Here is a 57,671-nt window from a genome sequence, read left to right as displayed (position 1 = left end):
CCGTCATCGCGACAAAGGCCGCCCCAAACGCCACCGGCACATATTGCCCGCCTTCCAGGTTAAAGCCATCCAGGGCCGGGATCGACCATTCGACAAAACCATTGCCGATAATACAGGCAAGCACCAGCGCAACAGCCCAGATAAACCATCCCGTGCGCACAACTTTCCGGTTGCCGGTTTGATGAAAACGCGTGGCCCTGGCTTTGCGATATAAAAGCCATGCAGCACCGACAAACACAACAATTGCGCCCGCAAACCACAAAAACGAAACATCGCTGTGCGGTGACGGAAAATAAAACCCGCGATTATTTAGAAAAAACAGATCCCCCAACGCATAACCGCGACGGGGCGGCGGCAATGTGGAAAAAACGGCGGTAAACCAGAAAATAATCTGAATAAGCAGCGGCACATTGCGCACCACTTCCACATAGGAACGGGCCAGCAACGCCACCAAAGGGTTGGATGACAGGCGCAAAATACCCACGACCGTACCAATGATGGTGCCAAACAAAATAACATTGAACGCCAATACCAGCGTATTGGTAATGCCCACCAGAAAAACCCGCCAATATGTCATGGACGGATCATAGGGGATCAGCGACCAGCTTATGTCGAAACCCGCTGTCGAGCTTAGAAAATCAAACCCGAACATCATCCCCAGGCGGTCCAGATTATAGGCCGCATTGGAACCCAGATAGGCGATCAAGGCCAAAACCAGCGCCAGTGTCACCCCCTGGATGACAATACCGCGCGTTGAATCGCGATTAAGAAATGATGTCAGATCAGCCCGGCCACTGCGTTGCATCGATTGTGCCGATGCGTTGCCCGTTGCCGATGACCGGGAGGAAAAGTCAGCCATGCCCGCAAAACCGTAAAATAAGGGAAAGACCAGGCAGGCTCCAAAACGGGCCTGCCTGAACCGTTAGCGGCAGATTAGCGGAAGGATTTGGCATACATCATGCCACCATTCTCCCACAGGGCATTGAGCGTGCCTTCACGTTCCAGGCCCAGAACGCTGTTCGGCCCCACATTGCGTTCATAAATTTCGCCGTAATTACCCACCGACTTGATGATGTTGTAGGCCCAGTCCTTTGACAGGCCAAGACCAACATTCAGGTCGCCTTCAACCCCCAGAATGCGGCGTACAACCGGGCTTTGCGAATTGGCTCGCATGTCATCGACATTGGCCGAGGTAATGCCATATTCCTCTGCCGCGACCATGGCTTCAAAGGTCCATTTCACAACATTGGCCCATTCACTGTCATTTTGTTTCACAGCAAAGGACAGGGCTTCCTTGGAAATGGTTTCGGGCAGAACGACATAATCCGCCGGGTTTGGTGCGGCCGAGCGCTGGGCCGCCAGGCCGGATTTGTCATTGGTCAGCGCATCGCAATTATCGTTGAAAAAGGCGGTGTTACGGACGGCGGAATCATCAAAAACAACGGTTTTCAAATCCAGCCCGTGGGTGCGGCTGTAATCGGCCAGGTTCAGCTCGCTTGAAGTGCCGGTCAAAACACACACGGTGGCCCCTTTCAGGTCCTTGACCGATTTAACCCCCAAATCCTTGCGGACCATAAAGCCCTGGCCGTCATAAAAATAGGTTTCAAGAAAATCAACGCCCTGGCTGCTATCGCGCGACAATGTCCAGGTCATGCCCTTGGACATCATATCGCCTTCGCCACTTTTGATGGTGGTGAAACTTTGCGCCCACTGAACCGGCATGAATTTGACCTTGGTGGCATCGCCAAATACGGCGGCGGCAACGCCCCGGCACATGTCAATATCCATGCCCTGCCATTCGCCATCCTTGTTCAGGCTGTAAAAACCGGGAAAAGAATTGCCGATAACGCAGCTCAGATAGCCGCGCTGTTTCACCTGTTCAAGCGTGGATGCGTTTTCCTGTGCCATCGCCGACGATGCCCCCGCCGCCTGCATCAGGATAACGGCAGCACCGGCTGCCATAACTGTCATCAATTTTTTCATCATCATTCCCTGTATAAAACTTTTATTGTTTTGTCCCCACTGCCCCCGTTTACCGGGCGGCAGGCGATGCCACGACGTCTTGCATTGTCTTTATTTATGCGCCCTGAACCTTTTGACGTTCCGATCCTAGTGTAATCATAACAATAATGGTATTGAATGTTTTTGATGACTCAATAACTTCGGGTTATGCCGATGAATGTAAAACGCCTGCGGATCTTTCACGAGGTATTTGTTACCGGCAGCATCACCCGGGCGGCCGAACGCAGCTTTGTCAGCCAGCCAGCTGCCAGCAAAATGCTCACCAGTTTCGAGGCGGAAATTGGCTATAAACTGTTTGTGCGCAGCAATGGCAAACTCATCCCGACTGACGAGGCGCATTTCCTGCATGACGAAGTCTATTCGCTGCTGCAAAGCCTCAATCATCTGGAAGACAGCCTGAAAACCGCACGCAACAACAAGGCGGGCCGCCTGCGTATTTGCAGCATCTTTGGCCCGACATACCGTTTCCTGCCGCAACTGATTGCCCGGTATGTCGATAAATATCCGGGCGTTCAAATCAGCATGCACCATTCAGGCTGTTCGGTCATCCGTCAGGGCGTGTCCTCCGGCCAATATCAAATCGGCCTGGTGGACAAGGCCCAAAGCTCGTTCAGTCATGAATCGGTGGCGTTTAATCTGCCCTGCAAAATTGCCCTGCACCAGGACCACCCGGCCGCAAAGCTTGATGTTGTTACGCCAGAAGATATCGGAAACAGCCCGTGGGTGACACTGGATTCCGAGAATGTCACCACCAAAACCCTGAAAATGGCCTATGAAAACCGCAACTTGACATTAAACCGCATCATCGAAGTGCATAGCACGGTTCATGCGCTGTCTTTTGTCGAACTTGGTGTTGGCGTGACCCTGGTGGACGCGCTGAACTGCCAGCATTTCAACGACGTCTTCAACATGAAAAATGTCCGGTTACGACCGTTCCGCCCCCGTGTGCTGGAGCCGCTTGAGGTCATTACCTCCAATGTGCGGCCACTTTCCGGTGTTGCGCGCGAATTTCACGAAGGCCTGGTCGAAGAACTCCGGTCCTGCATTCGCACCGCCGAACGCCAGGAAAAATAGCCAACGCCCGTCTGATCAAAACGCAAACCTGACCGATATTGATCAATGTTGATCAATATAAAGCTACAGGCCAACAGACATGTCAGCCATTTGCCGCTTCGGGCGGTTCGGCGATGCGGTGACGTGTCTCGGCACCATGTGCCACCATCATGCGCATGTCATACCCGTTGGGGGTCTGGTGAATGCGCAGGCCAAATTCCGGCAGGATCGCAAATACATGGTCAAAAATATCGGCCTGAATGGCCTCGTATTCCAACCATTTGACCGTGTTGGTAAAGGCATAAATCTCGATTGGCACACCCTCGGGCCCGGCCTGTAACTGGCGGACCATCAATGTCATATCCTGTCGGATGTCAGGATGATTGCGCAAATAAGCCGTCAAATAGGCCCGCAACGTGCCAATATTGGTCAGGCGGCGGCCATTGACCAGCGAGGATAAATCCGCATTGCGGCTATGATTGAATTGTTCGATCTCGGTGATTTTATCATCAAGATACGGGGCGAGTAATTGCCCGCGATAGAGGCGTTTCAAATCACTTTCGGTTAAAAACCGCACACTTGTCGCATCCAGGTTAAAGCTGCGCTTGATCCGCCGCCCACCGGATTCACTCATGCCGCGCCAGTTTTTAAAGGAATCCGAAATCAGGGCATAGGTCGGAATGGTGGTGATTGTATTATCCCAGTTACGCACCTTAACGGTGGTCAGACCAATATCGATAACATCGCCATCCGCCCCATATTTGGGCATTTCCAGCCAGTCGCCCACCGACAGCATGGTATTTGCCGAAAGCTGAATCCCGGCAACAAGACCCAGGATCGGGTCCTTGAACACCAGCATCAAAACCGCTGTCATCGCGCCCAAACCGCTTAGCAGGATCACAGGCGACTGCCCGATCAATATCGACACACTCAACAATCCCGCCAGGATCGAGGCGGCAAGTTTCACCCCCTGAAAAATCCCGCGAATGGGCAAATTGCGCGCCGTTGCGTTAAATCGCAACCCGTCCAGCGCCGTATCAAGCAGCGAATAGAGCGACATTAACGCAAAAAAGATGATCCATAATTCCGATACGGTATAAAGCAGCTCCAGCGGTATCGTACCATCGGCAAGCCATAACCCCGCCTGGATGTGCACAATAATCCCCTGTGCCACAAGCGCGACACGGCCAAACAGGCCATGCCCGACCATCACCTTTTGCCAGTGATGCTGATGACTGCCGCCAATGCCGTCCAGAGCTGGCAGAACCCAGCGGTGCAGCGTGATGTGAATAATCACCGAAATGCCGAAAATCAGCACAAGAACAATCAGAATGGCAAGCAGATCGGCAAATTCATCCAGCGACGGATAAAGCCCCAACAACCATTGCGCCAACTGTTCCTGCATTTTCATCTCCACACAACACGATCAGGCGGAACCCTAATGGAAAGAGTGGCGACATGGCAATGCACAGGATCACGCTATTTCCGGCATTTTGCAGCACTGACAGCAATTGCATGTGTTCAAATCAGGCAATCACGAACGTAAAAACAAAAAGGCGCGCCATCCGCACGCCTTTTGAAGAAACCTTATTCTATACCCTCGCCAATATCCCAAAACAGTCCGGCCATGATTTGCAGGGCTTCGCGGCTCACGCCCTTCAGGATATGTTCGTTCGGGGCGTGCTGGGAACAACCGGCATAGGAATGCGGGATCCACACAGTCGGCATCCCCAGGATATAGGCAAATGTTTCATTGGGCAGCGACCCGCCAAGATTGGGCAGCACGGCGGGTGATTTTCCCGTCGTGCGTTCAAGTGACTCCCGTGCGCGCAGCACCCAGGCATGATCGGGGTCCAGCCGTGTGGCCCGGAAGAAACCCTTTTCCGCCGGGGTAATCACGACATCACCAAAACCATGCGCGTCAAGATGACGGCGCAGGGCAGGCAAAATATCGTCCGGATCCGTGCCAACAACATAACGCAGCTGGCAATGCGCAATCGCGGCCGGGGCAATCGCATTAACCGGTTTTTCGGGGTTGCCGCTTTTCATTGCCAGAATGGCAAAACTGTTCCAGCCATAAACCTTTTCCGCCAGGCTGAGGCTTTCTTCCCCCCAATCCCGATCAATCTTCGGCCCGGTTTCACTTTGGGTAATGGCGCAATCTTCCAGGGCGGTACGAACAGACGCGGTCAAACTGTCCGGCCGCCATTCAGGTACCTGGATCTGCCCCCTTGCATCGGTAATTGTTGCCAGCGCATGGGCCAGTACCACACCCGGATCCTTCAACAAGCCCCCCCAATTGCCGGAATGATGCCCACCTTCCCGGTAATTCAGCGACAGTGAAAAGTTGATCGCCCCGCGTGAGCCCATAAACAGGGTTGGCCGTTCGGCACTCAGGCGCGGTCCATCCGATGCGATTAAAACATCGGCGGCAAACAGGTCGCGATTTTGCTCAAACAACTGTGCCAGCCCCGGCGAACCTGTTTCCTCGCCGGTTTCGATAATCACCTTGCAATTAAAGCCAAGCTTGCCCCGTTCGGCGATCACCGCACGCAGGGCGGCCAGATTAATGCAATGCTGGCCTTTGTTATCGGCTGTTCCACGGCCATAAATGCGGTCATCTTCCACCACAACTTTAAATGGCTCAAGGCCTTCACGCCATTCCCCTTCCTGGGCCAAAATAACGTCGCCATGCCCATAGGTCAGTATGGTGGGCAAATCGTCGCCTTCATGGCGTTCGGCAAACAAAAACGGGCCAAAACCGGTGGACGGGTTTTCCATCACCCGGGTGGAAAATTCCATATCGCGCAACATCGGAATCATTTTTTCGTCGATATAGCGATGCAGTTCCGCTGCCCGTTCGGGATTTTGGCTTTCGCTGGGAATTTCAACAAGCCCTGTTAACTCACGCAGGAAGTCCCCGTCATCAAAATACCGGGTAATACGCTCAATAACCTGTTCACGGCTGGACATTCTCGGCACTTCCTTTCTTTATGCTTTTTCCGCAACGGCATCGCCCCAGGGCGACATGATTTCCGTTGCCCCGCTATTGATATTTCCGTCCCGCGCAACCCCGGCCGGGCAGGCAAAGGCATAGGGAAAGGGCATACGGCGGGTTGTTTTGGTCGGATAATGATTTTGCAAAGCGGTCAATACATTTTCGGGCAGGCTCTGATCGGCAATCACCGTGTCGCCGCCACTGCTGTCGATCCGCTGCTGGTGCATGGCCTCATCCAGGCTCATGCCAAAATCCGTCATAAATGACGTTAACTGCAATACGGCGGGCAAAATCTTGCGGCCGCCCGATGCACCAATGGCGAAACGCCGTTCGCCACTCTCGCCAAGGGCGGGGCAAACATTCATCAGGCAGCGTTTGGACGGAGCCAGGGAGTTTGGTTTGCCTTTTTCCGGGTCAAACCACAAAATGCCGTTATTCATCAAAAGCCCGCTTTTGGGCAAAACCACCTTTGAGCCAAAAATGGACAACAAAGTCTGGGTGACAGCCACCATATTGCCCTCGCGGTCCACCACACTGAAATGCGTGGTGCAAGTTGGCGCGCGATCATCGTTGATGTCGCCCATCTCGGTCAGGCGACGAGCATAGGTTTTGCGCAACGCTTCGGCATAGGCAACATAGGCATCCGGCCCCGGGCGCTCTCCGGTGAAGCTGCGTGTTTTTAACATCGCCAGGCATTCCGCCAGGTTTTCCCCCGCGGTAAATTGCGGCGGCATAAAAACCTTACCCTGGCGATAATCAACCTCCAGCGGATCCTGAATTTCGGCCCGATAGTCACGCAGATCATCCAGGCGCACACACCCGCCCGCATCGTGAATATCGGCAATCATTTCGTGGGCAAGCTCGCCTTCATAAAACTCGCGCGGTCCCTTCTGGGCGAGGCGGCGCAATGTCCCCGCCATAAGCGAAAGATCAATGCGCTTGTCGGAAAGGGCCGTCCAACCGGCAATCGTCGGCCACTGCCCGTCTTCCAGAAACGTTTTCGCCGCCATCGGATTTTTTGCCAGATCACGCGTGCTCGCCGCAATCAGCAGTGCGGCATACCAGTCCACATGCAGGCCTTCATCGGCCAATTGGGCCGCCGGGGCCAGCAAATCGGACCACGACAATTTACCAAATTTCTCATGGACGGCTTCCATCCCGGCAACAGTGCCCGGAACCGCAATCGAAGTTCCGCCAATCTGGTTCCGGTCATCCTTCACATGCGGCCAGGGGAACAAATCACCCGCCGGACCATTGCCAGACAACGGATAATCCGCCGGGTTCAGCCCCGCCGGCGAACGCATGCCGAAATAAACGGTATAAGCCCGGTTTTCCCTGGCACGATAAACCATCATTGCCCCGCCACCGGCCGGGCCGCTCATCCACGGTTCAACCGCCCCCATCGCAAAAGAGGTGGCCACAGCGGCATCCACCGCATCGCCCCCATTGGCAAGGATCGCGGCCCCAACAGCTGCACCCTTTTTATGCTGGGCGGCAACAATGCCACCATTGGCCGATTTGGTGGCAGGTTTGCGAATGACTTGGGAATTGGAAAAACTGTCCATAAAACACTTCTTTGGCAAAGGCCGATCAAGCGCCGACACATGTCACGATCCGGGTATCACGCCCGGATCGCGGCATATGATGTCAGGCATCGGCATAAAGATGACATTCAACACGGCGATGGTCTTCGCGCTTGCAGGGCGGCGCGACAGACTTGCAAACATCCATCACCTTCGCGCAACGCGGATGAAAATGGCAGCCAGACGGCGGATCAATCGGATTAGGGTAAACCGCGCCCAAATGGTTTTCGGGCACCCCAAGCGACGGATCAGGCGTTAAAACCGATTCCAGCAAAGCCGATGTATAGGGATGGCGTGGTTCGGCAAAAAGCGGGGCTGCAGCAGATTCCTCGACCACCCGGCCCAGATACATCACCGCAACCCGGGTTGCCAGATGCTCGATCACTGCAAGATTGTGACTGATGAACAAATAGGTCAGCCCCAGTTCATCGCGCAAATCCACCAGCAAATTAAGAATTTGCGACTGCACCGACACATCAAGGGCCGATGTCGGTTCATCACATATCACAATTTCGGGCTTCATGATCAGCGCGCGCGCAATCGCCACACGCTGGCGCTGCCCGCCCGAAAGCTGATTGGGGAAGCTGCGCAAAACACGTTTGGGCAGACCGACATAATCGAGAATATCAGATGTCTTTTTGTCCCATTCGTGTGCCTCGCCAATTTTATGAACCCGCAAGGGCAGCGAAATGATATCGCCAATGCTTTTGCGCGGATTAAGCGATGAATAAGGGTCCTGGAAAATCGGCTGGATCCGCCGCGCCAGATAGGACCGGTCCTGTGTTTCGATGTTTTTACCATCGACCAGAACCTCGCCGGTCGTCGGCTTTTCAAGCCCCAGCAAAATACGCGCCAGCGTACTTTTACCACAGCCCGATTCCCCGACAAGACCCAGCACTTCGCCCTTATTCAGGCTTAAATCAACCTCATTGACCGCCTTTAACGGCTTTCTTTTGCCAAACATCCCCTGTTTGATCGAAAAAACCTTGGAGACATTTTTCAGTTCAAGAACGGGCGATGTCATGGGCGGCCCTCGCTTTGAATGGCATTTGCGGCCGGTTGCCCGCCTTCATGGACACAGCGATACATATGGCCGCTTTCGCTGACACGCCGTGGAATATCATGGGCGCAAGAACCAATTGCGACATCACAACGCCCGCGAAACGCACAGCCCTGTGTTTCACCAATCAGGGACGGCACAATACCGGGAATGGACCCCAAATGCTCGCCAGGTTTGGTTTTGCCCGGCACAGGGATACAACGCAGCAGGCCACGGGTATAAGGATGCTGGGGCGCGTTAAACACATCGGCGGATTTGCCAGCTTCAACCACCTCGCCCGCATACATGATGGCAACCTTGTCGGCAACACGGGCGACAACCCCCAAATCATGGGTGATCAGGATCATTGCCATATTCATTTCACGCTGAAGGTCCACCAGCAGCCGCAAAATTTGCGCCTGAATGGTCACGTCCAGCGCCGTTGTCGGTTCATCGGCAATGATCAGTTCGGGTTCACCCATCAGGGCCATTGCAATCATCACACGCTGGCGCAACCCACCCGACAATTGATGCGGATATTGCCCAAGGCGGCTGGCCGCTGCGGTGATCCCCACCTTTTCCAGTAATTCAACCGCCCTGGCTTCCGCCGCCTTTTTCCCCACCTTGCGATGAAGCAAAAGGGCTTCGGCCAACTGGTCGCCAATCGTGTAAGCCGGGTTAAGCGACGTCATCGGCTCCTGAAAGATCATCGACATCCGGTCACCGCGCAAACTGCGCATCTGGCGATTTTTTGCTTTCGACAGGTCAATACCGGAAAATTCAAGTTTGGCCGCCCGGCATTGGGCCATTTTGGGCAAAAGCCCCATAATCGCCAGCGAGGTCAGGGATTTGCCGCTGCCCGATTCCCCAACGATACACAGGGTTTCCCCACGCTTGAGGTCAAAATCAATACCGCGCACGGCATGCAAAACGCCACCTGCCAGCGGAATATCGACCTTGAGATCCTCTACAGAGAGAATAGTGCTCATGGTTTCTCTCCTTTCCTAATTGCGGTTTTCGGGGGCCGATACATCGCGCAGGCCATCGCCCATCAGATTGATCGCCAGCACCAGAACAAACAGGGCAATACCGGGAATGGTGATCAGCCACGGTTCAAACAACAGCATCTTTTTCCCTTCGGAAACCATCAGCCCCCAGGACGGGGTTGGCGGCTGAACCCCCAGCCCCAGAAACGACAATGCCGCCTCAAGCAAAATGGCATGGGCCATTTCCAGGGTCACAACCACAATCAGATTGTTCAGAATATTGGGCATGATTTCGCTAAAGATGATGCGCCGGGTGGAACAGCCAATCGCGCGTGCCGCATTGACATATTCCATCGAACGCAATTGCTGGGTGGATGATCGCATCACCACGGCAAAGCGGTCCCACAGCAAAAAGCCCAGCACGAGAATCACAACCTCGAGCGAACCGCCAAACACCGCAACAATCGCCAGCGCCACCAAAACGACCGGCATTGCCAACCGCACATTGATGACGAAAGTGACGATATTGTCGATCTTGCCGCCAAAATAACCGGCGGCAACGCCCATGAAAGTGCCAATCAACCCGGAAATCAGGGCGGCAAAACCACCAATCAGAAGCGAAATGCGCGCGCCATATAACAGACGCGACAGGTAATCCCGGCCCAAATGGTCCGTCCCCAGCGGATGATCCCAGGTTCCCCTGTCATGCCACACAGGCGGCTGCATGCGCGCCATAATGTTCTGGGCATAGGGGTCATGCGGGGCAATAAGAGGTGCCAGAATGGCCACAACAAAAATGACCAGCAGGACAATACCACCCAGCATCAGGCCGCGATGGCCAAAAATACGACCGCGCAGAACCTGGCCGGGGGTTGGGCCACTGAGTGCGGCTTCAACAGTTTCGATTGTTTTTGCCATGTGTCAGCCCACCCTCATGCGCGGATCCAGCCACGCATTCAACAAATCGGAAAGGAAGGTAAATACGATATAGAACAGCGAAAAAATCAGGATCAGGGCCTGCACGGTCGGCAGGTCATTGCGCCCGATGGATTCCCACGCCAGATAGCCAGCACCATGCAGGGCAAAGATCGATTCAACCACAATCGACCCGCCCAGCATAAAGCCCATTTGCACAGCCGAAAGGCTAACCACGGGGATAATCGCGTTGCGCAGCGCATGTTTGAACATGACCCGCATTTCGCCTGCCCCCTTGGCCCTTGCGGTCCGCACATAATCGGCACTTAGAACATCAAGCATCCCTGCCCGCGTCAGGCGCATGATGGCCGGCATCGCGTAATAGCCCAACACCACGGTTGGCATGATGAAATTTTCCCAGCTTTTGGTTCCCGACGGGGGCAAAAGCTGAAATTTGATGCTGAAAATCACGACAAGAACCAGGCCAAACCAGAAACTGGGCATGGCCTGGCCCATGACCGAGATGAACAAAGCCACCCGGTCAATCAGGCTGTTGGGACGGACGGCAGCAGCAACACCCAAAGGTACCGCCGTTAACAAAGCAAAGGAAATGCCGCAAACCCCCAGCGTCATGGTGATCGACAGGCGATCACCAATCAACTGTGCGACAGGCAACTGAAAATAGTAGCTTTCGCCAAAATCACCGCGCAGCGCCTTGAACAGCCAATCGGCATATTGCACGATCAATGGCCGGTCAAACCCGTAATACGCCCGAATGGCGGCAATATCTACATCCGTTGCCCCCTCACCGGCGATCGCGGATGCCGGATCGCCTGACAGATGCAACAAGGTGAAACTCAGCATCGAGACGGCAAGGGCGACCAGCAAGGCCAGCCCCAGCCTTTTGAGTGTAAAAACCAACACCGTCCGTTACCCCATTTCTGGTTCTCGAAAGATTATTTCCAGCTCATCTGGAAGAACCGCGGAATGGCATCCGTGGTCGGCGTAAATTCGAGATCCCTGGTGAAGACATAGTTGGAGTTATATGAGAACAGCGGAGCCCAATAGGCTTCATCGGCAATCCGTTGCAGGGCCTTCTTGTAATATTCCTTGCGCTTTTCCGGATCGATCGAGGAATCTGCTGTATCAAGCCATTCCTTGACCTGTTCGTCATGCGCGGAATCAAGTGAGCCAAGCTTGAAAAACTCGCTGGTAATTGCCGACACGTCGTTGATGGAATAGGAACCCCAGGTCTGGAACGACATCGGCACACCCTGCGACATGCGAAGTTCACGCAAGGCCGAATATTGCAGGAATTTGAAGTTGGTGTTAATGCCAACCGCATTGAGATAGCCCATGATCGCTTCGGCATATTCCCGGTCGCGATAGGCATAAAAATCAACGCTGAAACCATCGGGATATCCCGCCTCGGCCAGCAATTCTTTTGCCTTCGCAGGGTCATAGGGATATTTGGTGACATCGTCGGTACAGCCAAACTGCGACGGGAAGCAGGCCGCATTCACAACCTTGGACTTGCCTTTCAGCATGACCTTTACCAGTGCCTCGCGATCAATGGCATAATTAATCGCCTGACGCACCTTGAGCTTTGTCATCGGGTTGTCTTTGCCGGTTTGTCCCGCGGCATCCATGTCAAGATAGCCAATGCGCATGGTGCTTTCATTGGCAACGGTAAACTGGTCCAATGCCTTAAGGCTTTCTGCCTGATCAGCCGGCACCTGCCAGATCCAGTCCAGCCCGCCGCTAAACAGTTCGGCCGCCTGGGTGTTTACGTCGGGAATGGTGCGAATATCAAGATGGCCGATTTTCGGCTGGCCCTTGGGGCTGTCCTTGAAATAGCCGTCAAATTTTTCCAGCACGAAATGCTTGCCCGGATCAACCGACACAACCTTGTAAGGACCGGTCCCGACCGGGTGTTGTCCCATGCCGCTTGGGCCAACCTCGGCATAATATTTGTGCGGATAAATCGGCACCGGACCGGAAAGATATTCAAACGCGGCCGGGAAAGGTGCCTTCAAATGCAGGCGCACCTTATAGGGGCCAAGCTTTTCCGCACTTTTCATCCAGTTGACATTGCGCTGGGTTTTCACACCGTGTGACGGATCTGCGACCCAGTTTACAGTGTAAACCACGTCATCGGCGGTAAAATCGGCACCATTATGGAACTTCACCCCCTGGCGCAGGGTGAAATCAAGGGTGACGTCATCAACCCATTTCCAGTCGGTGGCGAGGTTGCCCTTATATTCACCGGTTTCCGGGTCGCGATACAGCAGGCTGTCCCAGACAGTGCGCTGCATGATCACGCCTTCGCGGGCCGAATTGAAATAACCGTCGATATTTTCAAGTTCTTTGGTAAAGGCAATATTCAGGGTGTCGTCAGATTTGCCAGCCAGGGCAGGCGTTGCCGCAGCCAGCATGGTCAGGGCGAACAGACTCGCCCCCGTAAGAACCGTCTTCATGATGCCTCCATGACATTTTCTGATTTTAGCCACGATGTTTTTTCATCGTGATATTTTGTATTATATTATGATACAGTATACTGTATATCAATTAACGATAAGTGGCATTGATGAGCCTGTCAACACGACAGAACAATCCAAACGACAAAAACGGGAAACATTCAAAAATGACCGGGCCGGAAAAACCGCGACAAAACACGCTTTATGTTTCGTCATTGGCAAAGGGATTGCGCATTCTCGAGGTGTTCTCGGAAGAACGGCTCGAACTTGGCCTTTCCGAGATCGCACGGGAAACCGGGCTGGATAAAAGTGCGGCCCAGCGTCTGGTCAACACCCTGCATCAACTGGGCTATATCGACAAAAACGCCGAAACCCGGCGCTATCGTCCGGCCCTGAAATATCTTGATATGGCCTATGCCTATTTGTGGTCGGACAATCTGGTCCAGCTTGCCATGCCCCGCCTGATCGAACTCAGCCGCCAGCTTCAGCAAACCATCAATCTCGCCCGCCCGATTGAGCAGCACATCATGTATGTCGTGCGTCTGCCGGGCTACCGGACAAGCTATGGCGCATCCATCATCGGGCGGCGCGTTCCCGCGCTGACCGCCTCGTCGGGGCGCGTTATGCTAAGCCGCCAGGATGAAAACACCATTCGCAAATGCGTCAATGAATGGCCGCTCAAACAATATACCGGCACCACAACCCTGGACCGGCAGGAAATTTTGGACAGCATCCTGCTTGCGCGCGAAAAGGGCTATTGCATGAGCGAACGCCAGGTCCTGCCTGACGAAATAAATGTCGCCGCCCCGATTTGCACCAATGACGGCAAACCGGTTGCCGCCATTCACTGTTCCCTGCCGGTTATTCGCTGGACCCAGGAAAAGGCCGAACAGGAAATCGTCCCCCATATCGTCGAAACCGCCCGCTCGATTTCACCGCCGCGATAAAGCCGGTAAATTCGCCGTAAAAACATCACCCCGGAAGATGCTGTTTGTAATATTTTTCTATCGGGAAAGAGAGAACTGAAGCATGCTCAATCTCATAAGAAAACTATTCCTTGATAGCGATCAGCTTGCTTTAATTGAAAAGCTTAATAAAACACCCGGTCGCGTGCGGGTGGTGGGCCGGGGAACCGTTATCGCAAATCAGGACATGCTGATAGAAAGCCCGCATTATAAACAAGCCATTAAAAACGCGACAAGACTTGTTGCCAAAAGGCACCACATTGCAGGCCCACCGGTATCAAACTGAAACCTTCTCTCGTCACGCCAGCTCAAACCGAATATCCTGTGCGCCCTCCCACAGCGTCATTTTGCCCAGCTTCACCACATCATCGAGATTGCTGGTGATGGTGATAAAGTGATTGCCAGCAAGCTGACCGACCTTTGAGGCAAAATGCACACCGCCATAGGCCAGCAGAATTTCGGTTTCGCTAATTCCGCCGGGATACAGAATGATCTGGCCGGGGGCCGGGTAGCTGGTGTGGTTTTCATAATCAACGCCAAACTGGTAATCCCCCAAGGGCATCCAGACCCCCTCGCCGCTCCAGCGCACATGAACCACCTTGCTGATAAAAGGCAGGCGTTCCACAAAGGCGGCACAGGTTTTGGGTGCGGCTTCGGTTTCCAGTTTGGCATCAAACACAAACGGGCCTGCCGTAATTTTCAGTTTCGTCATTTCCTGTCTTTCAAAATCATATCATCCTGCTGATCCCGTTCATCCTCTGATCCCGTTCGGGGTCCGGCATCAGGGGCGGGCAACCGCGGCTTTATCGCAATCCGTTCCGGCTTTGGCATAACTCAGCCAGCCCAATTGCCAACCGGTTTTATCTGAAACAGGATAATGTTCATAACAAACAGCAGGATCCGTCGATTTGGGCGGCGGATAGGGTGTTGGCGTGTAAGCAGGCCCGGGCAATGTGGCGGGCATATCGGCGCGAAACAAAACCGGTTTGCTTTTACCCGCCGGGTCGGCGAGGCATCGCATATAGGTACCGCGATCGCCCATCATCTCGATCTCTATTTGTCCGTCCTTGTTGGTTCGGGCCGCCACCACGCGGGCGGGCGGCGACGGGTCGGCATTCAGACATCCGGCAACCTGATTATAAATCAGTGGCAAATCATTGGACCAGTCATGGGCCATTGCCGGGCGGTCCGGCATGATCAAAGCGGGCGGCAAGCGGTCGGGGCTTTCCGTTATATCGGGCGGTCCGGTCATCTGACACCCCGCCACACCAACTGCCAACAAAGCCGCAACTGCCATTTGGACTCTGAAAAATTTACTGTCTTCATCCATAAAACCGCACCCCGGATTGTCCGCCAAAACACTTTCAAAACAGATAAGCCACGACGGATGGCAATAATGTGACCGGTTTCAAATAACATTGCAACATACGGTTGCCCGGCAGCCATTGCGAAAAAAACGGCCTGTTTCCGGTATGTTGAGAATTTGAAAATCACGCCAGAAACCAAAGGGATATGCGGGGGTTTTGGGTCATGACAAAAAACATTTTCCCGCATGAAAAAAACCGCTTGCACAACAGATAAAACAGGCGTAAATCCCGGCTTGCCCAAAGTCGCACGTGCCTGTGGTGGTCCTGATCAGGAACCCTGTAGGACTTACTTAAAGCAACGACGGTGTAGGGCTTTTTTGGTCTCCAGCGGTTGTCCAAATACCGCAGACACTAAAGAGGCACACCATCATTGCCCGCCGTGCGGAATGGCATCTTCCATTCTTATATCGAGGCAAAATTCGCGAACCGGATCATCCGTGTTCACGTCTGGCATTCCGATAGACCGCATTCTGCGCCTCCACCGCGTCAGGGTGCATCAGGTGTCGCTATGCCGCTTTCAAAGTGGAATGGGAGAACGCCCCCATGGCAACGCAGCGTATTATTGATTTCCTCGCCCAGAACCGACCGGAAGGTCCGTGCCTTGTTGTTGACCTTGACGTGGTTCAGCGCAACTACGAAACCTTTACCCGTGCCCTGCCTGATTCCCGCATTTTCTATGCGGTGAAGGCAAACCCGGCACCGGAAGTTCTGAGCCTTCTGGCCGACCTCGGCAGCAATTTCGACACCGCCTCCGTGCCGGAAATCGAAATGGCGATGGCCGCTGGCGCCACCCCGGAACGCATTTCATTTGGCAACACCATCAAAAAAGAACGTGACATCGCACGTGCCTACGAAATGGGTGTACGCCTGTTCGCCGTGGATTGCGTCGAAGAAGTTGAAAAAATTGCCCGTGTTGCCCCGGCGTCACGTGTTTTCTGCCGCATCCTGACCGATGGCGCCGGTGCCGAATGGCCGCTGTCGCGCAAATTTGGCTGCGCACCGACCATGGCGCTTGAAGTACTGCAACATGCCCATCACCTGGGCCTGGATGCTTACGGCGTCTCCTTCCATGTGGGTTCGCAGCAGTGCAACTTGGATGCCTGGAACACAGCCCTTGCCGAAGCCTCGATGATTTTCCGCACCCTGGCGGAAAAAGGCATTGTGCTGCGTATGGTCAATATGGGGGGTGGTTTCCCGACCCGTTACCTGCGCGACATTCCGGCAACCGAAGCCTATGGTACTGCCATTATTGATGCCCTGCACACCCATTTTGGCAACCACATGCCCGAAACCATTATCGAACCGGGCCGTGGCATGGTTGGTGATGCCGGCGTGATCAAGGCCGAAGTCGTACTGATTTCGCGCAAACACGAAGATGACCCGGTGCGCTGGGTTTATCTGGATATTGGCAAATTCGGCGGCCTTGCCGAAACCATGGACGAAGCCATTCGTTACCCCATCACCACGATCCATGATGGCGGCGATGTGGCCCCGTGTGTTCTGGCCGGTCCGACCTGCGATTCAGCCGACGTGCTGTATGAAAAGAAACCCTACGATCTGCCGATTGCCCTGACGATTGGTGACGAGGTTCTGATCGAAGCAACCGGTGCCTATACCACGACTTATGCGTCGGTGGCGTTTAACGGCTTTTCGCCGCTTGCCGCCTATATCATCTAGGCACACGTCAATGATCGTGATTGATCGCGAAGGTGCCTGGTCCCACATCGAACGGGAAAAGCTGCTTGATCGCGTGATGGGACCGGACCGGTTTAAAAAATCGTCCGAACGGATCCGTGCGGGCCGTTTACCGGCCGAAGGGTTGGCCTTTGTTGCCCATGACGGCAAACACATGATCGGTACTGTCCGGTTATGGAATGTCGATGCGGGCAATGCGGGTTCCGCCCTGATGCTGGGCCCGCTTGCGGTAGAAAAGGCCTATAATGGTTCCGGTGTCGGGGCCGGTTTGATGTACGCTGCCATCAATGCCGCCTGTGATGCCGGCCATCGGGCCATTCTGCTGGTCGGGGATCCTCAATATTATGCCCGGTTCGGCTTTCAAGCCGCACCGGCAGCGGGCCTGGCGATGCCCGGTTATTTTGACCGGCACCGTTTTTTAGGGCTTAACCTTGGTGAAGATGTTCTGGCCGGGACCAGTGGCGTTCTGCGCCCGACCGGACGTTACCAAACCCATTAAGCCCACATAAACTGCACCGCCATTCCACAAACGACAAAGCCCCGCCAGCGATGACGGGGCTTTGTCTGTTTTATTTACTTAGATGTCCTCAAAGTGCATCTTTCAAGCTTCAGCTTTCGCAGGCATTTCGCGACAGCCAGCCAATGAACACTCCGTTTTTCATCAGCTTTTTATGCTGATAACAGGCATCCGGGGGGTAGGCCCCCGCCGCCGGGGTAAACAGTACATCGCGTTCACCGGGTAACACATTGGTTGGTCCTTCAACCGCCTCGACATGAATGTCCCCCAAGCCGGTTGACGGGGCCAGGCAGTCATAGCGTCCACCATTAATGTTAACCGTGCGCACACCGACCATGCCGTGGTTCATCGGCCAGGCTTTCAATACCGATGGCAGATCCCCCACCGGGCGGGCCAGGCACGCCTTGATGGCTGGCATCAAATCATCAAAATAACGCGTCCATTCGCTGTTTCCGCCTTGCATCAATGATTTAACCGTCACCGTCGGGAAATCCCCCGGGGCCAGGGCCAGCCCGGCAATTTCGGCCGAAACGGTACAGCCGGTTTCCTTGCCATCGGCCAGGGTTTTCCAGGTGGCGTTTTTGCCTTTGCCCTGCATTTCGTAATCGTCATTGGCGTATAAAAAGCCCGATGCCGAACGTTTTTCCGGCAGGAAAATCGGCTCGCGCCCCAAAAACTCGATGCGCACCTGGTCTTTATCGGTATCAAAGGTCGCATAAAACCGGGACTGGTCATCACAGACAAAGGTCTGGCGACCTTCGGGCTCGGCCATGGCCGTTGCCGCAAGCTCGGTTTTAAGGCGGGTCAGCACCAGTTTTGTCTGGGTTTGCGCACTGCTGATTTCATGTTTATCGGGCGCACTGATTTCACCATTCATCTGCTTTTCGCCGGTTTTGTATTTCCCGTTGGCAAAATCCAGCACCAGGCGATAATCCAGGCTGCCCCAATGCGCCGCAGCCTTCGTGGCCGTCGCGCCAAAAACATCGCGGCTTGCCTTTTCGTCAAATCGCAGCAAAGCCCCCTTGCTGAAATAAAACGATATGTCCGATGTTCCGTAATCACCCAGATCACGGCTCTGGCGGATCAAAACCGGGGTGCCATCCTCTTGCACATAGGCCTCAAAACCGCGTGCTCCGTCATCGCTGGCATGTGCGCCAACAACATGGCGGTATTGCCCAAGGCTTTGGTCAATTTTTGCCACCCGTTTATCCATTGCCGATTTCTGCTTTTCGTGCGCGGCATCAACCGGGGTCTGCCAGGGCAAACGCACCACCTCGATGCTGACGGCATCGGGGTTGCCTTCGGTTAATACGGGGTAGGAAACCTCGTTGCGGAACAGCTTTTTGCCTTTGCCATCCGAAATCACCGCCTCGAGCACATAACGGTGTGCGGCATCAATGTCGTTTGACTGATAGGGCAATTCAAAGGCCATTGGCGGCGCACCCGCCGGCCGGGAAACCGCCGCCACCTCGCTGGCCGGAGCATCGGCGCGCGATACATCCAGCAGCCTGACCGTCATCATCCAGGATGGTTCGGTTGCCACCTTTTCCCGATAGGAAACCGTACCGGCAATTGTTTCTGTATGTGGCATTGAAAACGCGCAGGCGGCAACCGATGAAAGGGCCGCCAGCACCATAACAATGCGCACCTTCCCCCAGCGAAAAGGTGAGATCTTCATTTTTTCCTCGGATTTGCTCGTTCTTTTAGACCCGCCCCTTATGGTGATCGCAAAAGAGCAGAAAACCAAGGCCAAAAAAGCGAAATTTCATAACTTTTCTAAAACATTACAAAAATGCCACGCACTGGTCCCCGCCCCTTTTTGACCTGTCGCCGCACACGAAAACATCCAGCCACCCCCTTCAATCTATCCGGCAAAACGGTGGCACGGTGCCCCGGCAATTTCGGTTTCAATCGCAAGAAGCGCACCTTCAAGCGGGCGGGTGCCATCCGTATCATCCGCCGCCGAGGTAATATACAATGTTGTCATATTAGGTCCGCCAAAAACACAACTGGTCGGGTTGGTGACAGGCAGGTCAATAATCCGGTCCACCGCCCCCGCGGGGTTAAAGCGAATAATGCACGACCCGCCATAACGGGCATTCCAGATAAACCCGTCACAATCCATCGCCGATCCGTCCATGCCGCCCCGGCCCTCCACCGAACAAAACAGTTTCGGGTTGCCAATCGTGCCGGTTGTCATGTCAAAATCATAAACATCCATACGGTTGGCCAGTGTATCGCCAAAAAACATTCTGGTGCCATCGTGCGACCACAGCATCGTATTGGAAATGCCGATATTTTCGCCAAACCGGGTGACGGTGCCATCGGCATCAATGCGGTTGAGCGTGCCGCTATGTTCGGTAATGGCAAGGCCTTCGCCCTTCGGGCCGATATTGTTTTGCATGGTGCCCAGCCAGAAACGCCCTGCCGGGTCCACCCGCGCCTCGTTGGAGCGATTCTGCGCATGATCCGCATCGGGTGCCACAAACGGCGTAACCTCGCCGGTTTGCGGGTCAAAAAAGGCCAGTTCGTTGTGCAAGGCCACCAGAAACCCGCCATTTCGCCGGGGGACAATGGCCGAAATCAGACTGTCAAACGTCCATTTCTGAAAATCGTTTTGCGCCGGTTTCCAGGCAAACGCCGCCTTGCCGATAATATCAACCCAATACAGGGTTTGGGTGGGCTGGTCCCAAAACGGGCCTTCACCAAGCTGGCAGCGCAAATCGGGCAATGGCGTTTGAATGTCGGTCATGACGTTCCCCTGACTGTTCATTTTATGCTGGCACAGTATCGCCATTAACCTATGGCAACACGCCGACCTTGCAAGGTTACGGCCCGGCACAGTTTCATTAAATTTATTGCTAGCGCGCTGCCGCAAAGATGAAAAGCCATAAAATAAGATAAACCGGTTTTTCCCGACGCACCAAACCGCCGCCGCGTCACCGCCACCGCAGCCGCCTTCTGCAATCGCAACTCGGTTGCATTTACATTAGGTTATTGATAAGCATTCTCACAAATTTGCTGACGGACGGTATCACGACCCTTTTGGCGGGTCGGGTTCTGCCCCAACCGGATTCATAATGCGATGTTTGACTTAAAGGATGTTGGTTTTCGCACGGAAGGCAAAACCGCCAAGTCCCTGCTATCGGGCATTACGGTTTCGTTTCCGACGCGGGCCTTTTCGGCAATTGTCGGCCATAACGGGTCGGGCAAAAGCACGCTGCTGAAAATCCTGGCCCGCAAATATCGCCAGTTTGACGGCAATATTCAGATGGGCGGCATCGCGCTGGAAGACCGCTCCATCCGTGATTTTGCACGCGAGGTCGCCTATCTGCCGCAAAACCCGACCGTGCCCCCGCACCTGACCGTGCGCGAACTGGTCGGGTTTGGCCGGTATCCCTGGCGCGGCGCCTTTGGGCGCTATCGCGCGGATGACTATGAAAAAATCGATCAGGCAATGGCCCTGACCCATGTCGATGATATTGCAACCCGCCTTGTTGCCAGCCTTTCCGGTGGTGAACGCCAGCGCGTGTGGCTGGCGATGCTGCTGGCACAGGATGCGCCGGTTTTGTTGCTCGATGAACCGACAAGCGCGCTCGATGTCGGCCATCAGCGCGACATTCTGCATCTTGTATCGGACCTGAAAAATACGATCGGCCTCACGGTTATTGCCGTTTTGCACGATATCGACATGGTGGGGCGTTTTGCCGATCACATTCTGGCCCTGCGACACGGGAAAACCTGCTGGCAGGGAACGGCACACAATTTCATGCAGGCCGAAACCCTTGGCAAAATCTATGACGCCGATATTGGCGTTATCCCCGTGCCGCATTCCAACATTTCCGTAAGCTATATCGCATAGAGGCATCCCATGCGCCGTCTGTTATCCCTTGCCGTTTCTGCCTTATGCTGTATCGCGGGCTTCACCCACCCGGCCCTGGCACAGGGCAAAACCTATCAGCATGAAATGGGCAGTGTCAGTTTTGACACCCCGCCAACCCGCATTGCCGTGACCAACTGGTCGCTGACAGAAACGGTCATTGCCCTGGGGCTGGACCCGGTCGCGATTGCCGACCCGGATGGTTATTACAAATGGGTGGTCACGCCCGACCTGCCGAAAGATTTTGTCGATATCGGGCAGCGTCAATCGCCCAATATGGAAGCTCTGCGCAAGGCAAAACCGGACCTGATTTTGATCAGCGGGCAATTATCAATGGCCTATGATGCCTTTTCGGAAATTGCCCCGACTATGGTCATATCGACCTACAATAATGGCCTGCCCGCCCTTGAAAGCCTGCGCAAGGCCACCCTGCAGATTGCCGATATCACCGGACGGGAGGACCGCGCCCGGGAAATCCTGCAACAGGTGGACAAAACCCTTGCCACAGACGGTGCGCGGATCCGCGCGGCTTTGGGGGCGGATCAAAAAATTGCAGTCATCCGCATTAATTCCGATGCCCAGATCAATATTTTCGGTCCGCCCTCCCTGCCCAATACGGTATTGGCGGCAATGAATATTCCAACCGCCTATGATGGACAGACCAATGGCTGGGGCTTTGCGCGCGGCGGGCTGGAACGTCTGGCCCCCTTTGCCAATGATGTGGTCGCCTATATCGAACCAACCCCCGCCCCGGTACGGCAGCGCATTCTCAATTCGCCACTGTGGAAAATGCAGGGTTTTGCCCGACAAAACCGGGTTTATCAGGTACCCCCCGTCTGGACCTATGGCGGGCTGTATTCGGCCATGCGTTTTGCCGACCTGCTGGCAACCGAAATTGAAAACGGCCCGCATCAATGACCCTGCGCCCGGCCCGCACCGCCACCCTGATACCGGCGTTATTCATCCTTCTGGCAATCGTCAGCCTGATGATCGATCTGGTGCCCTTCGCCCGACATGGCACGGCCTGGCAGGCGCTGTTTGCGCCCGATGAAACCCGTTTTGATCAGATTTTCTATCATTTCAGCACCCTGCCCCGCACGGTTATGGCCTTTATGTGCGGTGCCGGGCTGGCGGTGGCCGGTGCCGCCATCCAGACCATTTTCCGCAACCCGCTGGCATCCCCGGTTACACTGGGTGTAGGGGCAGGTGTGGAACTGACATTAACGGTTTTTCTGGTTCTGGCCCCGGCATCGCTGGCGGGCTGGCAGGACCTGTTCACACTGGCCGGTGGCATGGGGGCACTGGGCATTGTTTATCTGATTGCATCGGGGCGCAGCAATGCGTCGCTGTGGCTTATTCTTGCGGGCATGATTGTGAACCTGCTGTTGCATTCGGCAACGCAGATTTTCATTCTGTTTAACCAGCAATTTCTTGATTCCGTTTTTATGTGGGGGGCGGGCGACCTCGCGCAAAATGGCTGGGACAGTACGCTTCACCTTGCCCCGCGGCTGGTGATCGCCATTCTGGCCGTTCTTGCGCTTGTGCGTCCGCTCGATATTCTTGCCCTGGGGGATGACACGGCCAATTCCCTGGGCGCACCGGTCAAATGGCTGCGGCTGGGCATCCTTGCCATTGCGGTTTTCATCACCGCCAGCATCATTTCCACCGTCGGCATGATCGGTTTTATCGGCCTTGCCGTGCCTGCAACCCTGCGATTTGTCGGCTACACCCGGTCCCGGCCATTACTGATCATGTCGTTTCTGGTGGGCGGTTGCGGCCTGATGATCATTGATTATGTCATGCGGCAATTCGCGGCAACGGGCGGCGATATTTTCCCCACCGGGGCGGCCACCGCACTTATTGGCGCGCCCTTTGTCATTCTTATTTTGCGCAAGGCGCGCATCATGCCCGATGGCAATGCCAACCGGCAGGATCATCCCGTCGAATACAAAATCGCCTCGCGTCATATCCTGCTAAGCGGGCTGCTGGTATTTCTTGTTACGGGCCTTGTCACCTCGCTTCTGCTGTCGCTGGATGGCAGCGGTCATCTGGTTTTAACCTCGCTTGACGATCTTTTTGCCTTTACCAGCACAATTGGCAACCGCACCCAGCGCAGCCTTGCCGCGATTGTGTGCGGGGCCGCCCTTGCCGTTTCCGGCACACTGATTCAGCGGGTTGGCCATAACCCGATGGCAAGCCCGGAAATTACCGGTGTCAGTTCGGCAACCGCCCTGACCATGATTGTTGCGATGGTTTATTTTGGCTTTGAAGGGCGCAGCGACCTGATGCTGATTGGCGCGCTTGGCGGAATCATCGCCCTGTTTGTTCTGCTGGCATTATGTCGCAATTTCAACCATGCTCCCCATTATCTGCTGTTAAACGGCCTTGCCCTGACGGCGATTTTGGGCTCGGTCGTGCGCATTGCGCTTACCCATAGCGGCACAAAGGCCTCCATGCTGATTTCCTGGCTGGCGGGCACCACCTATTTTACCCGGCTTGATGAAATCATTACGGTTGCCATCATTACCGCCATTCTTTCGGCCCTTGTCCTGCTGGCGCGTCGCCCGCTGGAACTGGCCTCGATGGGGGCGGACCAGGCGGTATCACTGGGTCTTGGCATTTCGGCCTTCCGCATTGCCATGATGGCGGGGGCGGCCATTCTGGCGGCTGTTTCCACCCTGCTGGTCGGGCCGCTCAGTTTTGTGGGTTTGATGGCGCCGCATCTGGCACGCATTGCCGGTTTTCGGCTGGCCGGGACGCATTTGCTGGGGGCCATTTTAATCGGGGCGAATGTCATGATGGTGGCGGAATGGCTGGCGCGCAACATGCTTTATCCGCAACAGCTTCCCACCGGGCTGATCGCCGCCCTTATTGGCACGGCCTATTTTCTGGTTCTTTCTGCACGGCGTTCATAACCATCATCAAACCTGTTGCGACACATGTTGAGGCGCACAACCCCGGCCAAGCGCCATCAACCCGTCGGCATTGCTGACAACAACATGTTTGCGACGGCTTTTGACCAGTCCTTTCTTTTCCCAGGCACTTAACAGGCGGCTGATGGTGTGCAGGGTGGTGGCCGTCATTTCCGACAGGTCCTGCCGGGTGATGGAAAAATCCACCTCGATTCCGTCTTTGACCTTGCGCCCGGTCTGGTCAACCAGGCGCAACAATGTATTGGCAACGCGCTGTTCAACCTGCTGGGTGGCCATTTCCACCACCCGCATATTGATTTCCCCCAGTCGCTGACCAACAATCTTGTAGGTTTCCGAGGAAAATCCTTCATATTCGCGCACAAAATGGTCCCACAGGGTGGTCGGCCAGCTCAGGATAATCGCTTCGGAAGCGGTTAGCGCCGTTGCCGGATAGGTATCGCGGCCAATGGCCCGGGCAATGCCAAAAAGCTGCCCGCTGGGGATATGCAGCGATATAACCTGTTCGCCCGCCGCCGTAATACGCAACACGCGAATATACCCGTCAAGCAACATGTAAAACCGTTCAGCCGGGTCGCCCTCGCGAAAAACAGTCACACCCTCCGCACAGCGCCGGGCGGTCGCGTGATCGAGAATGTCGCGAATCTGGGAATCCTTTAGCCGCGAAAAGGGCGGAATATGTGTCAGCAGGCTTTCATCAAGCCTTGCCAGTGACTTGTGTTCGCTTTGGTTTTCCATCCCCTTACTGGTCCCCTTGCCTTCATAAAACAGTGATCCCCCGGATTCCGTCCGAAGGTTGCGCTAGCGCAAAGTTTATATCGGCCAGTCACGTATTTTCACCCAGACAAATCAAAAATTGAAGGGGATTTGAAAATGTTCCGGACAATCGCATCGGCACTGGTTTTTGCCACCCTGTTTGGCACAACCGCAATGGCGGAAACATTTGAAGTCAAAATGCTGAATAAAAGCGGCGATCAGGTCATGGTTTTTGAACCCGACCATCTGCGCCTTGCACCCGGCGACAGTGTAAAATTTGTTCCGACCGACAAAGGCCACAATGCCGAAACCATCAAGGATCGCATTCCCCAGGGGGCGGAACCCTTTGCCGGCAAAATCGGCAAGGAAATCGACGTTACCTTCAATACCGAAGGCTTCTATGCCATTGAATGCAAACCGCATTACGCGATGGGCATGGTCATGACCATTGTTGTTGGCGATGCGCCCAAAGCCCCGGAAAGCTTCCTGGAAGGCCGCGTCCCGCCCAAGGCCAAAGCCCGTTTTGAAGAACAGCTCTCAAAGCTTTGATCCTTCCGCAATTCCCGAACTGAACCGACCTTCAAGACAAATCCAAAAACGCGAAATGCGAGGCGAAAATGCGTAACAAGTTTGATATCGATGGCCTGAAACTCAACCGGCGTAATATTTTGCGTGGCGGCATTTTCGCTGGTGCCGCCGCCGCAACCCTGGGGGCCGCCGCCGCACAGGCCCAGCCCATTGCCGCCCGGCCCAAAGTTGTCACCCCGCGCAAACTGCCCATTGCCCATGCAAGCGCCACCGCCAGCGACAAACCAAAAGCAAAACCGGCCGACCTGACAGGCTATACCCGTGTCAAACAGGAACTGGTGATGCCGCCCTTTGCCCCCAAACACGAACAGGTTGCCACGGGCGGACCGAAAATCGTCGAAATCACGATGGAAACCGAGGAAAAACTTCTGACCGTCGATGAAGATACCGGGGCCAGCATCTGGGCGCTGACCTATAACGGGTCTGTTCCCGGGCCGCTGATTATTGCCCATGAGGGCGACTATATCGAACTGACTCTGCGCAACCCTGCCAGCAGCCAGATGGAACACAATATCGATTTCCATGCCTCGACCGGCGCGCTGGGCGGCGGCGGCCTGACCCACGTCTATCCGGGCGAGGAAACCGTTCTGCGCTTCAAGGCGATCAAACCGGGTGTCTTTACCTATCATTGCGCACCGGGCGGGGCGATGATCCCCTATCATGTCACGCATGGCATGAATGGCGCTATCATGATCCTGCCGCGCGACGGGCTGAAGGACCGCGATGGCAAGCCGCTGCGTTATGACAGCATTGCCTATATCGGCGAACAGGATTTCTATCTGCCGCGTGATGAAAATGGCGACTATAAAACCTATAAAACCGCGGGTGACGATTATGCCGACAGTGTTGATGCCATGCGCACCCTGATCCCGACCCATTCGGTCTTTAACGGATCGGTCGGGGCGCTGACCGGCGACCATGCCTTAAAGGCCAAAGTCGGCGAAACGGTTTTGATGATCCATAACCAGGCCAACCGCGACACCCGCCCGCACCTGATTGGCGGTCACGGCGATTATGTCTGGGAAACCGGATCGTTTGGCGATGCCCCGCACACCGGGATGGAAACCTGGTTCATTCGCGGCGGCAGTGCCGGCGCCGCCCTGTATACCTTCAAACAGCCCGGCGTTTACGCCTATGTCAACCACAACCTTATCGAAGCTGCCCTGCTGGGCGCCACTGCCCATTTTGTGGTTGAAGGCGCGTGGGACAACAACCTGATGGAACAGGTTGTCGCCCCGCGCCCGATTGCAAAATAACGGGAGACTGATGATGATTGCCGCCAGCCGGACCGGTTATTGCACGAAGGTTTTCGTCGTTGCCGGGCTGCTGGCGGCATCATTATGGGGCCTGGGTGCCTGCAATAATAACCCCCATGCCAATTTTGCCTATGTGCCGCAAATGGCCGAACGGCCCGTCACCCTGCCCGATGGACATAAAATTTATGTCCAGAAATTTGAAGTCACCATCGCCCAGTGGAATGCCTGCCACAATGACGGGGCCTGCACCGAAGAATTACGCCCACCCGCAGGCCACGATGCCGCCCATATCCCGGCAACCGGCCTTAATTATTCTGACGTGTCGCAATATCTGGCCTGGATTAACGAAAAATCCCGCCACAGCTTTCGCCTGCCGACATCGCGGGAATGGCAATTCATGGCAAAAGCGGTCCTGCCGGAAAAACCCGACCCGCTGTTTACCGACCCGGATTTGCGCTGGGCCTCGGCCTATCTGACCAAGGGGCTTGCCCCGCGTATTCTTCGGGAGCAGGGAACGTTTTCCACCAGCCCCGAAGGCATTGCCGACCTGGATGGCAGTGTCTGGGAATGGACAAACGACTGTTATGCCGGAAGCGAACCCTCCGCCACGCCGGAACGCTGCCCCGCCTATTATGTGGGGGGCGAACATTTGGCCGTTATCCCGTTTCTGGTCCGCGACCCGGCCCGCGGTGGCTGTGCGGTGGGCACCCCGCCCGCCCATCTTGGGTTCCGTCTGGTCACGGATGAAAAACCGGCATAGATGTCCATGATCCGGCGACCAGAACATCAAAAGCCCCCGTCTGACCAGCCACCTTTGTAAAAAAGCAATCCTCTTAAGCGCTTTTGCATGGCAATCCCGGCGATATATCGTTACACGCATCACAGCAAAATCGACTGTCGCGCAGATGGCGACCACATGCCTGACCAGAAAAGCCCATGACCATCACACCCCCGCCCAAGACCGAGCGCAAAACATCCCTGAGCGAAAAAGTCGTTTCCAGCCTGCGCAGCGAAATTGAAGGTGGCAATTTGCTACCTGGTACAAAACTGCCAACCGAACCGGCCCTGACAAAACAGTTCGGCGTCAGCCGCGCCGTCCTGCGCGAGGCGATTGCCGTGCTGAAAGCCAATGGTTTGCTGGAATCCCGCCAGGGGGCCGGTGTGTTTGTACTAAGCCCGGCCCCAGCGGAAAATGACGGAACGGTTTTTGATGTGAATGCCACACAAATGTCCGATGTGCTGGAAATTCTGGAACTGCGCATGGCCGTTGAGATCGAGGCTGCGGGCCTGGCGTGCAGTCGCAGCTCTGCCGCCCAGCAGGCGAAAATTTACGAAGCCGTACGCGACATGGAACGACAGGTGCAATCGGGCAAGCAGGCGGCACAGGCGGATTATGAATTTCACCGCGCCATTGCCGATGCCACAAACAACCGCCGCTATGTCACGTTCATGGACTATCTGGGCGACAAAACCATTCCCCGGCTCCAATCCCAACCGCACCAGCGCCCCATTGCGATTGAACAACAGCTTGCACACACCGATCGCATTCTTGCCGAACATCACCGCATATATGAGGCGATCGCGCTGCGGGATGCCGATGGTGCCCGCATCGCCATGCGTGATCATATTCTTAAAAGCCAGGCACGGTATCAAAGCCTGTTGCGCAATCGCTAAACCCCTGCCATTTACCACGCAAAAGACCCGCCATGTCCGCATCCCCTGCCCTTCATGAAAATCAGCTAAACCTGCCGGACGCAACACTGGTGTGGACACGCGAAGGCAATACCACGGGCCCGACACTTGTCTGGGCACATGGTCTGATGTCGAACAGCTATTCACTGGAAGATAAAGGGATTTACGACTTCACCCCGATCAGCAAGGCCGGAACGCTCATTCGTTACGACGCACGCGGGCATGGACGCTCAAACGCCCGGCCAGTTCCCCAACGCTTTACCTGGCCCGCGCTGGCAGATGATTTTCTGGCCGTTGCCAAGATTGCCGCACCGAATGAAAAAATTATCGGCATGGGGTGTTCAATGGGCACGGCAACATTATTGCATGCCGCCCTGAAAGCCCCCACCACCTTTTCAAAACTGGTGTTAACCGCCCCGCCCACCGCCTGGGAAACACGGCGGGCCCATGCAATGGTTTATAACAAATCAGCCCGCGCCCTGGAGCGGGATGGTCAAGCCGCCCTTGATGCCCTGGTTGCCAATATGGCCCCGCCACCGATTTTTACCGACCTTCCCGCCTTTCCGGTTGAAACCGGCCTGGATGTGTTGCCCGCCATTCTGCGCGGTGCGGGCATGTCAAATTTGCCAGCCCGTGATGATCTGAAATCTATTTCCGTACCGGTGCTGATTCTGGCCTGGGAAAGCGACCCCAGCCACCCGATTGCCACTGCACACGCCCTGGCGGATTTACTGCCAAATACCGAATTGCACGTGGCAAAATCAGTCAATGACGTGCGCGATTGGGGGCACCGCATCGCCGATTTTATGCAGCAACCAACCTAAGCGGCCTTTTCCTCAAACGGAAATTGCCGTTTTCATATCTGCCATTGTTGTAAAAACCTGATGCGCCCCGGCGTCAATCAGGCGCTGGCGGGCACTATCGCGCGATCCGTCATAATGGCCGCCACCAACAAAGCCCCAGCAGGTCATACCGGCGGCAATCGCGGCCTGCGCCCCGGCAACGGAATCCTCCACCACCAGGCAGTTTTCCGGCGCAAACCCCATATCCTGTGCGGCATATAAAAACAGGTCCGGGGCCGGTTTGCCATTTTTCACAAAATCCGCACTATAAATGCGCCCCTTGAACCACGGCCCCAAACCCGTCAGGCGCATGGTTGTTTCAAGGCGCTGGACCGAACTGCTTGACGAGATGCAAAAAGGTATATCGCGGGTCTTCAGTGCCGTCAGAACCCCATCAATACCGTCAATTTTACGCAGTTCACTCTCATAACGTGCAAACAGCTTGTCATAAAAATACGGTTTGAATTCCGCATTCACATCGCGGCCGGTTTGATCAAAAATATACTGGATCGGCGCAGCACTGGATCGCCCGGTAAACAGACGGGCCACTTCTTCACCCGATAAGGACGCACCAAAATGCGCCAGAACGTCCACCAGTGTCGAAAGCGAGATCGGTTCACTATTTACAAGAACACCGTCGCAATCAAAAAGGACGGCCTTGATCGGTGCAGGCAGTTCGGTGTAGGACCCGATAGAAGGGGATGTCGGCTGCATGTGTTTCCCGGACCTTGTTTTTTTTTGCAATTTCCAACCCTAGCCAATCGGGAATATTCGCGTCAACACAAATGAACATTTGACCAATCTGTGGTCTTTTGTTCAATTTAGGTCAAAACGGCAAAAAAGTCAGTCTGACCTTCTTCCGAAAGCACAGGATTCACGATAAGACTGACCCGGAAAAACAACGTCAAGAGGCGGGAGGAACCATCGCCATGACCCTGAAAGACAAAGCCATTATCGGTGTGGATGTGGGAACCGGCAGTGCGCGCGCTGGCGTGTTTGACAGCACCGGCAAACTTCTGGGCAGCGCATCCTACCCGATTGCAATGAACCGCCCGCGCCCCGATTTTGTTGAACAGGATTCCGCAAATATTTGGCAATCCGTTTGTAAATCGGTCAAGGACGCATTGATCAGGGCCGATGTGGATGGCAATGATGTCGCCGCGATTGGCTTTGATGCCACCTGCTCGCTGGTTATTCGCGGAGCAGATGACAGCCCGCTGCCCGTATCGCCCGATGGCCCGGCCAATTGGGACGTGATTGTCTGGATGGATCACCGCGCCACGCGCGAGGCCGAAGAATGCACCGCCACCGGGTCCAGGGTGCTGGACTATATTGGCGGCACCATGTCGCCGGAAATGGAAATTCCCAAACTGATGTGGCTGAAACGGCATAGCCCCGAAGTCTGGAATAAAATGACAGCGGCCTATGACCTGGCCGATTTTCTGGCTTACCGCGCCACCGGGGACAATGCCCGCTCCTGTTGCACCGTCACCTGCAAATGGACGCATCTTGCCCACGAGGACAGCCCCTGGGATCAGGCATTCCTGTCCTCCGTCGGGCTGGATGATTTTATTGAAAAGGTTGGTATCGATGGCCCGGCTGTTGCCGTGGGGACGCCGGTGGGCAGCCTGTCGGCCAATGCCGCCCGTGAACTGGGCCTGAATACCAACTGCATGGTCGGGGCCGGGTTGATTGATGCCCATGCCGGGGCGTTGGGCACCCTTGGTGCGCATCTTGGTGGCAATCTCGATCAACGCTTTGCCATGATTGCGGGGACCTCTACCTGCCATATGGCGCTGTCACCGGAACCGCGCTTTATCAAGGGTGTGTGGGGGCCGTATTTTGGCGCGGTCGCACCGGGCCTGTGGCTTAATGAAGGCGGACAATCCGCCACGGGTGCGCTTTTGGATCATATCTGTGCCCTGCACCCCTTTGCCCGCGACATGGGCCGCGATGCCCACCGTCTGGCGGGTGAAAAACTGCTGCCGCGCATGATGGAACAGGCCGATCTGGCCCCGCGCCTGCATATGCTGCCCGATTTTCATGGCAACCGCTCCCCACTGGCGGACCCGGAGGCCCTGGGGGTTATCAGCGGGCTTACGCTTGATCAAAGCGAAGAAAGCTTCCTTGACCTGTATTGGGCAACCGCCTGCGCCATTGCCTATGGCACCCGCCATATCATTGATGCGCTGAATGCCACGGGCTATGACATCCGCCATATTCACCTGAGCGGCGGCCACACCGCCAGCCCGGTTCTGGTCAAACTATATGCCGATGTCACCGGCTGCGATGTTGTCATGTCGGAATGCCCGGAGCCTGTCCTGCTTGGCGCTGCCATGCTCGCCGCTGCCGCACTGGATAGCGAAGGCGAACTTGAAGCGGCATCGCGCAGCATGGCCGCACCCGAAACCGTCAAAACCCCGGATGAAAGTGCCAGGGCCGACCATGACCGCCGTTATGCCATCTTTCATAAACTGCATGCCCATCGCCAGGAACTTGATGACATGAGCAAGGCCTGACCCCGGACAGGCTATACAAAAATCCCCCGTCGGCATCCGAACTGACGGGGGATTTTCATTTGGGGGCGCTTACCCTCTCACCACCTTGGGCGGCGAGCGGACAAACCGGCTCAGGCCAGGTTCTGTTTCAAAAACTCTGCCGTGCGGGCATTGGCCGTGGCGGCGGCCTGTTCATCGTAATGATTGCCGCCCACGCGGCAAAAGGCATGGTTGCTGTCCGGGTACTGATAAATCGTCACTTCGGCTTTGTCTTTCAGGGCAGCCTTGATTTTATCCTGTGCCTCGGTCGGAATGAATTCATCCTGCCCGGCCAGGTGCATGATCAATGGCTTACTGATTTTATCGGCTTCGCCCAGATAATTATCAATGCCCGCACCATAGAACGAGGCAAAGGCATCCGCATCCGTGCGGGTTGCCGCCAGATAGGTCATCATCCCGCCCATGCAATAGCCGACAACGGCGGCCTTGCCACTGGCATCGGGCAGGGCGCGGGCGGCATCCAGGGTCGCCTGAATATCCTCGGCCCCTTTGTCTGGGTTAAATTTCTGCAAATAGCCAAAGGCCTTTTGCCATTCTTCGTCGGTTTTATCGGTCAGTTCGATCCCCGGCTCCAGCCGCCAGAACAGATCCGGGCATACGGCAATATAGCCCTGACGGGCATAATCATCGGCCACACCGCGCATCACGGCATTGACACCAAATATTTCCTGAATCACCACCACCACCGGGGCTGGCAGTTTTTCCGGCATGGCGACATAGGCATTAAACGTCCCGTCGGCAGTTTTAATGGCAAGATTCTGGCTCATGGGGCCTCCGTGTTTTTGATCAGTTATCATAATTGCGCGCGCCCGTCAGACCAGGCCAGTCACCCCAACCCGTCCTCAACGCACCACGATGCCCGGGAGATAATCCAAAATCCGGTCAATGCCAGTGCTACGGCCAACACCAACAGCGAAATGACAAACAATTTGCAAAACGGATTTTCAGGCGTAATCATGGCTTATCGTCCAAGCCTGACCGGCACCCATCCTGCCCGGAATTCCCCAATGTTGTTCAATGATAACGAAATTTTCCATCCCGTTCAGGGCCTGTTTTATCGCGCAATTGACCCGCACTATCGGGCCACCAGCCTGGCAGGGTCGCGCAATGCGGGCCGGTATTCACGGGCCGATCAACCCACACTTTATCTCAGTTCCTCGCCAAAGGGGGTTAAGGCCGCGATGATTGCACATCGCACAGAGCGCGCGACGGACCTTGAAATGATCACGGTGTCAGTCGATGCCCGGCGCATTTTTGATCTGCGCGATGAAAAGGCCTGCGAAAGGGCGGGTATCCGCCCCGGCGAGGCAACCGCCCCGTGGCAGGACCTTGTTGCATAAGGCCAAACACCCCCATCCTGGCGGGTGCGCGACAGGCTGGAGAAATTGGGCGCTCACGGCCTGATTGACCCGTCGCGCAAGGCCCCGGGACTTTGGCATCTTGTGCTGTTTGACTGGAATACAGGCCCGCAGCAGCCCGCGGTTAAGGTCGTATCACCTTAACGCGCCAGCACGCCTTCCGGGTCAGCCTTAACCGCTTTGGCATCCCAAATCACCAGATGATCATTTTTATAGTCAAACCGCGCCAGCGGCTGATCGGGACCGGTAATCGGGTTGTCGCGCCGGGCGATAATTTCACCATGTGGATGCGCGTCCAGCCACTGCTGCACTTCTTCCATAGACAGCAACATGGGAATGGGCTGTTCCAACCGGCCCAAAAACTGGAACTGCGCATGATATTTGCCCCAATAGGCCACATTGCGCCCGGCATCCTGCTGGGTTTTCAGATACTGCGCCATTGGCCGCATGTTATAATCGGTATGCAGGCGCGGAGCAGCGATCATGAACACCATTGAGACCAACAGCAAATTCACCCCGGCAAGCACGCCAACCGCCACGGTACGGCGGGTTTCAATCACCAAAAGCGCCCCGCCCGCCAGCAGCAAAAACGCGCCCCACCAGCCATCGAGCAAACCGACCCAGGCCGGGATTTTGGCAAAAAACGAGGGTAAAAACGGCGCAACCAGCCCGGCCACACCCAGAATAATCACAAACACCGCCACCGGGATCTGATCCATCCGGCGGGTGGGTAAATCGGCGATGATGCGGGCAAAAATCAGCGACAGAAGCGGCAATACCGGCAAAATATAATGCACCCGCTTGCCCGAAATCAGGCTGAAGGCCACCAGCAAAAACACCGCCCCCAGCAGGCAAAACCGTATCCCGGCATCCATATCGCGGCGCCAGCCAAACCCGAACAGCGACCGCCACAAACCACCCCACAACAGCCAGGGCAGCAACATGGCGGGCAAAGCGACCAGATAATAATAAAACGGCTCGACATGGGCGAAACTGTCCACCATCCGGCCCGCCGTCTGGCCCCAGAAAATGGCATTGCGATAGTCTTCGCCACCAAAAATCGCCGCCGGAATGGCCCAGCACAGGGCAATCACCGCCCCCAGCACAACCGCCAGCCCCATGCCCGCATACCAGCGACCAAGGCCATCATTTTGCACCAACCCGGCCTTGGCAGTACCACTATTCGCCGGGCGACGGGCCCCGCCCATAAAGGACGACCAGTCACGCCGCCATACAGGGGCAAACACCGCAGCAGGCAACACATAGAGCAAAATCACCGGCCCCTTGGAGAGCACCCCCAGACCAATGGCAATGCCGGTAATGATCCAGCCCTTGCGCGCATTCTGCCGGTCGCCCTCATTGGCAACAAAAACGCCATACCAGCCCAGCAGCGCAAAAAAGCATTGCAGCATGTCAAAATAGGTCAGCGTGCCATAACCGGCATAATAGGTGCCGCCGATCAGAAATAACGGGGCAAGCTGCGCAATTTCCGGTTTACCCGGCCAAATGCGGCGCGCCAGCAGAACCAGCATCACCAGGTTTAATCCGGCAAATAACGGAGCGATCAAACGGGCGGTAAAATCATTCACACCAAAAATCGCCCAGGTGGCATTGATCAGCCAAAACAGCATCGGCGGTTTGTGCGCATAGGGTTCGCCGTTCAGATGCGGCACCAGCCAGTTGTGATGCAGCCACATATCCCACGCCACCGACAGATAACGTGTTTCATCCACCGGCAATAACGGGCGGGCCAATACCCCCACAACCGCAACCAGTGCCCATAAAGCCAGAATCACGCTAAACGATGCCGTTCTTGCGCCGGTGCGGTTATGAATGCTCATCTGTTTTCCGTATGATTAAAAGCCGCGTTATTCCGCCACAACTGACGGAATGGTTTCTGTTTTGGCGTCACGTTTTTCGCGATGGATGAAATACAGATTGCGCGCATACACAATCAGGCCAAAGGACTGGCCCAGAATAATAATCGGCTCGGCCCGTTTCAGGCCATACACCATCAGGCAGATCCCGCCCGCAATGCTCAGATACCAGAACGCGACGGGAACAATGCTTTTGGCATGTTTTTCACTGACCAGCCACTGAACCAGAAACCGGCCGGAAAACATCACCTGTCCCACAACACCCAGAACAAACCAGGCGTCGAGATTGGATAACAACCGTGCAAGCCAGTCGTGCATCGCCGCCCTCCTATTCTTTTGATTTCACAACGGGTGTTTTGGCACGGGCCTGAAGCCACATCACACCCATAATATCAACAATACCAACCCAAAGCCGGTTCATCATGCTGTAATTTGACTGCCCCCGCAACCGTGGCCGGTGATTGACCGCCACCGAAAAAACCCGCCCCCCGTCGCGTAACATCAAGGCCGGCAAAAACCGGTGCATATGGTTAAAACGCGGGAAAGCCAAAAAATCCTCGCGGCGAAACAGCTTGATGCCACAGCCGGTATCGGGCGTCTGATCCTTTAACAGGCCCCCGCGTACCTTGTTGGCAATCCGCGACTGTATGCGCTTCATTGCCGTATCATGCCGATTGGCCCGCCAGCCCGCGATCAGAACCTGCGCATCAGCCCCCTCGGCGCGATAGCGTTCCAGCAATTGCGGAATATCGGCCGGGTCGTTCTGCCCGTCGCCATCAAGGGTCACAATCAGCTTGCCGCGTGCATGTTTCACCCCGGTTAAAACCGCAATTGACTGACCACAGCTTTTTTCATGGCAAATCAAATGCAGTTCTTCAACCCGCTGGCGCAAATTGCGAATGATGGTTGTGGTTTCATCCGTACTGCCATCATCGACATAAATAATGTCAAACGGCACCTTGCCCCGCAGGGCGGCGACAATTTCGGTGACAAGCGGTTCGATATTTTCGGCTTCGTTCTTGACGGGCACCACCACCGACAATTCTGTCACACGATTTTCCCTTTCGGGTGCGGCGGTATCATCAGCCGTCATCGGGGATGAAGCCGGTTGGTCAGGCAAGGCGTTTTTATCAGTCGTCATTCTTGTGAACCGTCATGGCGATCAACACATCGCCTGCACAATCGGGGGCTGGTGCGGGCAGGCCCGTTTGGCGCAGATGCGTCAATGTCCCTTATCTTGTTGAAACTTTAAATAATTTAACACGAATAAACTTCAAGATTATACGACATGAAACCTGACAATTTCATGAATGATATGTGACTGGCGATGTCGCGATACCAGATATTCAATCTGTCATGAAAATGACGGCATGGCCCCGTTACGCCGCACGCGGTGTTGATAATATTTTCCGGCCCCCTTCGCAAGAAAACTATTATCGCGGGCCCATCCCCCCAAACACGGCTGCCATGAATTTTTATCGGTCAAACCGGCTGTTGCAGATGCGCGATCGCAGGACGGACACCATATGGTTGTCGCCTTAAAGATATACATTGCCAGGCTGCATAAAATTTTTGTCAAATCGCCCCCAATGGGGCAAAGGAATGATACTCAAGAAAACTGTCATATATTCACGCCCTGTTCCTGTCCCCTGTTTGCGCCTTCAGCCCCACGGATTTTCATGAAAAAACTGCTTACCCGCCCCGGAACCATCATCATTATCCTGATATTGCTTGGCGCTGGCGGATGGCTGGGCCGCACTTATGTTTTTCCGCCCGAAACCGCGCCAGACTATGTGACGGCCAAAGTGTCACGCGGCGATCTTGAAAGCACGGTTCTGGCCACGGGCGCGCTGGAGGCATCGCAGCTTGTCTCGGTCGGCGCACAGGTTTCCGGACAAATCAAAAAACTTTATGTGTCCCTGGGCGATGTCATCAAGGAAGGCGACATGATTGCCGAAATTGACCCTTCCACCCAGCAAAATGCCCTAAGCGATGCCAAGGCAAAACTCGCCAATATCGAGGCCCAGCTTGCCTCCAAACAGGCAACCCTGCGCCAGGCGCAAAAGGCCTATCAACGGCAAAAGGAAATGCGCCGCCTTGATGCCAGCCCCCAGGAAGACCTTGAAAATGCCGAGGCCACCCTGGCCGTGACCAAGGCGGAAATCAACGCGCTTAATGCCCAGATCGATCAGGCCCGCATCGCGGTGGATACAGCACAAATCGACCTGAATTACACCAAAATTCGCGCCCCGATGGATGGCACGGTGGTATCCCTGCCCGTCAAGGTCGGACAAACGGTCAATGCGGTGCAATCAACACCGACCATTCTCAAGCTCGCCCAGCTTTCGACCATGACGGTGAAGGCCGAAATTTCGGAGGCCGATGTCATTCGCGTCAAACCGGGACAGGAGGTTTATTTCACCATTCTGGGAGATCCGGATTCACGTTATCACGCCACATTGCGCGCCATTGAACCCGCGCCGGACGCAATCAAGGATAATGACGATGGCCTGGCCGACAACAAGGCGGTCTACTACAATGCCCTGTTTGATATTTCCAACCCCGATGGCATCCTGCGCATTGCCATGACAACCGAAGTGACCATCATCCTCAAATCGGTCAAGGATGCCCTGATCATTCCCGCATCCGCCCTTAAAACCGGCCCGGATGGCGAAAGCTATGTCGAAATGCCCGGCAAGGAGGGAACGGTTAAAAAACAACCCGTCACGGTGGGCCTGAATACCAATGTCAAAGCCCAGATCACAGCGGGCCTGCAAGAAGGCGACACCGTGATCATCGGTGCGGCCAGTGGTGCCAGTGCCAACGCAAACGGCCCCCGGGGAATGAGATTCTGACATGCAACAGGCCCCGTTGATCGAAATTACCGACCTGTGGCGTGAATACCCGGCAGGCGACCAGAAAATCGCGGTTCTCAAAGGTGTCAACCTGACCATCGAACGCGGTGAAATGGTGGCGATTGTCGGGGCCTCGGGCTCTGGCAAATCAACGCTGATGAATATTCTGGGCTGCCTGGACCAGCCCACGCGCGGCACCTATCGCGTGAATGGCCGTGCCACCGATGCGCTGGAAGCCGACGAGCTTGCCGCGCTCCGCCGGGAATATTTCGGCTTTATTTTTCAACGCTATCACCTGTTATCCGACCTGACCGCGCTTGGCAATGTCGAGGTCCCGGCCATTTATGCCGGTTATTCCGCCAGCCAGCGCCATGACCGGGCCAGAAGCCTGCTGGAAAAGGTCGGTTTGGGCGACCGCACCCATCACCGCCCCGGCCAGCTTTCCGGCGGGCAGCAACAGCGTGTCAGCATCGCGCGTGCGCTGATGAATGGCGGTGATGTGATACTGGCCGATGAACCCACCGGCGCGCTTGACAGCAAAAGCGGCGAGCAAACCCTGGCCCTTTTGCGCGATCTTCATGCCGACGGACACACGGTTATCCTTGTCACCCACGATGCCAATGTTGCCGCCCATGCCGAACGGGTGATCGAAATTCTTGATGGCGAAATCATCCGCGATGAACGCCAGACCGCAACCGGCAGCGGCGAAAACACTCCCCCCGCGCCCATTGCGCAAAAACCCGAAGGCAACCGCCTGATCGCGGAATTTGGCCGCTTTGGTGAAGCCTTCAGGATGGCGCTGGTCGCCATGATGGCGCATCGCCTGCGCACCTTTCTGACCATGCTGGGCATTATCATCGGCATTGCCTCCGTCGTTTCGGTTGTTGCCCTTGGCACCGGATCGCGTGAAAAGGTTCTGGCCGACATCAGTTCGATTGGCACCAACACCATCGATATTCGCCGGGGCAAGGATTTTGGCGACCGCGATGCCGATGCCATCCGCACCCTTACGGCGGGCGATGCCAATGCGCTCAATAACCAGTATTACGTCGATAGCGTCACACCCAGCGTGTCCACCAGTGTGACCCTGCGCTATCGCAATATCGAGGTCACATCCTCCGTCACCGGCGTTGGTGTGGATTATGACCGTGTGCGCGGCTATGAAATGGCATCAGGCATCTGGTTTAACCAGCGTTCTGTTGATAACCGTGCCCAGGATGCGATTATCGACAACAACACCCGCGACAAGCTGTTTCCCAATGGCGAAGATCCGCTGGGCAAGGTAATTTTGCTGGGATCCGTCCCCGTGCGTGTCATTGGCGTCACCAAACCCTATGACAGCGCCTTTGGCCGGGGTGACAGCCTCAATGTCTGGTTGCCCTACACCACCGTTATGACCCGGCTGACCGGGCAAAATTACCTGACCAGCATCACGGTGCGTGTTGCCGATGCGGTGGACACCAAACTGGCCGATCAGAAAATTACCGAATTTCTGCAACGCCGCCACGGCACGCGGGATTTTTTCACCATCAATACCGATACCATCCGCAAAACCATTGAAACCACAACCGCCACCCTGACCCTGCTGGTATCATCCATCGCGGTAATTTCGCTGATTGTCGGGGGCATTGGGGTTATGAATATCATGCTGGTTTCCGTCACCGAACGCACCGGAGAAATTGGCGTGCGCATGGCTGTGGGGGCGCGGCAGGGCGATATTCTGCGCCAGTTCCTGATCGAGGCGGTTTTGGTCTGCCTGATTGGCGGGGGGCTTGGCATCGGGCTTGCCCTGTTGATCGGGGTTTTGTTTGGCACGCTCGGCACGCCGTTCCAGATGATTTATTCCACCACATCCATTATTGCAGCCTTTGCCTGCTCGTCGATGATCGGGGTTCTGTTTGGCTTCCTGCCCGCGCGTAATGCCGCCCGCCTTAACCCTGTCGATGCCCTGAACCGGGACTGAAGGATAAAAAATGCTGAAATCAACCCTCAAAACCGGCACCATCCTGGGTCTGCTTTTGCTTGCGGGCTGTTCCAGCCTGGAAAAAACCACCTACAACGCGCCCGATGTCACCCTGCCTGCAGGGTGGTACAGTGACGGTAACAACAGCCCCGCAGCAGGCACTGGCAACAAAACAGCCCATAACGATCTTGCCCTGGCGCCGTCCAACTGGTGGCACAATTTCAACGACCCGGCGCTTGACCGGCTTATTGCCAATGCGCTGGCGCAAAATAACGATCTTGCGGCGGCCACCATCAAGGTGCGCCAGGCACAGCTTCAGGCAGGCATTGCCAAAACCGACCTGTTCCCCGACCTGTCCGCCGGGGCCAATGCCTCCTCCGCGCGCAACCTTGATACCGGGCGCATCACGCGCAGCTATGGCACCACCAGCCGCGTCAGTTACGAGGTCGATTTATGGGGAAAACTTGGCAGCACATATGACGCCAAAAAATGGGAAGCCCTGGCAACCGAAAAGGACCGCGCCAGCACCGCCCTGACCCTGACCGGCACCACGGCGAACCTGTATTGGCAAAGTGTGTATGACCAGCAACGCCTTGCCATTGCCCGGGCCAGCATTGACTATGCCCGCAAAACGCTGGAACTGGTCAATGTAAAATACCAGTCCGGCGCGTCAAGCTCGCTTGAACTTTATGAATCCCGCCGCAGCCTGGAAAGCCAGCTTGCCAATGCCACCCAGATCGAACAAAGCCTGAAAGCCAATAAAAACGCGCTGTCGATCCTGTTTAACCAGCCGCCACAACAAATCGCCATCGCCCGCAAAACCCTGCCCGATGGCACCCTGCCGGTGGTTAAATCCGGCCTGCCCGCCGGCCTTCTGGCCCGCCGCCCGGATGTTAAGGCCGCAGAGCTTCGCCTGCGCGCCGATGTTGCCAATATCAATTCCGTCAAAACCAGCCTGCTGCCAACCCTGAACCTAACGGGCGAGCTTGGCACCAGCAGCGACCAGTTGCGCAACCTTCTGGAAAACCCGATTGGCACATTGGGCGCAAACATCGCCCTGCCCTTCCTCAACTGGAACGAAAGACAGCTTAATATCCGTGTCTCCGAAGCCCAGTATAAACAGGATGTGATCACTTACCGCCAAACCCTCTATCAGGCCTTCAGCGACGTTGAAACCGCCCTGTCCGCACGCGACCACTATATCGCACAGGCCCAAAACCTGCGTGCCGCCCTTGATGATGCCCGCAACGCCGAACGCATCTACGAAACCCGTTTTCGCGCCGGTGCCGTCTCCATGCAAAGCTGGCTCGATGCCCAGGAAACCCGCCGCACCGCCGAAGAATCCCTCCTGCAAAACCAGCTCAACCAGATTTTAAATCTGGTGACGCTGTATCAGGCGTTGGGTGGGGATGTGTAACGAGTGGTAAAGAAATCACAAAACGCACAACGACAAACTGACTGATTCAAAAATCGCCTAAACAAGATGACCAAAAGAAAAATTCACCTCATGTTAAGAAGAAGCTGAGGAGTCCTCAGAATTACGAAAAAATACGACTAATATACTGCTCAAATTCATCATAATACCTGGAAAAACTCCTACACCATATAATGATCCATATGATCTGAAAATATTCTCTTTAATCATCCCGCGCTCCGGGCCGATAGTCCTTCAACAAAAAAAACGACAAGCCAGATTTTTCGATATTTTTGGTCATAAATTTATCCCCCGAGCTATACACATACCAGGACACACCAGTAAAAAAATAAAACATCAAGCAAAACCCCAATAAATAAACCGAAAATGCAACAAATATTGATATATACCAATAGTCTCCATCAGGGCATTTTCCATGACAGTACTGACCCTGCAAAAAAGAAAAAGAAATAATCAATAAAATAGATAAAATGGTAGCAAATCGCACAAGGTATCTTTTTTTCTTAAACGACATCAACGCCCCCCGAAGAAATCGACCTGTTCACCACAAAAACGCATACCTATAAATTCTATAATGTTTACATTTACAATCATGCTACATCTACACAGAAAAGCAAAATTAATTGGACCAAAATGATGAAATGCCTCCGCATCTATACCACCCCGGACGGGGAATCGCATTTTGATGAAGTCGAATTACCAACGACCAAACGCACGGTGCATCCTGAAGCTGTGCCCTTTGATGTGACGGAGAGTTATCCGGCGTCGCGGGTTCGCATCACGCATATTCCCGCCGGGATGCGCGAGGTTGCGTGGCATACGGTGCCAGAGCCGGTTTTAACGGTGCGGCTGGACGGGGCTGTGGATCACGAAACGAGTGATGGCGAGGTGCGCCATGTGGCAGCGGGCAGCTTTGTGCTGGTAGAGGATACACATGGCAAAGGCCATCTTTCGCGCCATTCACCCGAGGCGCAGACCGTGATCTGGGTGTCGCTGCCCAACAGTTTTGATCTGCCGCCGGAATAAACCGGAATAAAAAAGCCGCCATCCGTGGTTAAACAGATGGCGACTTTTTAGAATGCGGGTCTTTAAACAGCGTGTGGGCGATTAGGCCTGCACGGTTGTCTGTTTCTGGCTGCCCAGGCCTTCAATGCCGAGTTCCATCACGTCACCGGCCTTGAGGAAGACCTGCGGGTTTTGGCCCATGCCAACACCCGGAGGGGTGCCGGTCGAGATGATGTCGCCCGGTTGCAGGCTCATGAATTGCGACAGGTAATGGATCAGAAACTGCACGCCGTAAACCATCGTCTGGGTGCTGCCATCCTGGTATTTATGACCATTAACCGTCAACCACATCGGCAGGTTCTGCGGGTCTTTGACTTCATCGCGCGTCACCAGATACGGGCCGACCGGGCCGAAGGTATCGGCACTTTTGCCCTTTACCCACTGGCCGGAACGTTCGATCTGGAAGGCGCGTTCGGACAGGTCATTGACCACGCAATAACCGGCCACATGGTCCATCGCATTGGCTTCATCAACATATTTGGCTTCTTTGCCAATGATAACGCCCAGTTCAACTTCCCAGTCGGATTTTTCCGAGCCGCGCGGAATTTCAACAGTGTCGTTCGGGCCGCAAACCGCCGAGGTGGCCTTAAAGAAAATCACCGGCTCCGGCGGCACCTGCATGCCGGTTTCAGCGGCATGGTCGGAATAGTTAAGACCGATGCAAATGAATTTGCCCGGGCGGCCCACACATGCACCAATACGCACATCACCCGACACTTCCGGCAGGCTGGCGGCATCAAGGGCAGCAATTTTATCGAACGTTTCCTGCGAGATGGTCGAAGGATCAAGATCGGCAATCACGCCGGAAAGATCGCGAATGGTGCCACTGGCATCCAAAAGACCGGGCTTTTCCGAACCGACCGGACCATAACGTAACAGTTTCATTGGACTTTATCCCTTTGATTTTTTGCAGATTGGGGCCAAACCCCGTAACCGGACAGACCTTGGACAGACCCTGAATGGATCAGTTTACCCAGCCGCCGTCAATGATGTGAATGGCACCGGTGGTATAGCTTGCCTCGTCGGACGCCAGATAGGTGGCAAGGGCGGCAATTTCGCCGGGCTGACCAATACGGCCAATCGGCTGACGGGCGACAAAGGCCTTGCGGACTTCGTCAAAATCCCCGCCCTGGGAGGCCATGCGCTGCTGCAATGATGGGCTTTCGACCGTGCCCGGGCAAATCGCGTTGCAGCGAATGTTTTGACCGACAAAATCCGCCGCGACCGATTTGGTCATGCCAATGACGGCGGCCTTGGTCGCGCCATAGATAAAGCGCACCGGCACCCCCTTCACTGAGGAGGCCACGGAGGACATATTAACGATGGAGCCACCGCCATTTTCCAGCATGGCGGGCAGCAAGGCGCGCATCATGCGATATTGCGAGCGCACATTCAGGTTAAAGCTGAAATCATAGGCATCTTCATCGCAGTCAAGGATGGTGCCATGATGGACAAAACCCGCGCAGTTAAACAGCACATCCACCGCACCGACCTTTTTGCCAAAGTCGGCAATCGCGGCCCCGTCGGTCACGTCCAGCTTGTGGGTCTCCATGCCCGAAAGGCTTGCCAGGGCCTCTTCATTAATGTCGGTGGCAATCACCGTTGCCCCTTCGGCGCGGAACATTTCCGCCGTTGCGCGGCCAATGCCCTGCCCTGCGGCGGTTACAACGGCCTTTTTGCCTGCCAGTCTTCCTGCCATTTCATTCTCCTGCCTCAATTGCATCTGTGGCGCACCCGGTTTCGGTCAAAGCGGTCAAACCGGCGGGCATCATGCCATGTAAAAAACTTCTTCCATTTCCGCCCACCATTCGCCGTCCTTGCGCGTTGCAAGGGGGGACTGGCACGGGTCGGTCAGTTTCCACCATTCCTGTGTCACCGGGTCCTTGGCGATGTCGGCCATATCGGCCGCAAAATCATCGCCGTCATATTCCAGATGACCAAATAACAGGTCGGCATGCTGGTAAATCACATAATTATGCACGTGATGTTTGCGCAAAGCGTCAATCACGCCGGGCCAGGGTTCGGCATGCAGTTTTTTATATTCGGCCAGTTTTTCCGGCTTTACATGAATGACCATACCAACACGTTTCATTGTGGCCTCGTTTGTGTGACGGTTGCGAAGTTGCCAAAAGGAAAAAGGGGCGGTTGAGTGTGGATCAACCGCCCAAAACCCCGGTGGCGAAGGGTGTGGCGCACCACCGGGAGGGAGCCTGTCAATCCGGGTCTTTTGCAAGTTGATAAAAATGCGTTGCGGTTTTGGCGACGATTTTTTCCACATCCGCCGAAGCAAAGGTGCCCAGCCATTGCCGGGTCATTTTCACCCAGTCGGGATATTCCGCCGCCATTTTCAAAACCGGCCAGTCACTGCCCCACATCAGACGGTCTGCGCCAAAAACGCGGGGCAAATGGTCCAGATAGGGTTTTAAATCATGCAGGCCAGCACCCGATGCCGCCTCCGTCAACAGACCGGAAACCTTGCAATAGACATTTTTAAGCGGGGTGAATTCGCCCATCATCCGTGCCCATTCAACATAACCATCGGGGCCATGAATACCATTGCGGATCTTGGGTTTGGCGGCATGGTCAATCACAATGCGCAAGGCCGGATAACGCCGGGCAAGAATGTGCAAATTCGCCAGATGACAGGGCAAGACCAGCGCGTCAAACGCCAGATTGCGCGCAATCAATGCCTCGAATATCGGCGAGAATTCGGCACGCAGCATCCAGTCGGCATCTTCGATATCCTGGATCATGGGCCGCACGCCGACAAATTTGTCATGCCGGGCAAAGCGGGCAATATCGGCAATCGCGGTTGCCGGATCCTCGAAATCCACCCAGCCGACAACACCGGCAATAAAATCATACGCACTTGCCAGTGACAGCATAAATTCGGTTTCATCAACGGTCGGGGCCGCCTGCACCAAAACGGTGCGGGAAATACCCTGATCGCTTAATATCGGGGCCAGATCATCGGGCAAAAAATCCCGGTACAGCACAGAGATATCCGGCGTGATCCAGCCATAATCATCGCGTTCGATTTTCCAGAAATGCTGATGGGCATCAATCAGCGTCACATCACCAGCCATCAGGATACATCCCCGCCCGCCAGCAAATCTTCGCCCGGTACCGGCACATCGGCGCGTAACAGGCCCTGTTCGCGCAAGTCATGCCACAGGGCAGCCGGTATTTTCAGTTCCGCCCACTCCACCGCCTGTTTGACATGGCGGGGCGAACTGGCACCGGGAATAACCGATGCGACAGCGGGATGCGTAAGCGGAAACTGAAGGGCCGCAGCAGGCAATGGCACGCCATGATCGGTGCAAATCTGCTCGATCTTTTGCGCACGTTCGAGAATATGCTGCGGCGCATCCTCGTAATCATATTTTGCGCCCGGTTTGGGGCCTGTTACCAGAATGCCGGAATTAAACGCCCCGCCGACAACGACGGAGGCATTACGGCGCAAACATTCCGGCAAAAAGCTTTCCTGGGCTTCCTGCTCCAGCAGCGTATAGCGCCCGGCCAGCAGAAACACATCCATATCGGTGGATTTCAGGGCCTCCAGGCAAACTTCCCATTCATTAACCCCCAGGCCATAGGCACGAATCAGCCCGGCCTTTTTAAGCTCGTCCAGCGCCTTTGCCCCGCCTTCCATCGCATCGCGCATCAGGCGCGGATGGGCATCAGCACCATGTGTCAGGCTGCCAATGTCATGGATATAGGCAATATCAATGCGCCGCAGGCCCAGGCGTTGCCAGCTATCCTCGACGGAACGCATCACGGCGTCATAGCTGTAATCGTAAACTTCAACAAAGGGCAGCGCATTGACAAAGGGCCGGTCCTTCGGAATGTCGCCTTCAATGCGCTGCAACAGGCGGCCAACCTTGGTAGAAAGCACATAAGGCTCGCTCTGCTCGCGCAAAAAATCGCCCATGCGCCGTTCGCTGAGGCCATAGCCATAACGCGGCGCGGTATCGAAATAGCGAAATCCGCAATCCCAGGCGGTTTGCAGGGTATCCCGGGCCTGCGCATTATCCAGCGGGCGATACATATTGCCCAGCGGCGCACCACCGAACCCAAGAACACTGACATTTAAACCGGTATTACCAATTTGGCGCTTCTGACGGGCCATGAACCTTATCCTCCCAAACTCGCACTTTTTGCGGCGAAGGGATCGTTTCATATTTAAACCGTCATTTCAATTATATTTTGTTACAAATCGGTTTTCCAACCGGGGCCCCGCCCCAAAAGCCTGGCGAGCCGTCTTGCAACAGCGTGATTTTATCGGGTCACAACACGCCGTGCGATCCGGTCAGGCGGGTAATTTCCTGCGCGGTTTCCACGACAAAGGGCACGGTATCGGCCACCTTGTAGGGGGTGCTGGGGCCGCCAAGATAGGGCACCGTCAGGCTGGCCAGAATTTCCCCGCTTTCGCCCTGCAATACCGGCGCACCCACATCAATAATCCCCACCGTGGCCGTGCTTTGCACCTCGGCATAGCCCCGCGCGCGAATGGCACGCAATTCATATTCCCACACCTCGGCATTGAATGATGCACCCAGGCGTTCGGAAAAATATTCCATCAACGGGGTGCGACGTTCCGGCGACATCCAGGCCAGCAAAACCTTGCCAGACCCGGAATCGGCCAAACTGCGCCGATAGCCCACCCGCACCGAAAAACCAATATCCTCCGGGCTTTCCACCCGGGCAATCACCACCATCTGATCGCGCGAGGGCACGGCAAGATGGCAGGACTGCCCCACCCGGGCCGCCAACCGGCGCATTTGCGGCAAGGCGGCCTCCAGCAGGGTGGAAACCGGCGAAACCTGCATGCCCAGTTCAAACAGATGGTTGGTAATATGAAACAGTTCCGAGCCATCCTTGCGCTCCAGATAGCCCTTTTGCTCCAGCACCGAGAGCATACGGAAAATCTCGCTTTTGGAACGGCCAAGGGCGCTGGCAATCGCGCCCATGCTCATGGGGCGGCGTTCGGCGGCCAGGATTTCCAAAATCTCCAGCCCCTTTTCCAGGGCCGGGGCCTTGTATATGCGTTTGGTTTCGTCGCTCATCTGTTACCCTTGTTCGTCAACTGCCGCAGCTTTTCGCAAAAAACGCCCCTTGCCAAGCCCCAAAATAAATCATATTTAAAACGATATTCCATTTATAAAATTAAACACAGGGAGAAGGCAGAATGTCTGCTGTTATCACAGGGCTTCGGGCCATTGACATCCGTTTTCCAACCTCGCGCCAGCTGGACGGGTCGGATGCGATGAACAAGGACCCGGATTATTCTGCCGCCTATGTCATTATCGACACGGACAATCCCGATCTTTCCGGCCACGGCCTGACCTTTACCATCGGGCGGGGCAACGATATTTGTGTCGCCGCCATCAAGGCCATGTCGCACCTGCTGGTCGGCAAAACGCTGGAGAGCCTGACGGCCAATATGGGCCAGACCTGGCGCGATTTAACCGGCGACAGCCAACTGCGCTGGCTGGGCCCGGACAAAGGTGTGATGCACCTGGCAACCGGGGCAGTCGTTAATGCCATCTGGGATATGTGGGGCAAGGCAGCGGGCAAGCCTGTGTGGCAGCTTGTGGCCGAAATGACACCGGAACAGTTTGTTGATTGTGTTGATTTCCGCTATCTGACCAACGCGCTGACCCGTGACGAGGCCCTGGACATTCTGCGGGCCGCCGAACCGGGTAAACAGGCACGTATTGATGAAATGCGCAACCAGGGCTACCCCGCCTACACCACATCGGCTGGCTGGCTGGGCTATAGCGATGAAAAGCTGCGCCGCCTGTGCCAGGAGGCCATTGATGCGGGTTGGGATTATATCAAGCTCAAGGTCGGGCTGGATGTAGAGGATGACCGCCGCCGCCTTGCCATTGCGCGAGACGTGATTGGCCCGGACCGTAAATTGATGGTCGATGCCAACCAGAACTGGGAAGTTTCCCAGGCCATTTCATGGATGAAACAACTGGCCGAATATGACCCGTGGTTCATCGAGGAACCCACCAGCCCCGACGATATTCTGGGTCACAAACAAATCCGCGAGGGGATTTCCCCCATCCGGGTTGCCACCGGCGAACATTGCCAAAACCGCATCATCTTCAAACAGTTCCTGCAGGCCGATGCAATTGACGTTGTGCAAATCGATAGCTGCCGGGTGGGCGGGGTCAATGAAATCATGGCGATTTTGCTCATGGCAAAAAAATTCAACAAGCCTGTCTGCCCCCATGCGGGTGGTGTGGGCCTGTGCGAATATGTCCAGCATCTGTCGATGATTGATTATATTTGTGTTTCCGCCTCGCTTGATGACCGTGTGCTGGAATATGTAGACCATTTGCACGAACACTTCATCGATCCCTGCATCATCCGCAATGGTCGTTATATCGCACCAACATCCCCCGGTTTCTCGATTACCATGAAACCGCAAAGCATTGTCGATCACACCTTCCCCACTGGTCGTGTCTGGCAGGAAGGCTGAGCCCCCTCTAAAACGGACGCCGCACCGATTGCAGCGTCCGTCATCTTTGCAGGCTGATAACAGCCCTGTCCCTAATCATGCACCCCGGCATGAAGGACCTCGCGCAGCAACTTGATGCGCAATCGTTGCGCATTGCGAATGTGCAAGCGCGCGGCGGCATCGGCTCCGTCGCCATTACCGGCACGGATATTTTCAACAATATCGCGATGCTCGTCATAGGCACTTTGGGGCCTGCCGTCATATTGCAGGGTGGTGCCGCCCAAAAGCGCCATCGCATTCGATAGCGAATTTAACGCATCAATCAGATAGCGGTTATTCCCCATGCGATAAAGCGCCTGGTGAAACATCCGGTTGATCTCGGCCACCTTGATCTGATCATCCCCGCTTTTGAGCATCAGTTCATTTAAATCTTCCAGCTCGGCGATTTCCAGTTCCGAGGCATGACGCGCGGCATAACGCGCTGCCGTTCCCTCCAGAACCTCGCGAATCTCGTAAAGCTCGATCACTTCGCGATGATCCAGTTCCTTGACCACCGCACCCTGGCGCGGCACATGGATCAACAATCCGTCACTTTCCAGCCGCCGGATCGCATCGCGTACCGGAGTGCGGCTGATGTCAAATTTTTCGGCAACTTCCACTTCGCGAATACGGGTTCCGGGCTTGAGTTCCCCATGCTGGATCGCCGCCAAAAGCTTTCGGTAGGCAACCTCGCCACGGGGTTGCCGGTCGTCGGATTCAGAACTCATTCACAGAAACCTTGCGTGTTTTTAGTCGATTTGACCTTGACACATTCCGCACTTGGTTACAACCTTGCACACTCTTGTATACAATAGTATCCAATAAAATACCGGGAAGGTAATGTCCTCGTGAACACTCTTGATAGCCATTACGACATTCTTGTCGCAGGTGGCGGGCAGGCCGGGCTGATTGCCGCCATTGTCGCGGCGGAAAAAGGCGCCAGGGTCTGCCTGCTGGAAGGGGCCCCCAAAAGCCATCGTGGCGGCAATACGCGCCATACCCGCAATTTGCGCCCGCTGCATAACGGCCCCCTGTCGGTGCTGAGCGGCACCTATGACGAAGCCGAATATTGGGACGATTTGATGCGCGTCACCAAAGGCAAGACCAACGAACATCTTGCCCGCCTGACGCTGCGCCAGTCATCGGGCGCGGTTGAATGGCTGGAAGCACGCGGGGTGCAGTTTCAACCGCCGCTGGGCGGCACCCTGCATCTGGGGCGCACCAATGCGTTTTTCATGGGCGGCGGCAAGCAGCTTTTGAACGCGCTTTATCGTCACGCCGCAAAGCTCGACATCGACATTCATTACGATGCAATGGTTTCGGCCGTTGACATGGAAAACGGCCGCTTCAAAAGCCTGCAGGTCGGCGAACGTCGCTTTTATGCAAAGGCCTTTGTTGCTGCTGCGGGCGGGTTTGAAGCCAATATTGAATGGTTAAAGGAGGGCTGGGGCGACATTGCCGAAAATTTCCTGATCCGCGGCACCCCGTATAACCGGGGGGATCTGTTGCGCATTCTGCTGGATCAGGGCGCACAGCAAATTGGTGAAGCCAATCAGTGCCATGCGGTTGCCATTGATGGCCGCGCGCCCAAATTTGATGGCGGCATTTGCACCCGGGTTGATTGCGTGTCGCTGGGCATTGTCGTGAATGAAAATGCCCAGCGTTTTTATGACGAGGGCGAGGATTTCTGGCCCAAACGCTATGCCATCTGGGGCCGCCTGGTGGCCGACCAGCCCAACCAGGTCGCCCATGTCATTATTGACCAAAAGGCCAAAGGCGGCTTTATGCCCCCCGTTTTTCCCGCCACCACGGCCAACACTATTGCCGAACTGGCCGGTAAAATCGGGCTGGACGCGGAAACACTGCAAAAAACCGTGTCGGATTTCAATGAAGCCGTCAAACCGGGCAATTTTGACCATACCAGCCTGGATGGCCTGCATACCGATGGCCTGGATGTGAACAAAACCAACTGGGCCCGCCCGATCGACCAACCGCCCTATAGCGCCTATTCGCTGCGGCCGGGCATCACATTTACCTATTTGGGTGTCGAAGTAACCGACAAAGCCGCGATGAAAATGGCCGATGGCAGCACAAGCCCCAACATTTTTGCCGCTGGCGAAATCATGGCGGGCAATGTGCTGGGCCAGGGGTATCTGGCCGGGATCGGCATGACCATTGGCAATGTATTTGGACGAATTGCAGGAAACGAGGCCGCCGATTATGCGCTCAACCACTAAAACAGCCGAAGCCGCACGGGTGATGTCGATTTGTAACGCCTGTCGTTACTGCGAAGGCCATTGTGCCGTGTTTCAGGCCATGGAATTGCGGCTGGAATTTAATGCCGACACTGTCGATTACCTTGCCAATCTGTGCCACAATTGCGGGGCCTGTTATCATAATTGTCAATATGCCCCGCCCCATGAATTCAACCTGAATGTGCCTGCCGCAATGGCCGAGCTGCGCCAGGAAAATTACGGCGTTTATGCCTGGCCGGGCTTTATGGGCAAACTTTTTGCCCGGAACGGCCTGTGGGTCAGCCTGTTATCGATTGTTGTCATCACCCTGTTTACCGCCCTAACCGCCAGCCTGACGGGCGAAAATTTCTTTGCCCGCCATGACAACGGGTTTTACGGCGTCATTCCCCACAATGTTCTGGCTGGTCTTTTTGGCGCAGTCGGGCTTTTTGTCGCCCTGGCGCTTGTGCTGTCCTGTGTTAAATTCTGGCGCACCATGCAGCTTCCTGCCCCGCACCGGCTCAATTTCCGGCAGGTTTTTCAGGGCATAAAGGATGCCCTGTCGCTTAAATATCTTGATGGTGGCAATGGTCAGGGCTGTTCCTACCCGACTGAAACACCGTCAATGGCGCGGCGCTGGTTTCACCAATTCACATTTTGGGGCTTCATGCTGTGTTTTGCCGCCACCTCGTCGGGCACAATTCTGCATTACGGCTTTGATCTTCCCGCCCCTTACGGCTTTCTCAGCCTGCCCAAACTGTTTGGCATTACTGGCGGGCTGGGTCTGATCATTGGCCCGATTGGTTTGCTGGTCCTTAAGGCCAAGGCAGACCCGATGCCCAAGGGAAAAACCAACAAGGGCATGGATGTCGGTTTTCTGGTTTTGCTGCTTTTAAGTGCGATCACCGGCCTGGCCCTGATGCTTGTGCGCGACACGCCCTATGTCGGGTTTACGCTTTGCCTGCATCTTGGCGTCATCTTGACACTGTTCCTGTCCATGCCCTATGGCAAGTTTGTGCATGGTTTTTACCGGCTGATTGCCCTTGTGGTTTTTGCCGTTGAAAAGAACGACCACAAACCACTGGTGGGAAGCTGCAAAACCAAAAAGGTTTGACAGCCCTGGTTTTGCTTTGGCACGATAAGGCGGTTTCGCAATGTTTTTTCCCTGGCTCGTCCGGGTCAGGGAAAGGCAATGCGAACCCGCAATCCTGTGCCATCTGTCCCGTCTTCCAAGCTTAATTGGGCCTCGTGGGCATCGGCCACCTCCTTGACAATGGCAAGACCCAGCCCGCAACCCTGTTGATTATCGTTATCAAGGCGCACAAACCGGCCCAAAACCCGTTCCCGGTCCTCCGGGGCAATGCCCGGTCCGTTATCTTCCACCTCGATAATCGGGCCGGTGACAGCCCCGCTGCCAATCACGCGCACCGTGATCGCCGATCCCGGCGGGCAATAGATCATGGCATTGTCAATCAGGTTACACAGGGCTTCGTGCAACAACACTTCGTTACCGGTTTCAATCTCGCAATTCATGCCCTCGCTCTGGTCATCAAAACCCAAATCAACCTGATAATGCAAAGCGGCACGCACTTTTTCCGCCGTCACGCCCGATGCAAATTCCAGCAGATTGATCTTCACCAGCGACCCCGCCTTGCGCCCTTCGGGGGAGACACGGGCCAAATTCAAAAGCTGCGATGTCAACCTGGACGTTTCGCGCGTTTGCTGGACAATGCGTTCCAGAGCCTGGCGGTCTTCGTCGCTGTGAATGGTTCGCAGGGCCCATTCCGCCTCCGCCTGCACGGTTGCAAGGGGGGTTCGCAACTGATGCGAGGCATCGGCAATAAAGCGCTGGTTGGCGGTAATTGACCGCTCAAGACGCGCCAGAAGCGCGTTTAGCGAACTGACAACTTCGGTAACTTCCTTGGGCATAACATGACGGATGGGGCGCAGATCATCCGTCGAGCGACGACGAATGGCCTGCTGCAAACGCTGCAAGGGTGCCAGACCGCGCGATACCCCGATCCAGGCAAAAATGCCGCTTAGAAACATCAAAACCAGATAATCGGTCAGCGAGCCTGTAAGTTCGTCATAAATCAGGCTGTCGCGCTGACGGCGCGTCTGGTTGACATCAATCGTCACCCAGCCATGAATGTTCGATGACGGGTCGGAAACCAGATATTTCATGGTCACGGCGCGCACATCTTCGTTGCGATAATGCGCATTGTAAAAATGCGGCACACCCGGCTGTAACACCAGATCTGTCGGCGCACGCGGTAAACCGGTATCCCCTGTCACAAAGGCGCCATCAGGCCCCTGCACCCGATAATAGGTATTTTCGCGGGTGAATTCCTCAAGCAGCAATTCAATATCGCGCGAGAGCAAATCCCCGCGCGATTTAATGGCATGTTCGGAAATTGTCACGGCCAGGGCGACCAACAGGCGATCCTGAATACGGTTTGCGACCTCGCTTACCGAAAGATAGTTCTTGGCCAGCAACCCGGTCCCCATAATCAGGCCCGGCAGCAAAAGCCACAATAACAGTCTGGCGCGCAGCGAAGTGGTTTTAGTGTTATCCGTCATTCGTCAATCATATAACCAAGCCCGCGAATTGTCCGCACGTCCACGCCACTATTGGCGATTTTTTTGCGCAGGCGGCTGATATAAAGCTCTATCGATTTCACACTGGCCTCGTCATCGAAACCAAACAAATGCAGGGCGATTTTTTCCTTGCTGATCACCTGGCTGATATTCAGCAGCAAAACCTCCAGCACGCCACGTTCACGCGGCGTCAAAGAAACCGGCTGGCCTGCCACCGTTACCGACCGGTCAATGGAATTGAAGACCAGTTTTCCCACCGCAATATCCGGGTTTCTAACCCCGACATTGCGCCGCAAAAGGGCGCGCGCACGGGCTTCCAGTTCCGAAAGCTCAAACGGCTTGACCATATAGTCATCCGCCCCGGCATCCAGGCCGGCCACCCGCTCATCCAGGTTGCCCCGGGCTGTCAGTATCAGCACGGGCAAATTGATTTTGCGGATCCGCACGGTTTTCAGAATATCCAGCCCGTCCATCCCTGGCAGGGACAGATCGAGAATCAACAGATCAAATGTTTCCTGAAGAACCAGACGCAAGGCATCTTCGCCGTCGTGAACCAGATCCACAGCGTGTTCCATCTGGCGCATGGCCGCGGCAATCTTGCCTGCCAGAACAAGGTTATCTTCAACGATCAATATACGCATATATGCCCAGTCGCATTGAAAAATGATCCGTAAACTACAAAATTTTAAATGCAGACAGCAAACTGACAGCTTTTATCGACTAAAGTGATCTTACAGGCGAACGGCACCCCGGCAATGACCGGAGCAAAAACAACAGCCGAATGCCTGTTCGGGAGGAAATCGTTTGTTGGTACATCATACAGATCTACATATGGCACGCGCATCCTTCCGATTGAGAGACAACAACATTATCGGAGGGAATACAAGATGTCGTGGGGACGCTCTTTTAAACACTCATTGACAGCCGTATGTGCAGCCGCCGCCCTGACCTGTGGTTTTGCGGCAAGTGCAAGCGCCCAGGAACCCGACTTTGCCGGAGAGCGAGTCGAACTGATTATTCCATTTAGCGAAGGTGGCGGGACAGATACGTGGGGACGTTTCTGGGCCCCTTATTTCAGCATTTTTCTGCCCGGCAAGCCGACCGTCGTTGTCAAAAACGTTCCCGGTGGGGGCTCGACATCGGGTGCCAACCAGTTTGAAGCCCGGGCAAAACCCGATGGGCTGACCGCGATTGGCACATCAGGTTCCACACAGTTCCCGTACCTGTTGCAGGACAAACGGGTTCAGTACGAAATGCGCGACTGGCGTGTCATTCTGGCGTCACCTACCGGTGGTGTGGTGTATGTCAATTCCGATCTTGGCGTTAAATCGGCAGCCGACCTCAATGCGCTCAAGGAAATCAACCTGCGCTATGGCAGCCAGGGTGCAACCTCGCTGGATCTGGTGCCGTTGCTGGCCTTTGAATTGCTGGGTCTGGATGTGGATGCCGTTTTTGGCATGAAAGGCCGTGGGGCCGGACGTCTGGCCTTTGAACGGGGCGAAGTCAATATCGACTATCAAACCTCGTCGGCCTATATCAATAACGTCACACCGCTGGTCAATATCGGCTCCGCTGTTCCGCTGTTTTCGTGGGGTGCGCTGGATGACGATGGCAATATCGTCCGCGATCCGTCCTTCCCCGATCTGCCCAGCTTCCCCGAAGCCTATGAAATGATGAAGGGCGAAAAGCCCTCCGGCCCGGCATGGGAAGCCTATAAGGCATTCTTTATTGCCGGTTTCCCGGCCCAGAAAATGGTCTTCCTGCCCAAGGATACGCCGGAAAACATTGTCGAGGCCTATCGCAAAGCGGCGATCTCGGCCACCGAAGAAGAAAGCTTCATTGCCGATCGTGAAGCCACCCTTGGTGCCTATAAACAGATTGTCGGCGAACCGGCAGAACGCATTTTCCGCCAGGCTGTGAATGTGCCCGAAGATGCCCGCACCTGGGTCCAAAAATGGCTGACCGAAAAATATTCGGTCCAGTTCTAAACCTTAAAACCTGAAGTCTCCCTTTTCCTGAATCGGGGTGGGCAATGTCCACCCCCTCTTTTTCTCTCCCTGCGACATTTGTGTCGCTTTCAGGGAACGGGTGAACTTTGCCTTTTGCCGGAGTTTTTAAATGCTAGATGCAATGATGACAGCTTTGTCTCATTTCACGCAGCCCCAGCATCTGATGTATCTGGTGCTCGGCGTGGGAATGGGAATGATTGTCGGTATTTTGCCGGGGCTTGGCGGCATCGTGGGACTGTCCCTGCTGTTGCCGTTCATCTATGGCATGGACCAGATTTCCGCCCTGGCAATGTTGATCGGCCTTGTCGCCGTGATCCCGACATCCGATACTTTTACCTCCGTCCTGATGGGCATTCCCGGATCAAGCGCCTCGCAGGCCACCGTGCTTGACGGCTTCCCGCTGGCTAAAAAAGGCCACGGCGCACGTGCGCTGGGGGCTGCCTTTTCGGCATCGCTCGTGGGTGGTCTGGTCGGCGCGGTTATTCTGACCGGCTTTGTCGTCATTGCCCGGCCGCTTATTCTGTCATTCGGGTCGGCCGAACTGTTCATGCTGGCGGTTCTTGGCCTGTCAATGGTGGGCGTTCTTGCCGGTAAAAGCCTGCCCAAGGGCATTATTGCCGCTGGTCTTGGCCTGCTGCTGGGCGCGCTGGGTGCGGCCCCTGCCACCGGCGAACTGCGCATGAGCTTTGATTCGGTTTATCTGATGGATGGCCTGCCGCTGGTCATTGTCGGCCTTGGCATGTTTGCCTTCCCCGAAATTATCGATCTGTGTCGCCAGAACCGTTCCATCGCCGATAACGGCACCCTTGGTTCGGGCTGGAAAGACGGTGTTCGCGACATGATCCGCCATAAATGGCTGTGTCTGCGCTGCGCGGGTCTTGGCAGCATCGTCGGTGCCCTGCCCGGTCTTGGCGGCAGTGTGGTGGACTGGATCGCCTATGGTCATGTCGTGCAGACGGCCAAGGACAAATCCCAGTTCGGCAAAGGTGACATTCGCGGCGTTCTGGCCCCCGAAAGTGCCAATAACGCCAAAGAAGGCGGCGGACTTGTTCCCACCCTTCTGTTTGGTATTCCCGGTTCGGGCAGCATGGCGGTTTTTCTGGGCGGCATGGTGCTGATCGGTCTTGAAGCCGGCCCGGCAATGGTGGGCCGTGATCTGGACATCACCTATACCATCATCTGGTCGCTGGCGATTGCCAATGTGGTGGGGGCTGGTGGCGCCCTTCTGCTCTCGCCTTTTGTATCAAAGCTGACCACGATCAAATACGGCTATCTTGCGCCGTTCATGATCACCATCATCTGTTTTGCCGCCTTCCAGGCAACGCGTTCGCTCTCGGACATGGTGGCCCTGCTGGCGCTGGGTGTTCTCGGCGTTTTGATGAAACGTTTTGGCTGGCCCCGCCCGGCCTTCCTGATTGGTTTTGTGTTGGCCGCCAACACCGAAACCTATCTGTATCAGGCGCTGCAATTCTATGACTGGGGCTTTCTGACCCGTCCGGGTGTCATGATCATCCTGGCGCTGACCATCATTTCCATTATCATGGGCATGCGCAAACAACCGGTCAATCCGGTGGAGGAAGAAGAAAGCAGCCATTCCCATTCGCCCAAGCGCGCGCCGCAAATTCTGTTTGCCGGTCTGATCCTTGCGAT

At 55.4% G+C, this 57,671-nt stretch carries 54 protein-coding genes (2 of these 54 cut by a window edge); 24 read left to right on the top strand and 30 right to left on the bottom strand.

The features are described from left to right. Both TH25_RS10165 and TH25_RS10160 read right to left on the bottom strand, forming a co-directional pair. Positions 1-859 carry the 5' portion of an amino acid ABC transporter permease gene (locus TH25_RS10165; RefSeq protein WP_114088323.1) on the bottom strand. 374 nt of this gene lie to the left of the window's left edge, so the window shows 859 of its 1,233 coding nt (coding positions 1-859); it begins with the start codon at positions 857-859; its stop codon lies beyond the left edge, outside the window. 74 nt (positions 860-933) lie between these two features. Then, positions 934-1,971 (bottom strand): amino acid ABC transporter substrate-binding protein, encoded by a 1,038-nt coding sequence (locus TH25_RS10160; RefSeq protein ID WP_258549110.1) that lies wholly within the window; start codon positions 1,969-1,971, stop codon positions 934-936. A 204-nt stretch (positions 1,972-2,175) separates the two neighbouring features. Here TH25_RS10160 and TH25_RS10155 point away from each other — a divergent pair, with 204 nt between their 5' ends. Then, positions 2,176-3,096 (top strand): LysR family transcriptional regulator, encoded by a 921-nt coding sequence (locus TH25_RS10155; RefSeq protein WP_114088321.1) that lies wholly within the window; start codon positions 2,176-2,178, stop codon positions 3,094-3,096. Positions 3,097-3,178: 82 nt separating this feature from the next. Here the strand turns inward: TH25_RS10155 and TH25_RS10150 are convergent, their stop codons facing one another. The 8 genes from TH25_RS10150 to TH25_RS10115 all read right to left on the bottom strand — a co-directional run bounded on the left by TH25_RS10150 (position 3,179) and on the right by TH25_RS10115 (position 13,073). Beyond that, on the bottom strand, positions 3,179-4,480 hold the full coding sequence (locus tag TH25_RS10150; RefSeq protein ID WP_114088320.1) for a mechanosensitive ion channel family protein: 1,302 nt from the start codon (positions 4,478-4,480) through the stop codon (positions 3,179-3,181). Positions 4,481-4,662: 182 nt separating this feature from the next. Then, on the bottom strand, positions 4,663-6,048 hold the full coding sequence (locus TH25_RS10145) for a M20 family metallopeptidase (RefSeq protein ID WP_114088319.1): 1,386 nt from the start codon (positions 6,046-6,048) through the stop codon (positions 4,663-4,665). Between the two features lie 18 nt (positions 6,049-6,066). After that, positions 6,067-7,638: a gamma-glutamyltransferase family protein gene (locus TH25_RS10140; RefSeq protein ID WP_114088318.1), complete on the bottom strand. Its 1,572-nt coding sequence runs from the start codon at positions 7,636-7,638 to the stop codon at positions 6,067-6,069. 82 nt (positions 7,639-7,720) lie between these two features. After that, positions 7,721-8,680 (bottom strand): ABC transporter ATP-binding protein, encoded by a 960-nt coding sequence (locus TH25_RS10135; protein WP_114088317.1) that lies wholly within the window; start codon positions 8,678-8,680, stop codon positions 7,721-7,723. Then, positions 8,677-9,684 (bottom strand): ABC transporter ATP-binding protein, encoded by a 1,008-nt coding sequence (locus TH25_RS10130; protein WP_114088316.1) that lies wholly within the window; start codon positions 9,682-9,684, stop codon positions 8,677-8,679. Before TH25_RS10130 ends, TH25_RS10135 begins: the two co-directional genes overlap by 4 nt. Before the next feature lie 15 nt (positions 9,685-9,699). Next, positions 9,700-10,599 (bottom strand): ABC transporter permease, encoded by a 900-nt coding sequence (locus tag TH25_RS10125; protein WP_114088315.1) that lies wholly within the window; start codon positions 10,597-10,599, stop codon positions 9,700-9,702. A gap of 3 nt (positions 10,600-10,602) precedes the next feature. Beyond that, entirely contained in the window at positions 10,603-11,520 is a 918-nt protein-coding gene (locus TH25_RS10120; protein ID WP_114088314.1) for an ABC transporter permease, read from the bottom strand. A gap of 32 nt (positions 11,521-11,552) precedes the next feature. Then, complete coding sequence (locus TH25_RS10115) at positions 11,553-13,073, bottom strand: ABC transporter substrate-binding protein (protein WP_114088313.1); 1,521 nt, start codon at positions 13,071-13,073, stop codon at positions 11,553-11,555. A 167-nt stretch (positions 13,074-13,240) separates the two neighbouring features. Between TH25_RS10115 and TH25_RS10110 the strand changes: the two genes are divergently transcribed. Continuing rightward, on the top strand, positions 13,241-14,020 hold the full coding sequence (locus TH25_RS10110; protein ID WP_114088312.1) for an IclR family transcriptional regulator: 780 nt from the start codon (positions 13,241-13,243) through the stop codon (positions 14,018-14,020). Positions 14,021-14,102: 82 nt separating this feature from the next. After that, the gene (locus TH25_RS10105; protein ID WP_114088311.1) at positions 14,103-14,324 is read left to right on the top strand and encodes a hypothetical protein; all 222 of its coding nucleotides are present in this window, start codon (positions 14,103-14,105) and stop codon (positions 14,322-14,324) included. Positions 14,325-14,336: 12 nt separating this feature from the next. Here the strand turns inward: TH25_RS10105 and TH25_RS10100 are convergent, their stop codons facing one another. The 3 genes from TH25_RS10100 to TH25_RS10090 all read right to left on the bottom strand — a co-directional run bounded on the left by TH25_RS10100 (position 14,337) and on the right by TH25_RS10090 (position 15,646). Continuing rightward, positions 14,337-14,750 (bottom strand): DUF3830 family protein, encoded by a 414-nt coding sequence (locus tag TH25_RS10100; protein ID WP_114088310.1) that lies wholly within the window; start codon positions 14,748-14,750, stop codon positions 14,337-14,339. A gap of 69 nt (positions 14,751-14,819) precedes the next feature. Next, positions 14,820-15,290, bottom strand: a complete 471-nt coding sequence (locus TH25_RS10095; protein WP_114088309.1) for a hypothetical protein — start codon at positions 15,288-15,290, stop codon at positions 14,820-14,822. After that, positions 15,287-15,646, bottom strand: coding sequence for a hypothetical protein (locus TH25_RS10090; RefSeq protein ID WP_114088308.1), 360 nt, complete (start codon positions 15,644-15,646; stop codon positions 15,287-15,289). Before TH25_RS10090 ends, TH25_RS10095 begins: the two co-directional genes overlap by 4 nt. Before the next feature lie 302 nt (positions 15,647-15,948). On the opposite strand from TH25_RS10090, the gene TH25_RS10085 reads away from it, so the two are divergent. Both TH25_RS10085 and TH25_RS10080 read left to right on the top strand, forming a co-directional pair. After that, complete coding sequence (locus tag TH25_RS10085) at positions 15,949-17,082, top strand: type III PLP-dependent enzyme (protein WP_114088307.1); 1,134 nt, start codon at positions 15,949-15,951, stop codon at positions 17,080-17,082. Between the two features lie 10 nt (positions 17,083-17,092). Continuing rightward, entirely contained in the window at positions 17,093-17,599 is a 507-nt protein-coding gene (locus TH25_RS10080; RefSeq protein ID WP_114088306.1) for a GNAT family N-acetyltransferase, read from the top strand. Between the two features lie 109 nt (positions 17,600-17,708). Here TH25_RS10080 and TH25_RS10075 read toward each other — a convergent pair whose 3' ends face one another. Continuing rightward, entirely contained in the window at positions 17,709-19,295 is a 1,587-nt protein-coding gene (locus TH25_RS10075; RefSeq protein WP_114088305.1) for a YbaY family lipoprotein, read from the bottom strand. A gap of 186 nt (positions 19,296-19,481) precedes the next feature. Then, a complete protein-coding gene (locus tag TH25_RS10070) occupies positions 19,482-20,369 on the bottom strand; it encodes an SMP-30/gluconolactonase/LRE family protein (RefSeq protein WP_114088304.1) in 888 nt (295 codons plus the stop codon). Between the two features lie 333 nt (positions 20,370-20,702). On the opposite strand from TH25_RS10070, the gene TH25_RS10065 reads away from it, so the two are divergent. From TH25_RS10065 to fhuB, 3 genes are read left to right on the top strand one after another with little or no spacing between them, the layout of a single operon-like run. Then, positions 20,703-21,479, top strand: a complete 777-nt coding sequence (locus tag TH25_RS10065) for an ABC transporter ATP-binding protein (RefSeq protein WP_114088303.1) — start codon at positions 20,703-20,705, stop codon at positions 21,477-21,479. 9 nt (positions 21,480-21,488) lie between these two features. After that, on the top strand, positions 21,489-22,415 hold the full coding sequence (locus TH25_RS10060; RefSeq protein ID WP_114088302.1) for an ABC transporter substrate-binding protein: 927 nt from the start codon (positions 21,489-21,491) through the stop codon (positions 22,413-22,415). Continuing rightward, complete coding sequence (gene fhuB / locus TH25_RS10055) at positions 22,412-24,412, top strand: Fe(3+)-hydroxamate ABC transporter permease FhuB (RefSeq protein WP_114088301.1); 2,001 nt, start codon at positions 22,412-22,414, stop codon at positions 24,410-24,412. Before TH25_RS10060 ends, fhuB begins: the two co-directional genes overlap by 4 nt. Before the next feature lie 6 nt (positions 24,413-24,418). Here the strand turns inward: fhuB and TH25_RS10050 are convergent, their stop codons facing one another. Next, the gene (locus tag TH25_RS10050) at positions 24,419-25,165 is read right to left on the bottom strand and encodes a Crp/Fnr family transcriptional regulator (RefSeq protein ID WP_220151380.1); all 747 of its coding nucleotides are present in this window, start codon (positions 25,163-25,165) and stop codon (positions 24,419-24,421) included. A gap of 135 nt (positions 25,166-25,300) precedes the next feature. Between TH25_RS10050 and TH25_RS10045 the strand changes: the two genes are divergently transcribed. The 5 genes from TH25_RS10045 (at position 25,301) to TH25_RS10025 (ending at position 29,543) form a co-directional block, all read left to right on the top strand. Then, a complete protein-coding gene (locus tag TH25_RS10045; protein WP_114088300.1) occupies positions 25,301-25,732 on the top strand; it encodes a pseudoazurin in 432 nt (143 codons plus the stop codon). Positions 25,733-25,800: 68 nt separating this feature from the next. Continuing rightward, positions 25,801-27,027 (top strand): copper-containing nitrite reductase, encoded by a 1,227-nt coding sequence (gene nirK, locus TH25_RS10040; RefSeq protein ID WP_114088299.1) that lies wholly within the window; start codon positions 25,801-25,803, stop codon positions 27,025-27,027. 10 nt (positions 27,028-27,037) lie between these two features. Beyond that, positions 27,038-27,787, top strand: coding sequence for a formylglycine-generating enzyme family protein (locus tag TH25_RS10035; protein ID WP_114088298.1), 750 nt, complete (start codon positions 27,038-27,040; stop codon positions 27,785-27,787). 176 nt (positions 27,788-27,963) lie between these two features. Continuing rightward, entirely contained in the window at positions 27,964-28,701 is a 738-nt protein-coding gene (locus tag TH25_RS10030; protein WP_114088297.1) for a FadR/GntR family transcriptional regulator, read from the top strand. Positions 28,702-28,733: 32 nt separating this feature from the next. Continuing rightward, complete coding sequence (locus TH25_RS10025) at positions 28,734-29,543, top strand: alpha/beta fold hydrolase (RefSeq protein WP_114088296.1); 810 nt, start codon at positions 28,734-28,736, stop codon at positions 29,541-29,543. A 12-nt stretch (positions 29,544-29,555) separates the two neighbouring features. Here TH25_RS10025 and TH25_RS10020 read toward each other — a convergent pair whose 3' ends face one another. After that, positions 29,556-30,275: an HAD family hydrolase gene (locus tag TH25_RS10020; protein WP_114088295.1), complete on the bottom strand. Its 720-nt coding sequence runs from the start codon at positions 30,273-30,275 to the stop codon at positions 29,556-29,558. A 215-nt stretch (positions 30,276-30,490) separates the two neighbouring features. Between TH25_RS10020 and TH25_RS10015 the strand changes: the two genes are divergently transcribed. Further along, positions 30,491-32,080: an FGGY-family carbohydrate kinase gene (locus tag TH25_RS10015; protein ID WP_114088294.1), complete on the top strand. Its 1,590-nt coding sequence runs from the start codon at positions 30,491-30,493 to the stop codon at positions 32,078-32,080. A gap of 110 nt (positions 32,081-32,190) precedes the next feature. Here the strand turns inward: TH25_RS10015 and TH25_RS10010 are convergent, their stop codons facing one another. Beyond that, complete coding sequence (locus tag TH25_RS10010) at positions 32,191-32,886, bottom strand: dienelactone hydrolase family protein (RefSeq protein ID WP_114088293.1); 696 nt, start codon at positions 32,884-32,886, stop codon at positions 32,191-32,193. Positions 32,887-33,075: 189 nt separating this feature from the next. Between TH25_RS10010 and TH25_RS10005 the strand changes: the two genes are divergently transcribed. Then, positions 33,076-33,459 carry an RES domain-containing protein gene (locus tag TH25_RS10005; protein WP_220151379.1) on the top strand — a complete coding sequence of 128 codons (384 nt, stop codon included), beginning with the start codon at positions 33,076-33,078 and terminating at the stop codon, positions 33,457-33,459. Between the two features lie 158 nt (positions 33,460-33,617). On the opposite strand, the gene TH25_RS10000 is transcribed toward TH25_RS10005, so the two are convergent. The 3 genes from TH25_RS10000 to TH25_RS09990 are packed head-to-tail and all read right to left on the bottom strand — an operon-like array spanning position 33,618 to position 36,495. Continuing rightward, a complete protein-coding gene (locus tag TH25_RS10000) occupies positions 33,618-35,318 on the bottom strand; it encodes an ArnT family glycosyltransferase (protein WP_114088292.1) in 1,701 nt (566 codons plus the stop codon). A gap of 27 nt (positions 35,319-35,345) precedes the next feature. Then, positions 35,346-35,672 carry a lipid-A-disaccharide synthase N-terminal domain-containing protein gene (locus tag TH25_RS09995; RefSeq protein WP_114088291.1) on the bottom strand — a complete coding sequence of 109 codons (327 nt, stop codon included), beginning with the start codon at positions 35,670-35,672 and terminating at the stop codon, positions 35,346-35,348. Positions 35,673-35,682: 10 nt separating this feature from the next. Next, positions 35,683-36,495, bottom strand: a complete 813-nt coding sequence (locus TH25_RS09990; RefSeq protein WP_309471286.1) for a glycosyltransferase family 2 protein — start codon at positions 36,493-36,495, stop codon at positions 35,683-35,685. Between the two features lie 538 nt (positions 36,496-37,033). Here TH25_RS09990 and macA point away from each other — a divergent pair. The 4 genes from macA (at position 37,034) to TH25_RS09960 (ending at position 42,633) form a co-directional block, all read left to right on the top strand. After that, positions 37,034-38,209: a macrolide transporter subunit MacA gene (macA, locus tag TH25_RS09980; RefSeq protein WP_114088289.1), complete on the top strand. Its 1,176-nt coding sequence runs from the start codon at positions 37,034-37,036 to the stop codon at positions 38,207-38,209. A gap of 1 nt (position 38,210) precedes the next feature. Further along, complete coding sequence (locus TH25_RS09975) at positions 38,211-40,172, top strand: MacB family efflux pump subunit (RefSeq protein WP_114088288.1); 1,962 nt, start codon at positions 38,211-38,213, stop codon at positions 40,170-40,172. A gap of 10 nt (positions 40,173-40,182) precedes the next feature. Next, positions 40,183-41,589 (top strand): efflux transporter outer membrane subunit, encoded by a 1,407-nt coding sequence (locus tag TH25_RS09970; RefSeq protein WP_114088287.1) that lies wholly within the window; start codon positions 40,183-40,185, stop codon positions 41,587-41,589. Between the two features lie 651 nt (positions 41,590-42,240). Beyond that, positions 42,241-42,633 (top strand): cupin domain-containing protein, encoded by a 393-nt coding sequence (locus tag TH25_RS09960; RefSeq protein ID WP_258549109.1) that lies wholly within the window; start codon positions 42,241-42,243, stop codon positions 42,631-42,633. A gap of 81 nt (positions 42,634-42,714) precedes the next feature. Here TH25_RS09960 and TH25_RS09955 read toward each other — a convergent pair whose 3' ends face one another. From TH25_RS09955 to TH25_RS09930, 6 genes are all read right to left on the bottom strand, one after another. Continuing rightward, positions 42,715-43,557, bottom strand: a complete 843-nt coding sequence (locus TH25_RS09955; RefSeq protein ID WP_114088285.1) for a fumarylacetoacetate hydrolase family protein — start codon at positions 43,555-43,557, stop codon at positions 42,715-42,717. Positions 43,558-43,636: 79 nt separating this feature from the next. Continuing rightward, a complete protein-coding gene (locus TH25_RS09950) occupies positions 43,637-44,371 on the bottom strand; it encodes an SDR family oxidoreductase (RefSeq protein WP_114088284.1) in 735 nt (244 codons plus the stop codon). A 69-nt stretch (positions 44,372-44,440) separates the two neighbouring features. Continuing rightward, positions 44,441-44,764, bottom strand: coding sequence for an L-rhamnose mutarotase (locus TH25_RS09945; protein ID WP_114088283.1), 324 nt, complete (start codon positions 44,762-44,764; stop codon positions 44,441-44,443). A gap of 121 nt (positions 44,765-44,885) precedes the next feature. Next, positions 44,886-45,758, bottom strand: coding sequence for an amidohydrolase family protein (locus TH25_RS09940; RefSeq protein ID WP_114088282.1), 873 nt, complete (start codon positions 45,756-45,758; stop codon positions 44,886-44,888). Continuing rightward, positions 45,758-46,801: an aldo/keto reductase gene (locus tag TH25_RS09935; RefSeq protein WP_114088281.1), complete on the bottom strand. Its 1,044-nt coding sequence runs from the start codon at positions 46,799-46,801 to the stop codon at positions 45,758-45,760. The genes TH25_RS09940 and TH25_RS09935 overlap by 1 nt, the downstream gene beginning before the upstream one ends. Before the next feature lie 157 nt (positions 46,802-46,958). Then, a complete protein-coding gene (locus tag TH25_RS09930) occupies positions 46,959-47,738 on the bottom strand; it encodes an IclR family transcriptional regulator (RefSeq protein WP_114088280.1) in 780 nt (259 codons plus the stop codon). Between the two features lie 122 nt (positions 47,739-47,860). On the opposite strand from TH25_RS09930, the gene TH25_RS09925 reads away from it, so the two are divergent. Then, positions 47,861-49,162 carry an L-fuconate dehydratase gene (locus TH25_RS09925; protein ID WP_114088279.1) on the top strand — a complete coding sequence of 434 codons (1,302 nt, stop codon included), beginning with the start codon at positions 47,861-47,863 and terminating at the stop codon, positions 49,160-49,162. Positions 49,163-49,233: 71 nt separating this feature from the next. Here the strand turns inward: TH25_RS09925 and TH25_RS09920 are convergent, their stop codons facing one another. Further along, positions 49,234-49,908 carry a GntR family transcriptional regulator gene (locus TH25_RS09920; RefSeq protein WP_114088278.1) on the bottom strand — a complete coding sequence of 225 codons (675 nt, stop codon included), beginning with the start codon at positions 49,906-49,908 and terminating at the stop codon, positions 49,234-49,236. Between the two features lie 120 nt (positions 49,909-50,028). On the opposite strand from TH25_RS09920, the gene tcuA reads away from it, so the two are divergent. Then, positions 50,029-51,417 (top strand): FAD-dependent tricarballylate dehydrogenase TcuA, encoded by a 1,389-nt coding sequence (tcuA, locus tag TH25_RS09915; protein ID WP_114088277.1) that lies wholly within the window; start codon positions 50,029-50,031, stop codon positions 51,415-51,417. Continuing rightward, positions 51,401-52,528, top strand: a complete 1,128-nt coding sequence (gene tcuB, locus TH25_RS09910) for a tricarballylate utilization 4Fe-4S protein TcuB (RefSeq protein WP_114088276.1) — start codon at positions 51,401-51,403, stop codon at positions 52,526-52,528. The genes tcuA and tcuB overlap by 17 nt, the downstream gene beginning before the upstream one ends. Positions 52,529-52,593: 65 nt before the next feature. Here the strand turns inward: tcuB and TH25_RS09905 are convergent, their stop codons facing one another. Together TH25_RS09905 and TH25_RS09900 are read right to left on the bottom strand one after the other, a co-directional pair. After that, a complete protein-coding gene (locus TH25_RS09905) occupies positions 52,594-53,994 on the bottom strand; it encodes a sensor histidine kinase (protein WP_114088275.1) in 1,401 nt (466 codons plus the stop codon). Then, positions 53,991-54,653 (bottom strand): response regulator, encoded by a 663-nt coding sequence (locus TH25_RS09900; RefSeq protein ID WP_114088274.1) that lies wholly within the window; start codon positions 54,651-54,653, stop codon positions 53,991-53,993. The genes TH25_RS09905 and TH25_RS09900 overlap by 4 nt, the downstream gene beginning before the upstream one ends. Positions 54,654-54,899: 246 nt before the next feature. Between TH25_RS09900 and TH25_RS09895 the strand changes: the two genes are divergently transcribed. Both TH25_RS09895 and TH25_RS09890 read left to right on the top strand, forming a co-directional pair. Then, positions 54,900-56,000: a Bug family tripartite tricarboxylate transporter substrate binding protein gene (locus tag TH25_RS09895; RefSeq protein WP_114088273.1), complete on the top strand. Its 1,101-nt coding sequence runs from the start codon at positions 54,900-54,902 to the stop codon at positions 55,998-56,000. A 130-nt stretch (positions 56,001-56,130) separates the two neighbouring features. Next, positions 56,131-57,671, top strand: partial view of a tripartite tricarboxylate transporter permease gene (locus TH25_RS09890; protein ID WP_114088272.1) — the 5' portion only. The gene runs 439 nt beyond the window's last position; the window shows 1,541 of its 1,980 coding nt (coding positions 1-1,541); it begins with the start codon at positions 56,131-56,133; its stop codon lies off the right edge, out of view.

Source organism: Thalassospira profundimaris (assembly GCF_003326755.1).
Lineage (GTDB): Bacteria > Pseudomonadota > Alphaproteobacteria > Rhodospirillales > Thalassospiraceae > Thalassospira > Thalassospira profundimaris_B.
Note: the sequence above shows the minus strand (reverse complement) of the source record. Positions and strands in the feature narration are given on the sequence as shown.

Coding starts and splice junctions, on each gene's coding strand:
- TH25_RS10045 (WP_114088300.1), top strand. CDS start 25,301: ATGTTCCGGACAATCGCATCGGCACTGGTTTTTGCCACCCTGTTTGGC.
- TH25_RS10035 (WP_114088298.1), top strand. CDS start 27,038: ATGATGATTGCCGCCAGCCGGACCGGTTATTGCACGAAGGTTTTCGTC.
- TH25_RS10095 (WP_114088309.1), bottom strand. CDS start 15,290: ATGACCGGACCGCCCGATATAACGGAAAGCCCCGACCGCTTGCCGCCC.
- TH25_RS09970 (WP_114088287.1), top strand. CDS start 40,183: ATGCTGAAATCAACCCTCAAAACCGGCACCATCCTGGGTCTGCTTTTG.
- TH25_RS10025 (WP_114088296.1), top strand. CDS start 28,734: ATGTCCGCATCCCCTGCCCTTCATGAAAATCAGCTAAACCTGCCGGAC.
- TH25_RS10050 (WP_220151380.1), bottom strand. CDS start 25,165: ATGGAAAACCAAAGCGAACACAAGTCACTGGCAAGGCTTGATGAAAGC.
- TH25_RS10020 (WP_114088295.1), bottom strand. CDS start 30,275: ATGCAGCCGACATCCCCTTCTATCGGGTCCTACACCGAACTGCCTGCA.
- TH25_RS10000 (WP_114088292.1), bottom strand. CDS start 35,318: ATGAGCATTCATAACCGCACCGGCGCAAGAACGGCATCGTTTAGCGTG.
- TH25_RS09935 (WP_114088281.1), bottom strand. CDS start 46,801: ATGGCCCGTCAGAAGCGCCAAATTGGTAATACCGGTTTAAATGTCAGT.
- TH25_RS09975 (WP_114088288.1), top strand. CDS start 38,211: ATGCAACAGGCCCCGTTGATCGAAATTACCGACCTGTGGCGTGAATAC.
- TH25_RS09960 (WP_258549109.1), top strand. CDS start 42,241: ATGATGAAATGCCTCCGCATCTATACCACCCCGGACGGGGAATCGCAT.
- TH25_RS10015 (WP_114088294.1), top strand. CDS start 30,491: ATGACCCTGAAAGACAAAGCCATTATCGGTGTGGATGTGGGAACCGGC.
- TH25_RS09950 (WP_114088284.1), bottom strand. CDS start 44,371: ATGGCAGGAAGACTGGCAGGCAAAAAGGCCGTTGTAACCGCCGCAGGG.
- TH25_RS10075 (WP_114088305.1), bottom strand. CDS start 19,295: ATGAAGATCTCACCTTTTCGCTGGGGGAAGGTGCGCATTGTTATGGTG.
- TH25_RS10070 (WP_114088304.1), bottom strand. CDS start 20,369: ATGACCGACATTCAAACGCCATTGCCCGATTTGCGCTGCCAGCTTGGT.
- TH25_RS10125 (WP_114088315.1), bottom strand. CDS start 10,599: ATGGCAAAAACAATCGAAACTGTTGAAGCCGCACTCAGTGGCCCAACC.
- fhuB (WP_114088301.1), top strand. CDS start 22,412: ATGACCCTGCGCCCGGCCCGCACCGCCACCCTGATACCGGCGTTATTC.
- TH25_RS09990 (WP_309471286.1), bottom strand. CDS start 36,495: ATGACGACTGATAAAAACGCCTTGCCTGACCAACCGGCTTCATCCCCG.
- TH25_RS10160 (WP_258549110.1), bottom strand. CDS start 1,971: ATGACAGTTATGGCAGCCGGTGCTGCCGTTATCCTGATGCAGGCGGCG.
- TH25_RS10115 (WP_114088313.1), bottom strand. CDS start 13,073: ATGAAGACGGTTCTTACGGGGGCGAGTCTGTTCGCCCTGACCATGCTG.
- TH25_RS10030 (WP_114088297.1), top strand. CDS start 27,964: ATGACCATCACACCCCCGCCCAAGACCGAGCGCAAAACATCCCTGAGC.
- TH25_RS09945 (WP_114088283.1), bottom strand. CDS start 44,764: ATGAAACGTGTTGGTATGGTCATTCATGTAAAGCCGGAAAAACTGGCC.
- TH25_RS10100 (WP_114088310.1), bottom strand. CDS start 14,750: ATGACGAAACTGAAAATTACGGCAGGCCCGTTTGTGTTTGATGCCAAA.
- TH25_RS09940 (WP_114088282.1), bottom strand. CDS start 45,758: ATGGCTGGTGATGTGACGCTGATTGATGCCCATCAGCATTTCTGGAAA.
- TH25_RS09900 (WP_114088274.1), bottom strand. CDS start 54,653: ATGCGTATATTGATCGTTGAAGATAACCTTGTTCTGGCAGGCAAGATT.
- TH25_RS09955 (WP_114088285.1), bottom strand. CDS start 43,557: ATGAAACTGTTACGTTATGGTCCGGTCGGTTCGGAAAAGCCCGGTCTT.
- TH25_RS09995 (WP_114088291.1), bottom strand. CDS start 35,672: ATGCACGACTGGCTTGCACGGTTGTTATCCAATCTCGACGCCTGGTTT.
- tcuB (WP_114088276.1), top strand. CDS start 51,401: ATGCGCTCAACCACTAAAACAGCCGAAGCCGCACGGGTGATGTCGATT.
- TH25_RS10060 (WP_114088302.1), top strand. CDS start 21,489: ATGCGCCGTCTGTTATCCCTTGCCGTTTCTGCCTTATGCTGTATCGCG.
- TH25_RS09905 (WP_114088275.1), bottom strand. CDS start 53,994: ATGACGGATAACACTAAAACCACTTCGCTGCGCGCCAGACTGTTATTG.
- TH25_RS09925 (WP_114088279.1), top strand. CDS start 47,861: ATGTCTGCTGTTATCACAGGGCTTCGGGCCATTGACATCCGTTTTCCA.
- TH25_RS09920 (WP_114088278.1), bottom strand. CDS start 49,908: ATGAGTTCTGAATCCGACGACCGGCAACCCCGTGGCGAGGTTGCCTAC.
- TH25_RS10155 (WP_114088321.1), top strand. CDS start 2,176: ATGAATGTAAAACGCCTGCGGATCTTTCACGAGGTATTTGTTACCGGC.
- TH25_RS10105 (WP_114088311.1), top strand. CDS start 14,103: ATGCTCAATCTCATAAGAAAACTATTCCTTGATAGCGATCAGCTTGCT.
- macA (WP_114088289.1), top strand. CDS start 37,034: ATGAAAAAACTGCTTACCCGCCCCGGAACCATCATCATTATCCTGATA.
- TH25_RS10065 (WP_114088303.1), top strand. CDS start 20,703: ATGTTTGACTTAAAGGATGTTGGTTTTCGCACGGAAGGCAAAACCGCC.
- TH25_RS10140 (WP_114088318.1), bottom strand. CDS start 7,638: ATGGACAGTTTTTCCAATTCCCAAGTCATTCGCAAACCTGCCACCAAA.
- TH25_RS10110 (WP_114088312.1), top strand. CDS start 13,241: ATGACCGGGCCGGAAAAACCGCGACAAAACACGCTTTATGTTTCGTCA.
- TH25_RS10080 (WP_114088306.1), top strand. CDS start 17,093: ATGATCGTGATTGATCGCGAAGGTGCCTGGTCCCACATCGAACGGGAA.
- TH25_RS09895 (WP_114088273.1), top strand. CDS start 54,900: ATGTCGTGGGGACGCTCTTTTAAACACTCATTGACAGCCGTATGTGCA.
- TH25_RS09930 (WP_114088280.1), bottom strand. CDS start 47,738: ATGAGCGACGAAACCAAACGCATATACAAGGCCCCGGCCCTGGAAAAG.
- nirK (WP_114088299.1), top strand. CDS start 25,801: ATGCGTAACAAGTTTGATATCGATGGCCTGAAACTCAACCGGCGTAAT.
- TH25_RS10005 (WP_220151379.1), top strand. CDS start 33,076: ATGGCTTATCGTCCAAGCCTGACCGGCACCCATCCTGCCCGGAATTCC.
- TH25_RS10130 (WP_114088316.1), bottom strand. CDS start 9,684: ATGAGCACTATTCTCTCTGTAGAGGATCTCAAGGTCGATATTCCGCTG.
- TH25_RS10135 (WP_114088317.1), bottom strand. CDS start 8,680: ATGACATCGCCCGTTCTTGAACTGAAAAATGTCTCCAAGGTTTTTTCG.
- TH25_RS10150 (WP_114088320.1), bottom strand. CDS start 4,480: ATGCAGGAACAGTTGGCGCAATGGTTGTTGGGGCTTTATCCGTCGCTG.
- TH25_RS10085 (WP_114088307.1), top strand. CDS start 15,949: ATGGCAACGCAGCGTATTATTGATTTCCTCGCCCAGAACCGACCGGAA.
- TH25_RS10010 (WP_114088293.1), bottom strand. CDS start 32,886: ATGAGCCAGAATCTTGCCATTAAAACTGCCGACGGGACGTTTAATGCC.
- TH25_RS10145 (WP_114088319.1), bottom strand. CDS start 6,048: ATGTCCAGCCGTGAACAGGTTATTGAGCGTATTACCCGGTATTTTGAT.